Raw genomic sequence first — 56,754 nt, 5'->3', positions numbered from 1 at the left:
CACCTCGATGGCCAGGGATGCACGGCAGAACAATGATTTCTTCACCCACAAGCTCGGCCTGCGCCGGGTCAAGAAGACGGTCAATTTCGACGCGCCGGATGTCTACCATCTCTACTATGCCGACGAGGTCGGAACGCCGGGTTCGGTGATGACCTATTTTCCGTTTCCCAACATCGGCAAGGGCCGCCATGGCGTCGGCGAAGTCGGCACGACGGTCTACTCCGTGCCGGAAGGTACGCTCGCCTATTGGGAAAAACGCTTCACCGACGAAGGCGTAACCAATGTCGCCCGCGAGGAAAGTTTTGGCCAGAAACGGCTCAGATTTGACGGCCCGGACAGCGACGGCTTTGCCCTCGTCGAGGACAAGGCCGACACCAGAGCGCCCTGGGTGAAGGGCGGCATTGCCGCTGACGAGGCGATCCGCGGCTTTCATTCGGTTTCACTGAGGCTGAAGGATGGCGGCGCCACCGAGGAGCTTTTGAAGTTCATGGGCTACGAGGAGGTCGACAAGTCAGGCAATGTCAGGCGGCTCGCCGTCAAGAACGGCAACGGCGCCGATGTCGTCGACATCGAATCGCTGCCGACGGCCCCCTTCGCCGATCTCGGCGCCGGCTCCGTCCATCATGTCGCCTTCGCCGTCGAGAACCGCGCCAAGCAGCTCGAAGTGCGCAAAGCGCTGATGGATACAGGCTATGGCGTGACGCCGGTGATCGACCGCGACTATTTCTGGGCGATCTATTTCCGCACGCCCGGCGGCGTGCTGTTCGAAGTCGCCACCAACGAGCCGGGCTTCGACCGTGATGAGGACACCGCCCATCTCGGCGAGGCGCTGAAGCTGCCCACCCAGCATCAGCACCTGCGGCCCTATCTCGAACAGCATCTGCAGAAGCTGGAGGGCTGAGCGATGAGCAAGGACGCTTTCATCCACAAGATGCTGCCCGGTTCGCCGGGTGGTCCGCTGCTCTTCGTCTTCCATGGCACGGGCGGCGACGAGAGCCAGCTTGTCTCGCTGGGGCGCGATCTCGCGCCCCAGGCCACCATCATCTCGCCGCGCGGCGATGTTTCAGAACAAGGTGCCGCGCGTTTCTTCCGCCGCACCGGCGAAGGCGTCTACGACATGGACGACCTTGCGCGGGCGACGGGCAAGATGGTGGGCTTCGTCAAGGCCCATGTCGAGGCGACGACGCCATCGGCCGTGCTCGGCCTCGGCTATTCCAACGGCGCCAACATCCTGGCCTCGCTGGTGTTCGAAGCCCCTGATCTTTTCGAAGCCGCGGTGCTGATGCATCCGCTGATCCCGTTCGAGCCGGAGGTGAAAGGCAGCCTTGCCGGCCGTCACATCCTGGTGACCGCCGGCAGGCGCGATCCGATCTGCCCGCCGAACCTGACGGCGCGGCTCGAAGCCTATTTGCGTGCCGATGGCGCCGATGTCACAGTGGAGTGGCACGAAGGCGGGCACGAGGTGCGGCCAAACGAAATCGAGGCGGCGCGGCGGCTTTTTGCCGGTGCCCAAGGAGTGTAAAGACATGCCCGATCAGCTGCCAGAGATCGAACTTGAAGATCGCGGTTCCAAGGGTCGCTACGTCCTGCGCGGCGCCGGCGGCGCCGAAGCCGAAATGACCTTCACCAAGATCGGCGAGCACCAGCTCATCATCGATCACACCGAAGTGCCGGACGCCTTTCGCGGCCAGGGCGCCGGGCTTCGGCTCGTCACCCGCGCCGTCGAGGATGCGCGGGCGGCGGGCAAGAAGATCATCCCGCTCTGCCCGTTCGCCAACGCCCAGTTCCGCCGCCATCCGGAATGGGCCGACGTGCTGAAGCAATAGGTCGGACAGGCTTTGTCATTTGCGCGGGTAGCACATCTTGCCTAAGTGGGTATGATATATCGCTCCCGCGCCGATGAACGAACCGAATGACCCCCCTATGACCGAATCCGACCTCGTCCCCGTCTTCGACGGCCATAACGACACGCTGCTGAGGCTCTATCAGTCCAAGGACAGGGACGTCGAAAAGCTGTTCGTCGAAGGGAAATCGGGCGGCCATATCGACCTGCCGCGCGCCAAGGCCGGCGGATTCGCCGGTGGCATGTTCGCCATCTTCCCGCCGCCGGTCGAGAAAGCGCGGCGCAGCGCCGTGCCTTCGGCGCCGAGCGACAGCGAGCCGCTGCCGCCCGAGGTTCCGCGCGCCGATGCGCTCAACTCGACGATCGCGATGGCGTCCATCCTGTTCCGGCTGGAACGCGCCGGCGCATTGGCGATCTGCCGCAGTGCCGGCGATGTGCGCAATGCCATGGCGCAAGGTACGATTGCCGCGGTGTTCCACATCGAGGGCGTCGAGGCGATCGATCCCGAACTCACCATGCTCGATGTTCTGCATGCCGCGGGCCTGCGTTCGCTCGGCATCGTCTGGAGCAGGCCGAATGTGTTCGGCCACGGCGTGCCGTTCCGCTTTCCGTCTTCGCCCGACACCGGACCCGGCCTGACCGATGCCGGCAAGGCGCTGGTCAAGGCGTGCAACGAACTCAAGATCATGATCGACCTCTCGCATCTCAACGAGAAGGGCTTTCGCGATGTCGCTGAAATCAGCAATGCGCCGCTGGTCGCCACCCATTCCAACGTGCACGCGATCTGCGGCCATTCGCGCAATCTTACCGACTGGCAGCTCGGCGCGATCCGCGAGTCCGGTGGCATGGTCGGCCTCAACTTCGCCACCGGCTTCCTGCGCGAGGACGGCCGCATGAATGCCGACACCAGCCTCGACATCATGGTGCGCCATATCGATTCCCTGCTGCAGGCTCTGGGCGAGGACGGCGTCGGTCTCGGCTCGGATTTCGACGGCGCCATGATCCCGGCCGTCATCGGCGACGTCGCCGGTCTGCCTAAACTCGTCGATGCGCTGGCGGCGCGCGGTTTCGGCCGCGCGCTGATCGAAAAGATCGCCTACCGCAACTGGCTAAGCATGCTCGAGCGCACGATCGGCTGAGCCGGCGCTACTTGTCGTAGCCCATGCGCTTCAGCCAATCCTTGCCGACGCCACGGTCGCGAATGATCGGCAACGGGTTTTCCGAATCGAGCCTGGCGCAGATGCGGTAGACCTCCAGGGTCTCCGCACTCATCTCGTCGCGCTTGTAGAAGAACATGGCGGCGGCGTAGCGCGTTCGGCCCGACCATTTCTCACCGAGCGGCGTGTTGACCAGTTCCCACTGTTCGGCGGTTTCGCCTTCTTCCTCGGCCATGCTCAGAAATCCGCCGGCGGGTTGGCGGTGCGGCGGTCGAGCTTGATGAAGGGGCGCGCCACCACCTTGGCCCGTTTCATCAGCTTCTGGTACTGCAGCTCGCGCATGGCGTAGATCTCGACCCAGAGGTCTTCCACGACAGTATCACCATAGGGCCGCGCCAGCGAGGCGATGGCGATGTTGCGCTTCGCCATCGGCGACCACATGGCGGCGCTGACCAAGCCGACTTCCTGGCTCTTCTTGTAGTAGACGATGGCGTGTTCGGCCGGGATGTTGCCCTCGATCTCCAGCCCGACCAGGACATGGCGCAGTCTGCGTCTTGTCCTCGCTTCGAGGATGGCGCGGCGGCCGTTGAAATGGGCCTTTTCCAGATCGATCATGAAGCCGAGCCCGATCTCGTCGGGCATGCGCAGGCGGTCGGCGCGGATGGCGTGTTCGGCGGTGGTGAAATCGGCATTGGCGACAATCAGCCCTGCTTCGAGCCGCGCGCGGTTGAGCGCGGTATAGCCGATGGCCCTGATGCCGCGCAGTTCGCCTGCCGTCATCAGCCGGTCCCAGAGACTCAGCGCCTTGTCGGCCGGCACGAACAATTCGTAGCCGAGATCGCCGGTGAAGCCGGTGCGTGAAATGATGACCGTGCCGCCGTCGTGCGGGAACTCGGCGAGGTCGAATATTTTCAGCTTCTCGACACCGGTGAAGCCCGCATCGCGCAACACGGCGAAAGATGTGGGGCCTTGCAAGGCGAGCCCGGCGACGGCCTCGGTCTCCTCCTCGACGGTGACGTCGAGACCAAGGGCGCTGTCCAGCAGCCAGGGCAGATGCCGCTCCTGCGAACACAGCCGGAAGCGGGTTGGCGAAAGTCGGAACAGCGTGCCGTCGTCCAGGACAAAACCTTCATCGTCACACCACGCGGTGTAATGAACGCGGCCGGGCCTGAGTTTGGTGACATCGCGCAAGGTGACGCGGTCGAGGAAGGCTTCGGCATCCGGGCCTTCGATGCGGTATTTGGTCATCGGCGAGATGTCGAAGACTGCCGCCTGGCTGCGGATGGCGAAATATTCGAGCTCCTCGTCCCAGAGCGAATGCGGCGCGCGGTAGCCGGCCCAATTGTACCAGTCCTGGGTCTTGGCCAGCGCATCGAGGCGCGGCTGGAACGGCGTGGCGAGACGCAGCGTGCGGAAGTGGGTTTGCGCGAGGGTGCGGGCAGAAACAGCCGCATTGGCTGTCGTTGCAACGGGCTTCTTCCTGGTTGCCTGAGCCATAACCTACCCTTTCATCGCGATGATGCGCCGCGCGGCATTCAACCCGGGCGCACCGGAAACACCACCACCGGGATGCGAACCAGCACCGGCCAGGAACAAACCGTCGAGCGGCGTGTCATAGCCCGACCAGCCGGAGACAGGACGCGAGATCAGCATCTGATCTGCCTGCAGTTCACCATGATGCCAGTGACCACCGGGCATACGGTAGCGCTTCTCGATGTCGGCAGGCGTCAGAAGTTCGGCATGGCGCACCGTCTTGCCGATGCCAGGCGCGTAGGCTTCCAACCGAGCCAGGATTGCCTCGAGGAATTTCGGCTTGCCGGCGTTCCAACCCTCTTTCAACTGATAGGGCGCGTATTGCACCACGGCTGACAGCACGCAGGCGCCGTCCGGCGCCAGCGACGGGTCCGCAAGGCTGGGCAAGGTTATCTCCATCGCCGGCTCGGGCGAGAACTCGCCGTACTTCGACGGATTGAAGGCACGCTCGACATGGTCGGGGGAGGGGGCGATGACGAGCCGCCCCTTGTGGTCGGCGGCATCGGCGCCAGTGAATTGGGGTGGCCGGTCGAGCGCCAGATGGAGCTTGGCGGCATCACCCTTCATGCGGATATTTTTCACCTTGCGCATGAAGCCGGTATCGATCCCGCGTGGTCCGACAAGATCGAGGAAGGTGGTCGCCGGGTTGATGGCGGAGACGATCGTCCTGGCGCGAAGCTCCTCGCCATTGTCGAGGACGACGCCGACGGCGCGGTCTTTCTCGACAATGATCCTTGCGACGGGCACCGATGTGCGGATCGTGACGCCGGCCTTTTCGGCGGCAGTGCGGATGGCCACGACCACCGCGCCCACGCCACCCCGTGGCAGCAGTTGCGCTCCGGCCGCACCGCCGATCTCTCCGGCCAGACGATAATAGAGCCCGAGCAGCGAGGTCGGCGAGCGCGGGCCAAGATGACTGCCGAGGGTGGCATCGAAGGCGAGCAGCCCCTTCAGCCTGTCGTCGGCGAGCTGCTCGTCAAGCAGGTCGGCAACGTTCATCAGAAGCACGCGCAGGAAGTCGCGCATGTCTTCCTTGCCGAGTTTCTTCAACGCTAGCGCGGTCTGGCCGAGCGAAGCTGTCTCCAGCAGCGACATGCCACCGAGATCAGGCGGCCGGCGCGACAGGAACGGCTTCAATATGCCGGCATAGCGCAACAGCTGCGCGCGCAAATCCTTCCAGGCGGACTGTTCCGACGAACTGGCGCCGGTCAGCACCTCGCCATAGGCGCCATGCAGGACAAGTGGCGGTGCATCTTTCGACAATGCGACTGACGGGATGAAGTCGGCGCGGGCGATTTGCAGCCCGTGCTTTTCCAGCTCCAGCGTCTTCATCACATCGGGGTGCAGCCGGTTCAGCACATGCGCGATCGACGAGACGCGAAAACCGGGCGCGAATTCCTCGGTGCGCGCCGCGCCGCCGGGTTCGGCTGCGGCTTCCAGCACCAGCACCTTGCGGCCGGCCTTCGCCAGCGTGGCGGCAGCGACAAGCCCGTTGTGGCCGCCGCCGATAACGATGCCATCAAATAACGTCATGGGCCGGCCTCATATGCGAGGTGGATTTTGCGAGATCGCGCAGGATTTCGGCCGCAGCATTGCGGCCGGGCGCGCCCATGACGCCGCCACCGGGATGGGTCGAGGAGCCGCACATATAGAGCCCACCGAGCGGCGACCGATACTGCGCATAGCCCGGCACCGGGCGGTTGAACAGAAGCTGGTCGAAGGTGAGTTCGCCCTGAAAAATGTTGCCTTCGGTGAGACCGACCTCGGCCTCGATTTCGCGCGGCGTGCGCACTTCCATGTGGACGATGCGGTCGCGAAACCCCGGCGAGTATTCAGCGATCTGCGCGATCACGCTTTCAGCAAAACCGTCGCGGTCGGCATCGGTCCACTCGCGGCCGTTCACCTTGGGCGGCGCGTACTGCACGAAGCAGCTCATGAAGTGTTTTCCCGGCGGGGCCATGGTCGGGTCGAGCGTCGTCGGGATCACCATGTCGAGGAAGGGATCGGCGGACCAACGGCCGGCCTTCCAGTCGTCATAGGCGCGCTCCATGCGCTCAATCGAATCGGTGAAATGCATGTCGCCGCGATAGACTGGCGAGTCCTTCGGCAGCGCCGGGAATTCCGGCAGCGAATCGAGCGCGATGTTGACCTTGCCTGAGGAGCCGCGGATCTTGAAGTTCTTGACCCGGCGCAGGAAGATGTCGGGCAGTTCCTTCTCCTCGACCAGCTTCAGGAAGGTGCGCTTCACGTCGGCATTGGAGACGACCAGCTTGCCGTAAATCTCCTCGCCGCCGGCAAGAACGACGCCCTTGGCCCTGCCTCTGTTCACCAGCACATGGTCGACCTCGGCGCTGGTGCGGATCGTGCCGCCGGAGGCCTTGAAGGAGGCTGCCAGCGCCTTGGTGACGGCGCCCATGCCGCCGCGCGCATAGCCCCAGGCGCCGACCGATCCGTCGACCTCGCCCATATAGTGGTGCAGCAGCACGTAAGCGGTGCCGGGCGACATCGGTCCGAGTGCCGTGCCGATGATGCCGGATAGCGCGAAGTTCGCCTTGATGACGTCGGTCTCGAAATATTCGTCGAGGAATTCCGAGATAGACATCGTCCAGAAGCGCAGCGTCAGCGCCATTTCCTCGGCGGAGAGACCGGCGAATTTCTTGCCGAGATAAAGCAGTTCGCCGAGGTCGCGCGGCCGCAAACTGGTCGGGTCCGGCGCGGTGCGCATCAGCAACGGCTGGATGAAGCGGCACTGGCGCGTCACGTCGCGAGAGTAGCGGTCATAGGCCTCGGCATCCCTTTTGGAGAAGCGGGCGAATTCGCGCCGGTGCGTGTCGTGGTCGCGGTAATTGGCGAGGTAGTCGCCGTCGCGCGTGAACACCGCACCGCCCTCATAGGAAATGACCTGCAGGCCAAAGCGCGGCAGGTCGAGGTCGCGCATGATTTCGGGGCGGAACAGCGAGCAGACATAGGAGCAGTTGGAGTAGAGGAAGCCCGGCGTCAGCTCCCGGCTGGTGGCAGCACCGCCTACCCAGTCGTTCTTCTCGACCACAAGCACGTCGAGGCCGGCGCGCTGGAGGTAGCAGGCGTTGACCAGACCGTTATGTCCGCCGCCGATGATGATCGCATCCCAAGCTTTCATTGTGGCCCAGTCCTCCCTGTTTTGCGTCATTCTCAAGGGGAAGCGCTATGCGCTTCTCCCGGGGAAAACCGCTCACACTTTTCCTCGAATTAATTAGGCGACCCGCTCTTCATTTTTGCGTGATCTGTTCCCGAATGCGCGGAATTTGGCATGACATCAGCCATTCTGTCCAGCCATTCTGAATGAATGTTCAACAAATGATATTGCGTTTTCCCGCATCTGCGCTACGCTTCGCCGGCGTTCGAACCGAGCATTCCGTCGATTGGGGGACCGAGGGCTGATGATCGAAACGGCAGACGCCGAACCGGAATATGACGACACCGCCATCCGCTTCCTCGAGGCGCTGTGGGGCGATGGCTACCTGTCGCCAGGCGGGCCGGACGAGGTCGACCGGGTGGTGGAGGGGCTTTCGCTCAAGGGCAGGACGATCCTCGATATCGGCTGTGGCTGCGGTGGCATCACGTTGCATCTGGTCGAGCGTCACGGCGCGGCCCACGCCACCGGCTTCGATGTCGAACGGCCGGTGATCGCGGCGGCCAGACAGCGCGCCGCCGCGCGCGGCCTTGGCGAGCGCGCCGGCTTCGTTCAGGCGCCTCCGGGATTGCTGCCTTTCGCCGACAGCTCCTTCGATGTCGTCTTTTCCAAGGATGCGCTGTTGCATGTGCCCGACAAGGACGGGCTCTTCGCCGAGATTTTCCGCGTGCTCAAGCCGGGCGGGGTCTTTGCCGCCTCCAACTGGATGATCTCGCATGACGGCGAACCATCACCCGACATGAAGGCGTATGTCGCGGCCGAGGGGCTGTCCTTCGCCATGGCCTCGCCGGCGCGCTATGCCAAGGCGATGCGTGGCGCCGGTTTTGCCGATGTCACCGTCAGGGACCGCAATCCCTGGTACCGCGAGGTGGCGCGAGGGGAGCTCGAAAGGCTGAAGGGACCACTCTATCCGGCCGTTGCCGCAGTGGTGGGCGCGGCCTATGTCGACAAGAACATACGAACCTGGGAAGCCATGCAGAAGGTGCTTGACAGTGGAGAGCACCGTCCCACTCATCTTCGCGGGTCGAAGCCGGATGCAAAGCGATAGCCGGCGATGCTGGAGACCATCACACGCATGAAAACGGCAGACGCCAGGGACGCGCTCCTTGAACCGGCGCGGAAAGCCGAATCCGAGAAGCGCGGGCGCAAGGCCTCGAAGGAGGTCAGGCAGCTTCAGCTCATCGAGGCGACGATCGATTCGCTCGCCAAGCGCGGCTATTCGGAGACGACAATGGCCGACGTCGCCGATGGCGCCGGCTTGTCGCGCGGCATCGTCAATTTCCATTTCGAGAGCAAGGAAAAGCTGCTCGTCGCGACGCTGCAGTATATGTATGACGAGTATTCGGCGCATTGGCGCAATGCGCTGCAGAAAGCAGGCGACGATCCTGCCGACCAACTGCAGGCCCTGGTCGCTGCCGACTTCGACCGCTCGATCTGCAACAAGCGCAAGCTCGCCGCATGGTGCGCCTTTTGGGGCGAGGCCAAGTCACGGCCGACCTACCAGGCGCTGAGCAGCGCCCGCGACGTCGTCTATCAGGACATCTTCATCGAGCTCTGTGCGACGCTCAAGCAGAGCGGCGGCTACGCCTATGAGCCGCAGGTCATGGCATTGGCGCTTAGCGCCATGCTGGAAGGGCTTTGGCTGCGGCTGATGATGGGGACCGAGAACACGACCCGCGAGACCTCCTTGCAGGCGGCGAACGAATTCCTGTCGGCGGCTTTCCCGAAACACTACCCGCGGAACGCCGCCGCCCCGACCAAATCATCAGAAAAGACGAAATCATAAGAAAACCACAGAGGATGGAACAGCAATGAAGACACTGACAAGACGCCTGACACTGACGCTCGCACTGGCCGGAACCCTGGCGGCTTCCGCCGCCGCCTTGGCGATCGCCGCCGACAAGGATCTGATCGTGTTCGACTGGTCCGGCTACGAGGATCCGGGCTTCCACCCGAAATATGTCGAGAAGAACGGCGATTCGCCGACCTTCGCCTTCTTCGGCGATGAGGACGAGGCGTTCGAGAAGGTCCGTTCCGGCTTCAAGGCCGACCTTGGCCATCCCTGCTCGCAGAGCGTGGTGAAATGGCGCGAGGCTGGCCTGCTGCAGCCGCTCGACACGTCGAAGATCACAGGCTGGAAGGACCTCAATCCCGGTATCATGGCGATGAAGAATCTCGCCACCACCGATGACGGAAAAGCCTGGTTCATGCCCTGGGACTGGGGCAACACGCAGCTCACCTTCAATTCCTCCAAGATCGACGACAAGGACGTGCAGTCGCTGAAGGCGTTCGCCGATCCGAAGTTCAAGGGCCGGGTGTCGATCGGCGACAATGTCGACGACGCCTATGCGCTGGCGAGCCTCGCCATCGGCCTGAAGGACTGGACCAAGATGACGGACGACCAGTTCAAGCAGGCATCCGATTTCCTGCGCCAGGTGCACAAGAACGTGCGCTCCTACTGGACCGACACCACCGACATCGTGCAGTTGTTGAGCGGGGGCGAGGTCGACCTCGCCTGGGCCTGGAACGATGCGACCGTGCAGTCGGTCGCAGCCGGCATGCCGATCAAGTCGAAGAAGGACACGGCGGAGGGCATCTCGACCTGGGTCTGCGGCTATGTGCTGTTCAAGGATGCTCCCGGCAACATCGACAAGGCCTATGATTACCTCAACGCAGTCAACGATCCGGAGATCGCCAAGGTGCTGGTCAAGGATTGGGGCTACGGCCAGGCCAACGCCAAGGGCATGGCCGGCGTCGATCAGACCGTCCTGAAGGAAAAGGGTTATGACGACGTGCAGAAATTCGTCGACAAGACGCTGTTCCAGCAGCCGCTGCCGTCCGATCTCAAGCTCAAGATGATCGCCGAGTTCGAGAAGATCAAAGCGGGCTATTGAGGCCTGCTTTCGAGTGGCCGTTCCTGCCCGCTCGGATATGGAACTAGGGTGATCGCTCGGGTTGCCATCATCCATTCGAGCGCTGGCGCCGCCCTTCACCTGCCTGCCGGCATCCTCTCCCCGTATAGTGACGGGGAGAGGGGCGCTGTCGTCGCCGGTTTCGCCAATCGCCGACGTTGCAGGAAGAGTGCCGGCACTGCGGGCAGCCTTCTTCTCCCCGTCGCCATACGGGGAGAAGTGCCCGGCAGGGCGATGAGGGGCAGCGCTGACTTCAATGATTGCCGGTCCCGGCCGCAAGTTGGTCCGAAGTGGTTGCTCCATCGAATTCGCGGCCTCGCCAAAGCTTGGGAATTCTCCTAACCTCGCTCTCGGCATCTTTCGCGATGGGGGAGTTTTCGCACCATGAATTCCGCGCTTCGCCGTCTTGTTGTCGCCGCCGCCTGCATGGTTGGCGCCGGCGCGGTTTACGCGCTCGCCGAAGGCGGCGGTAACCTCGTCGTATTCGACTGGTCGGGCTATGAGGATCCGCTGCTGCATCCGGCGTACACGACCAAATACGGCGCCGAGCCGACCTTTGCTTTCTTCGGCGACGAGGACGAGGCCTTCGAGAAGATGCGGGCAGGCTTCAAGGCCGATGTCGCGCATCCCTGCTCGCAAAGCGTGGTGAAGTGGCGCGAGGCCGGCCTACTGCAGCCGCTCGACACGTCCCGGATCGCTGGCTGGAAGGATCTCAATCCAGGTATCATGGCGATGAAGGATCTCGCCGTCACCGCCGACGGCAAGGCTTGGTTCATGCCATTCGACTGGGGCAACACCTCGCTGCTCTACCGCACCGACAAGGTGACGGCCCAACAGGCACAGTCGCTCAAGATTTTCGCCGATCCGCGGTTCAAGGGCCGCGTCACCATCGGCGACAATGTCGATGACGCCTATGCGCTGGCGAGCCTAGTCATCGGTCTCAAGGACTGGACCAAGATGACCGACGACCAGTTCAAGCAGGCGTCCGCTTTCCTGCGTGACGTGCACAAGAACATCCGTTTCTACTGGATCGACGACACCGACCTCAACCAGGCCTTTATCGGCAACGAGGTCGACCTCGTCTGGGGCTGGAACGAGACCTTCGTGACGCTGAAGGGACAGGGGCTGCCGATCGCCATGAACCGCGAGACCAACGAAGGGATTTCGACCTGGGTGTGCGGCTACGTGCTGATGAAGGATGCGCCAGGCAAGCTCGACGAGGCCTATGATTTCCTCAGCGCCGTCAATGCGCCCGGCGTGTCGGACTATATGGTCAAGACCTTCGGCTACGGCCACGGCAATGGCGCCGGGATGGCTGCGATCGACCACAAGGTGCTGGCCGACCGCGGCTTCGACAATCTCGACAAGTTCCTCGACAAGACCTTGTTCCAGCAACCCGTCGCGCCGGAGCTGAAGCAGCGCATGGTCGCCGAGTTCGAGAAGATCAAGGCCGGCTATTGAGCGACAAGACAGAAAGGACCGGCGTCGTCATCGTCGGGGCTGGCTTCACCGGCCTCTCGGCCGCGATCGAATTGAAGCGCGCCGGCGTCGATTTCGTGCTGGTGGAAGCCCGCGATCGTGTCGGCGGCCGCGTCGAGGCCATGCGAAACGGACTTGGCGAGCGCATCGACAGCGGCGGCCAGTTCCTGTGCGAGGACATGCCGCAGCTGATGGAACTGGCGCGGGTCCGCGCCAAGACCTTCGTCGAGACCTACGTCGAGGGCGATTTCATCACCCATCCGGCGATGTCGGCCCCGAGAGCCGAGCGGACCTATCATGCCTCGATGGCGATCCGCGAACGCATGAACGGGATCGAGCCCGACGATCCCGCGATCGAAGGCCTGACCGTTGCCGACTGGCTCGAAGGCCAGAACGACACGGCTGACGCCAAGGCGGCCTTCCGGTCGATGATCGAGGGCCTGTGGTGCCTGGCGCTGGAGAAGGTGCCGCTCTGGTACCTGATCGACAATGACCGGCGCATCACCAATGAGGTGCCGGAGCTGCAATATTCCCTGCGCGAGACCATGCAGTCGGTAGCCGACGATCTGGCTGATGATCTCGGCGGCTGGGTGAGGCTGGGTGAACCGGCCACCCGCATCGAATATGGTGCGCCAGGGGTTCGTGTTGTCTCGAGCAACGGCGTGATCGAAGCACGCGCCGTTCTGGTGGCCGTGCCGCCGGCGACAGCCGCGAAGCTCGATTTTACGCCCCCCTTGCCAGCAGCCTTGGACAGGGCGCTCGGCGCCTGGGAAAGCGGCGCCGTGATCAAGATCCTGGTGCGCTATCCCAGGCCATTCTGGCGCGAGCGGGATTTGAGCGGGATGGTGATGTGGCGGGATCTGCCGGGGCTGTTTGCCTGCGACGCCAGCAAGGATCCCGATCATGCGGCGCTTGTCGTCTTCATTGGCGGGCCGCTGGCGCTGGGCTGGCACGAACTCGGCGAGGCGGATCTGCGGGCGCAGGTGACGACGAGGCTGGTGGAGGCGCTCGGTCCGGAGGCAGCGGACAGTCTCGATTTCAGCCGCCGCGACTGGACGCACGATGGCTGGAGCGGCGGTGCCTATAGCGACCTGATCATCGATGCGACGGCGAGAGATGCCGAGCGCACCATTCTTGCCGGTGCGCCGCCGCTGCATTTCGCTTCGTCGGAATTGTCGCCGTCATTCCCGGGCTATGTCGAAGGCGCGATCATGGCCGGGCGCATCGCGGCGCGCAGGATCATCGCCGATGTTCAGTCGGCCATCGCGACCAGGGCTTCGGGATCATAGGCGAGGCGGATCGGGGTGCCGACCGGAATATCGTCGGCGCCGAAATCGTTGGTCTCTGTCACCGACAGCGGCTTTTCCAGGCCCGGGATTTCGACGATCAGATGGGTGATCTCGCCGAAATAGTGGCGCTCGACCACCTTGCCGGCGACCTCGAATTTGGCTTTCGCATTGTCCCATAGCACGCGCAGCCGCTCCGGCCTGATGCCCAGCGTTGCGGCGCCGCCATTGCGCACGAAGGCCTTGGGCTTGTCGGTCTTGATGCGGCCGAAGCCGAGCGTGTCGACGACCAGCGATGCGCCGTTCTCCTCGACGATCTCGGCCTTGATGAAATTCATGCCGCCCAGGAAGTCGGCGACCTGGCGGTTGACCGGGCGCTGGTAGATTTCCTTTGGGGAGGCGACCTGCGCGATCTTGCCGCCGAACATCACGGCGATGCGGTCGGACATTGCGAGCGCTTCATACTGGTCGTGGGTGACCAGTACGAAAGTGATGCCGACCGCCTGCTGCAGGCGGCGCAACTCGACTTGCATCTGCTCGCGCAGCTTCTTGTCAAGCGCCGACAGCGGCTCGTCGAGCAGCAGAACTTTTGGCCGCATCACCAGGGCGCGGGCAAGCGCGACGCGCTGGCGCTGGCCGCCGGAAAGCTCGGTGGCAAGCCGCTTGCCGAGGCCGGTGAGCGAGACCTGCGCCAGTGCTTCCTCAACCCGGCGCTTCTCCTCGCCGCCCTGCAGCTTCAACCGCTTCAGCCCGTAGGCGACGTTCTGCTCGACATTGAGGTGCGGGAAGATCGCGTAGCTCTGGAACACCATGTTGGTCGGCCGGCGGTTGGCCGGGATGCCTTCCATGGGCTGGCCGCCGACCGCGATCGAACCGCTGGTCGGATTGTCGAAGCCGGCGATCATGCGCAAAAGCGTGGTTTTGCCGCAACCCGAGGGGCCAAGCAGCGAGAAGAACTCGCCCTCCCTGATGGTCAGGGAGGCGTCGTCCAGCGCCTTGAACGCTCCGTAACTGCGGGTGACGTTCCGGATCTCGATCATCGGTCTTTCGGATTGGATCCTGTCCCCGTGAGGGCGCTCGATCCGCGGCTGCTCAGGCATAGAGGCCTCCCTCGTTCTGGGTGCGTCTGGCCGCGCGGCGACGCAGGATTTCGGCGATCGTCATCAGCAGGAAGGAGGCGACCAAAAGCAGCGTGCCGAGCGCCAGCACGCCGGGCAGTTTCGATGCGAAGCGCAACTGGCCCCAGATGTAGATCGGCAGCGTCGCCTCGGTGCCGGTCAGGAAGAAGGCGATGATGAACTCGTCCAGCGAGATGGTGAAGCAGACCAGCAGGCTGGAAATGATCGCCGGCGCCACCATGGGCAACGTCACCCGCCGGAAAGTGCCGAAGGCGCTTTCGGCGAGATCGGCGGAGGCTTCCTCGAGGCTGCGGTCGAAACCCTCGAAGCCGGAGGTCAGCACCGTCATCGAATAGGGAATGCAGACCAGGACGTGGCCGAGCACTACGGTGAACAGCGAAAGGCTGAGGCCCAACTGCAGCATCACCAGCAGCATGGAGATGGCAACGATGACTTCCGGCAGCACAAGCGGCGCCATGATCAGCCCGTTGATGGCGCGGCGGCCGGGATAGCGGTAGCGGGTGATCGAGCGGGCGGCGAGGATGCCGAGTACGGTGGAGAGGATGGCCGCCGAGACGCCGACGATCAGGCTGTTCCAGGTGGCGTCGAGCAGCGCCGGCGTGCGCGGCAGGTCTTCGTACCATTGCAGGGTGAAGCCAGTCAGCGGGAATTTCGGCGTCGCCGCCGTGTTGATCGAGAAGATCGGCAGGAAGATGACCGGCAAATAGAGGAAGACGATGTAGAGGAACGCATAGGCCGACAGCCAGCCGCCCGGCAGGAAGCGCCGCGCCCTCATCGCGCCATCCTTTGCAAGGTGCGGATGATCAGCACCGTGGCGCCCGCCATCAGGGAGACGATCAGCATGGTGGTAACGGAAAGTGCGGCGCCGAGCGGCCAGTTGGCGGCCTTGCCGAACTGCGCCTGGATCGCGTTGGCGATCATGACGCCGTCCTTGCCGCCGACGAGCTTTGGCGTGACATAGTCGCCGACCGTCGGGATCATGACGATCAGCGCCGCGGAAATGATGCCTGGCGCCGACAGCGGCAAGGTCACGCGCAGGAACGAGCGCAGGGGGCCATCGCCAAGATCGGTAGCCGCTTCGACCAGCGTGCGGTCGACCTTCTCCAGCGAAACGAAGATCGGCAGAATGGCGAAGGCCGCCCAGGCATGGGTGAGGGTAATGATGACGGCGCTCGAATTGTAGAGCAGGGCTGTCGACGGTTCGTCGATGATGCCCAGGCCCATCAGGCCGGAATTCAAGACGCCGTTATAGCCCAGGATGACCTTCCACGACATCACGCGCAAGAGATAGCTGGTCCAGAACGGTATGGTGATGAGGAACAGCCACAGGCTCTTGTGACGGCCGCCATGGAAGGAAATGAAGTAGGCGATCGGGTAGGCGAGGACGACGGTGAACAGGCTGACCGTCAGCGAGATGTAGAGCGAGCGCCACAACAGATCGCGGTAGATCGGCTCGGTCAGCGCGACACGGTAGTTCTCCAATGTGAAGGTGCGGTCGATCGTCAGGTAGTGCTGCGTCCAGAAGGAGTGGGCGATGACCACCAGGATCGGCAGGACCAGCAGGATGAGTGCGTAGAGGAAGGTCGGGCTGATCAGGGCAAAGCCCTGTACGGGCTCCGATCGCAGAAGGGCATTTCGTCTGGCCCGCGACATGCGCAACGGGGGCGACCCTTCCGCAGCCACCGTCATTGCTGGGCACCGGGGGGCAGGGCTCCGGGTGCGATCTCGGTTGCTGGCCTGGACTGTCCCGCCATACGGCATCCCATTGGGCTGGCGCCGGCTATGTTCCCCTTGCCGGCTTTCTTTCATCATGCGCGCATCCGCGGATTGAAATCAAGCGCTAATTCTGCAATGTTGATTGAACGGACATTCAAAATCAGGCGAGCAGAGCGACGATTCGGCCATGGCGGACCGGATTGATGCCCGGGAAATTCGACGGATGATGTGGAGGCGATGATGGCGGCTGTGAGAGATCTGGAGGCACGCGAAACGGCAGGCCCTGGCAACGACGATGCGGCCGAACTGGCCAAGCGTCATCTCATCCAGCCCTGGCCTTATGCCGGTTCCGTCGGTTCGGAAGCGCGCGCGCTGATCGGCGAGGGCGATGGCATCTACATCACCGACAGCGCCGGCAAGCGGCTGATCGATGGGCCTGCCGGCATGTGGTGCGTCAATGTCGGCCATCGTCGAGAGGAACTCGCCAGGGTGATGTACGACCAGGCGATGGCGCTGTCCTACAACACGCCCTGGTACACGATGAACGCGCCATCGGCGGAGCTTGCCAAACGCATCGCCGGCCATGCCCCAGACGATCTCAGCCACGTCTTCTACACCACGGGCGGTTCGTCCGCGGTCGAGACGGCGCTGCGCTTCATGCAGTTCTACAACAATGTGCGTGGCCGGCCGGAAAAGAAGCTCATCCTGAGCCGAGGGGGCGCCTATCATGGCTCGACCTATCTGTCGGCCTCGCTCAATGGCCGTCCCCGCGATCGCGACTGGATGGATGGCGCGGACGAACTGGTGGTCAAGCTGTCCTCGCCCGATCCGTTCCGGCGCCCGCAAGGCATGAGCCTTGCCGCCTTCACCGATTTCCTCGTCCACCAGTTCCGCGACACGGTCGCGCGCGTCGGCGCCGACAGAATAGGCGCCTTCGTCGGCGAACCGGTGCAGGCCTCCGGCGGCGTCGTCGTGCCGCCCGACGGCTATCTCAAGCGCATCCGCGAGATCTGCCGTGACAACGACATCCTCTATGTCTCCGACGAGGTGGTGACGGGCTTCGGCCGGCTTGGCCATGTCTTTGCCTCGGGCGATGTGTTCGGCATCGATCCCGACATGATCATCTTCGCCAAGGGCGTCACCTCAGGCTATTTCCCGCTCGGCGGCGTCATCATTTCCGAACGGCTGCTGGAAAACCTGCGCCGGTCCAACCATCCCGACGCGCTGTTCGGCCATGGCCTGACCTACACCAGCCATCCCGTCGGCTGCGCGGTGGCCTTGAAGAATCTCGACCTGCTGGAGGAAAGCGTGCTTGCCCACACGCAGGCGGTCGCGCCCTATTTCCAGGCGCAATTAAAGACGCTGGAAGAGCTGCCGCTGGTCGGCGAGGTGCGCGGCGTGGGGTTGATGGGCTGCGTGGAATGCGTCGCCGACCGCGAAAGCAAGGATCCACTGCAACTCGACAAGGATGTCGGCAAGCGCATCGACGCCCACTGCCACGAACTTGGCCTGCTGGTGCGGCCACTGATCAACATGTGCGTGATGTCGCCGCCGCTGATCATCACGCGCGAGCAGATCGACGACATGGTGGCGATCCTGCGCGAAGGCATTTCACGCACGATGGATGATCTCAGGAAAGAGGGCGTGTGGCGGGGATGACAGCCGATCCCCCTCGCGGGGGATGCCGCCGGTACGTCTTGGCGATCAGTTCGAAATTATAGCAATTTTCCGCAAGCCATGGACGCCGCAACGCGGCAGATTGTCCCGGCAACGGCGGACAAGCCCTGAAGAGCGGTATCCGGATCACCAGGGAATCGTTCCGAGTTCTGCGTGCGTGAACGTCCCTGTCGGGCCGTCCGGGCCAAGCATCGCGACACGCACCGCCTCGCGGGCGCCCTGCTCGACGGTCTCGGTGCCGGCATAGCCGTTGAGGTTGGTTTTGGTGAAGCCCGGCGAGACGGCGTTGACCTTGATTCCGGTCGGCTCCAGCTCGATCGCCATGGCCAACGTCATGGCGTTGAGCGCCGTCTTGGACGCGGGGTAGACCGGGCCGAAGATCGAGCGGTAGGGGAAGGCCGGGTCCGCATTGCGTGTCAGCGAACCGACGCCGCTCGACACGTTGACGATGCGGGCTGCCCGCGCTTCGCGCAGCAGCGGCAGCATGGCCTGGGTGACGGCAAGCACGCCGAACACATTGGTCTCCCAGACCGCGCGCACTTCGTCGAGGGACACGTTGCTCGGGCGGGTCAGCTTGGCATAGTCCTCGATGGATTGGCCGGGCCGCTTGCTGGTGTTCGAGATGGCGGCGTTGTTGACGAGCACGTCGAGGCGGCCAAGCTCATTGCGGATACGCTCCGCCGCGGCGGCGATCGAAGCCTGATCCGTCACGTCGAGTTGGAATGCGCGCGCGTCCTGCCCGATATCACGGGCCGCCGCCTCGCCGCGCTCGAAATTGCGCGATCCGACCAGCACGGTGAAGCCGTGCGCCACGAGATCCCTGGCGATCTGAAGGCCTATTCCTTGATTGGCCCCGGTGACCAAGGCGACGGGTCTATCCAGCATGATGATCTCTCCTTCGACGGTTGTTCAGGATTTATGCAGCGGCGCGTTCGGCGGTCGGCCGGCGGCGCAGATCGGCTTGCAGGATCGCCGGCGGGTTGTAGTTGGCCTCGTTCAAGCCGACGTCAGTCCCCGGGCGGGACGATCCGGTCGATCCGGTCCAGAACCTCGTCGCCGAGGTGAACCTCGGCGCCGACGAGCAGGTCGTCGAGATGCTGCATCGTACGTGGCCCGAGAATGGCCGACGTCACGGCCGGATGAGCCATGACGAAAGCCATCGCCATGTGGGTGAGCGACAGCCCCGCCTCTTCAGCCAGCGGGATGAGTTGCTCGACCGCATCCAGACTGCGCTCATCGGACATCTGCGTCGGCATGTATTTCACCCGCAGGCTGTCGGGCAGCGGTTGCCCCTTGCGGTAGCGCCCGGTGAGCAGGCCTTTCGACAATGGGCTCCAGACCATCGCTCCCATTGCGTAGCGCTCGCAGACGGCGAGTACTTCGCGCTCGATGCCGCGATCGAGGATCGAGTAAGGCGGCTGCTCCACGCGGAAACGGGCGAGCCCGCGCCGCTCGGCGACCCACTGGGCCTCGACGATCTCGGAGGGCGGGAAAGTCGAGGATCCGATCGCGCGCACCTTGCCGGCGCGCATCAGATCGGTGAGTGCCGAGAGCGTTTCCTCGATGTCGGTGTCCGGTGCCGGGCGATGTATGAGGTAGAGATCGATGTGGTCGGTCTGCAGACGGCGCAACGACGCTTCCACCGCCTGAATAATCCAGCGGCGCGAATTGCCCTGGCTGTTCGCATCCTTGCCCATCTGCCCGTTCACTTTGGTGGACAGCACGACCTTGTCGCGCCGACCTTTCAGCGCCTTGCCGACGATCTCCTCCGACTCGCCGTTGCTGTACCTGTCGGCGGTGTCGACGAAGTTGATGCCAAAATCCAAAGCCTTGTGAATGATACGGATGCATTCGTCGTGATCGGGGTTTGCGATGCTGCCGAACATCATCGCGCCCAGGCAGTAAGGGCTGACCTTGATGCCGGTCCGTCCGAGCGGGCGATACTGCATGTTTCTCTCCTCGTGCTTGGCTGTGGCTAAAACCGCCTTGCTGTGCTATTCAGCCTAAACGGATCCATGTTCCACATTATACGGAACATTGTTCCGTTTGGCAAGCAGGTGCATTTTGGACGACAGAACGGACGATTCAGACGCTGGCGTGGGGCTGCGAGGCGGCGCGGATCGACGCGTGCGCGCCGACGCGCAACGCAATCTCGACACGCTGCTCCAGGCCGCCATGGCGGTGTTCGCGACCTCGGGCGTCGACGCCCCGGTGCGCGAAATCGCGGAAAAGGCGGGCGTCGGCATCGGTACTCTCTATCGGCACTTTCCGCAGCGCTCCGACCTGATCGCCGCCGTCTTTCGCCGGGAGATCGATGGCTGCGCGGACGCAGCATCCGTCCTGTCGGCCGGGCATGAGCCCTTCGACGCGCTGGCGGCCTGGATGCAGCGATACGCGGCCTTCATTGCCGCCAAGCGTGGCCTGGCCAAGGCCCTGCACTCAGGAGATCCGGCGTTCGACAGCCTGCCGGGCTACTTCGACCAGCGGCTGCGGCCTGCCTTGCGCACGCTTCTCGACGCGGCGATCGCCGCCAGCGAAATCCGTGGCGATGTCGATGCCGACGAGCTACTGGGCGCGGTGGCGAGCCTGTGTATGTCGGCCCACAATGCCGGGAGCGGCCGCGCGGAGCGCATGGTGGCTCTCCTCGTCGACGGGCTGCGCTACGGCGCGAAGTCGTCGTAGGAGTGATGTAGGAATCGTCCGGCCTATAGTGCGGTCGCGCGCACCTACGACCGCGACCGCAGCGCGTCGTTCAGATTCCACATGTCCTTTTCCTCCGGCGCGGTATCCAGGCCGAGCACCGGAATCTGCTTGCGCAGGTGGTCGTGGTGCGTGCGTACGCCATATTCGAGGTCGGAGAGGTAAAACCCCTCGAAGGCCTCGGACAGCATGGATTCGTTCGACCAGACCGAGAGCTGCACATCTTCCGACATGGTGTCGCGGTCGATACGGAAGGAGAGGTAGCGGGCGGCAGCCTGCTCGCGGCTTTCGTCGCGGTAGCGATAGATGGCGCCACGCAGCAGCGTCTCACCCGTCGACAGCGGAAACTCCTGATAGAACTGCACCGATTCCGGCATCACCGACAGAACGGCGTTGGGGAAGATGCCGTAATAGACCCAGGCCTTCCTGAGATGGTCCGGCAGATGCGTCGGCTCAGGCGCGATCTTGACGTAGTTCCTGACGCTCCAGCGGCGGCCGGCATGCGGGTTGTAGGTGGCGAAGGAGCGCGAGACGCCGTTGACGAAGGGCTCGTCGAAATAGGTGGCGCCGTAGAGATCCTGCAGGGCCGGATGCGCCATGGCGACGTGATAGCCTTCATTGTCGACGTCGCGCACCGACTTCCAGTTGACCGGTGTCTTCTGGGTCCAGATGCCCCAGGAGGGCACCATGTCGGCGGCCTTGTAGTGCGCGAATTCGGGTTCGATCGGCTTCAACAGCTCGGCGACCGAGGGCTGTGGCCCGCCATTGCGGAAGCGGATGAAGATGAAGCCCATCCAGACTTCGAGATCGAGCGGCATCAGGCCGAACTCGGTCTTGTCGAGGTCGGGGAAGGAGCGCGGCCGGGCGGCGCCGCGCAACGTACCGTCGAGATTGTAGACCCAGCCATGGAACGGGCAGACCAGCGCGTTCCTGCAATTGCCCTGGCTGTCGGCCACGACGCGGCTGCCGCGGTGGCGGCACATGTTGTTGAAGCCGCGCACGACGCCGTCCTTGCCGCGTACGATCAGAGCACGCTCGCCAATGACATCCATGGTGAGATAATCGCCGGCATTCGGTATATCGCAGACATGTCCGGCGATCTGCCAATGATTGCGGAAGACATGCTCCTTCTCCAGTTCGAGGAGGGCGGCGGAATGGTAACTCCAGCCCGGTAATCCCCGCCGGTCCCAATCGTTCGGGATTGCCACGTCACGGAGGTGCGGGTTCATGAAACGTCTCTTCTTTTTATTGGATATGCATTCAATATAGTCATATTTTGCATTGAAATGCAATGGCTTGTCGAAATACGCAGGTTCCCTATCGAAAATGCAGGCCCCGGCTCCAACGGTATCCCGCTCCGCCGCGGGCCCCGAAAACCCCGGAAAATCCGGGTGTTAGCCAGAGTTCCATAACCTCCGCCCCGTCGCCGGGTCACGCTGCAAATCGCGACCCTCGGACAAGGTATTGCGCTGGCAAGAAAGCCCCTGCGGCGCACGGAGGGCAACCCGCCACTCAGGTCAAAATAGCCAATGACCGATTTTGACCGTTTCTGCCCGCATCGATGTTTCAATCCGGTTACATTGCCGCGCTCTCGTCACCTTTGCGCCGTTACAGAGCGCGATTAAATTCGTTTTATCGCAAAAAGAAAATCAACGAAGGGGAAGATGATGCATGCGAAAGTCCAGATCACCAGCGGCAACCGCTTTCAGGCTCCAGAGCGCGCTGACCGCCGCCCGAAGCTGGCCCTTCGCCAGCGTGCCAGCGACCACCCGATGGCAATGTTCATGGCGCTGGCTGCTTGCGCCTTCGCCGGCATGGCGTTCACGCCGACGGTCGGTCCGGCCTTCGCTTCGTTGAATCCGCCTGCCAACGTCATCGAAGGTGCGCCGACCACAACCACGACCGCCCGCCTGCCGATGCCAGCGATCGATTTCGCCTGCAAGGGGCAGGCCTGGGGCGCCGAGAGCGTGGATTGCCTGCGCGCCATCGCCCAGCAGTCCGGAACGCACAAGGTCCGTGCGATCCGCATGATCGCCAACGCCGTGCCGGTGACCAGCACGCCGAACATCTTCTGATTTCCGACACCGGGTTTCTGCCTGGGGCATGATTGCGAAAACAGGTTCCCGTTTGGGGATCATGCCCTGACCTCCCCGAGCGCTTCCTCCAGCGCTCCCTCGGGCTCCCGCCGCGATGTCGGCCGGGGGCCTCTTTTTTATGCTTTCAACGCGGCCTGCTCGGCAATGGTCGAAAGCACGCTGCGCACATCCAGCGTGCTGAACGGTTTTTCGAGGATCTGTGGCCGCTGCTGCGCCGGTAAGGCTTCGATTTCCGCCTTCGCGCCGATGAGGTCGCCGGTGACCAGCACGAAGCGCCGCGCCAGGTCGGGCCGCTCGGCGAGCAGTTCGCGGTAGATCGAAATGCCTGATGTGCCGGGCATGCGCAGATCCGAAAAGACGATGTCCGGCGGCATGTGGCCGCTCAAGGTGGCGGCGCCCGATTCCCAGACCGGCGCGATCCGCGACTTGATGCCCATCAGTTCGAGAATGTCGGACAAGGAACCGGCGACGTCAGGCTCGTCATCGATGATCAGGGCATGGCGCAGGCCGCTCGATCGCGGCTGGCTTTCGCCAGCTGCGATCATGCCTGCCGAGATAGCGGGCAACTGGACGACGAAACGCGCGCCTCTCGGCTGCACTTCCTCGAACCAGACATTGCCATTGTGCCGCTCGATGATGGATTTCGAAATCGACAGGCCGATGCCGGTGCCGACACCGACCGGCTTGGTGGTGAAATAGGATTCGAAGATGCGGGAGCGGATGGCTTCGGGAATGCCGGGGCCGTTGTCCTCGACCGAGAAGCCGGGATTGCCCCGGTCGCCACGGAAGCTCCGCACCTTGATCAGCCGATCGCCGGCGACGCCAGCCAGGGCGTGCTGGCTGTTGATGAGGAAATTGGCCGCCACCTGCGTCACGTGGTCGGCGTCGGCCATGGCCAGCAGGGGACCGGGCGCGAAATCGGTATCGATGATGATGCCGCTCGAGCGCGCGCCATAGGCGGTCACTTCGAGAGCGGCGCGGATCACCTGGTTGAGATCGGTCTCGGCCTGCGCCGCCGGATGGAGGCGGACCATCGACAGGAAGCTCTTGACGATGCGCCCGCAGCGCTCGGCGGCGGCGCGCACCTTTTCGGCGCGCACCTTGGTCTGTGGATCGCTTGCGAATTCATGCAGCAGCGTCGACTGCGCGACCACCACGGCCAGCGGGTTGTTGAGTTCGTGCGAGACGCCCGCGAGCAGCGAGCCCATCGCCGCCATCTTCTCGTTCTGGTGCAGCTTCTCGCGCTGCCGGTTGATCTCCTCCTCGGCGCGCAGTCTCTCGCGCAGGTCGCGGATGGAGCCGAAGATCAGCCGGCGGTCGGCGACCCGCATCTCGGTCGCCGTCAGCTCGATCGGAAAGACCTCGCCGGCGGCATTCTGCGTCACCGTCTCGAGCCGCTGGCCGACCATCGGCGCGCCGCGGCCGGACATGTAGTCCGCGCCCGAGGCATAGCCCTTGCGGTAATATTCCGGAACGACGGTATCGAGCAGGTCCTTGCCGAGGATTTCGCTGCGCTGGAAGCCGAACATCTTTTCCGCGGCCGGATTGAATTCGATGATCGATCCGGCCTCGTCGATGACGATGATGGCGTCGAGCGAGGCCTGCAACATGGTGCGGCGGATCACCTCGCTGGCATGGGCGTCGGAAGGGGAGTGTTCGATGGCGTCGCCGATGGCGAGCGCGATGATGTGCAGCGTCGCCTCTTCCTCATCGGTCCATTCACGCTCCTCGACGCAATCATTGACGGCGAGCGTGCCCCAGAGATGGCCGTGCGCGAAGACCGACACCGACAGGAACGACTTGATGTTCTGCTTTTCGAAATCGGCCCTCAGGAACCCTTCGAGATCACGCGTATGCCCGGCGAATATCTTGCCTTGCCGCTCATCCTCGGCCAGCCGCTCCAGCAGCGGATCCGAATTGACGATCGACTGCATGATGACGGTCGGTGAGGCCAGTTCGCCGCCAAAATCGGGGTCGATCCAATAGGCGGCGACCGACTGAGCGAAACCCTGGCCGGGCAGTTCGCGCAAGCGGAACAGGATGCCGCGCTGGCATTCCATGGCGTGGCACAGCGTTTCCAATACGCCGTCCATTTCGCGCTGCCAGTCGCCTGCCTCGCGCAGCCGGCGCACGACACGCACGGCCGCCATCGCCGCGCCTTGCCTGAAACCCTGCATATCCGTGCTTGCCGTGTCGCCCGTCATTGTCAGCCGCTATTCCAGAGTCACGCCATCGATCGGCTGGCAACGGCCGTGGAGCGGAACCCCCGTGGGTCTGACGCTCAGTTGCCGTCGCCGGTCGGCAGCGAGAAGATATAGCCTTCGCCGCGTACCGTGCGCAGGAATTTCGGATTGGCCGGGTCCGTCTCGATCTTCTTGCGCAGACGCATGATGCGGATGTCGACGGCGCGCGATGATTCCGGATCCTCGGTGAAGCCGATCGCCTCGGAGATCGCAGCCCGGGTCAAGAGCCGGTTGGCGCGGGTCAGGAAAACCTCCAGCACGTCGAATTCGCTCTTGGCCATGTCGATCACAGTGCCGTTGGCGCCGGTGACCAGCCTGCCGTCGAGATCGGCCTGGAAGGGGCCGAAGGCGACGGAGCGGCGGTCGGTCCTGGCTTTCCTGTCCTGCGGCTCTGTCGGCTGCGGGACACGGCGCAGCACGCTGCGCACCCTGGCCAGCACCTCGCGCAGTTCATACGGCTTGACGATATAGTCGTCGGCGCCGAGTTCCAGCCCGACGATGCGGTCGAGCGCGGTGCCGGCGGCGGTCGCATAGATGATGCCGATCGGCATTTTCGAGCGCAGCCAGCGGCCGAGCGACAGGCCATCCTCGCCAGGCATAGCGATGTCGAGGATGGCCAGATGGAAGGGCTGCGTCTCGATCAGGCTGCGCGCGGCGGCCGCGGTTTCCGCGGTCGCCACATCATAGCCCGCGGCGCCGAGATATTCGGCGACCGCGTCCCTCAGGTCGGGCTCGTCCTCGACGATGACAATTCTTGCCCGCACGATGCTCTCGCTCCCACTTTCAGTGGAAAGTAGATTGGGTATAAACATGATGTCCAGCACTCATATCCGGTTGCCAGGGAACGGTTGGAAAACATGGCCGCACGAGCCGTCATCGCGCTTGTTTCCGTCGCCGAGGTCGTGGCGACCGAGCTTGCCGACCATCTTGAGCGGCGCGGCCATGACGTGCGTCAGGCGCGGCAGCCCTGGGAGGCGGAATCGCTGCTGGAGGGCAGAGGCATCGATGTCGTCGTCGTCGGGGATAGCCTCAGCCAGGCGGAAGGGCGGGATCTGCTCAGGCGTTATGGCGGCCAAGGCGGGGGCGGCGAACATGGACCGGATTTCATCCTGATATGCCGGCCGGCCGATCTCCTCGACAAGGTGCTGGCGCTGGAGCTCGGTGCCGCCGACGTCGTCGAAAGTCCGCTCAATGTCAGGGAACTCGCCGCGCGTGTCGGCGGCCTGCTTTCGCGGCGTGGCAGGGGCACCCAGGAACTGATCGTGCTGGAGAACGCGACCGTCGATCTGAGATCGGCGATCGTCATGCATCGCTCCGGTACGCAGGAGCAGCTCTCGCCCGGCCAGGTGGCGCTGCTCAGGCTGTTCCTGGCGAGCCCGCGCAAGGTGCTGACGCGTGACGACATTATCGCGGCGGCGCCGGCCGAGAATGCCGACGCCTTCGATCGCTCGATCGACTCGCGCATCGTGCGGCTGCGCCGCAAGCTCGATACCGAGACCATCACCACCATACGCGGCGCCGGCTACAGGTTCGATCCGCCGCGGCAGTTCGCCGACTGACGGCTGCCTTTTCCCGCTTGTTGCCCGGATCAGCATCGGCCCTTCCATTTCCGCGCCGATGCGCGCGAGGTTCAGCGCACCACCAGCAATGACGGACCCGAGGCCATGTCGCCGCCGGCGACGAACTCGCTTGCGTGAGCGCGTTCCTTGAGGAGCACGCTGGCGAGTGCGGCAAAGCCGAGCAGACCCTGCGCATAGAGCAGCGCGGAAAGCACGGAAGCTGCGAATTTCGTTTTCATCGTCGGAATTCCCCAAAAAATGCCGGTGTCGCGGGTCGCTTCAGGAAACTCCCGAAGTGCCCGCGCCGCCCACGGAGCCCCCCGTCGCGGCGCGGGCCTTCGGTCCTCTCGGCAGCAAGTTGCCGGAGGGGCCGCGCAAAACCAGCAGCCGAAGGCCAACCCGCCAGAGGGCCTTCAACCGGGCGATGCGCAGGCTGGAAACAATCCAGACCGTGGCGCAAAACAGAGCGACGTGCAGGGTCGAAATCTCGCTCGAACTCATCGCTGCCAGCTTCGCCGCCGGGCGGCCGGCAATGCTGCCGACGCCGCCGATGGCCGCCGCCGCGATGCTGATCCTGAAGAGCCAGGACCGCGTGTTCGTTTTCGTTCCCATGGTCGTTGCCGTCTGCTTTCGTTGCGTCAACTTTTGCCTCCCGTCCGTATCCGGATCATGCCGCCAAAAGCCGCGCTTTGTTGCAGTTTGGTTTCGAAATTCGCGTCCATCCTTTCATATAGCGGCAAGTCGAACTTTCGTTTCGGTATGAATACCTATGTACGTCATCCCTGACCACGTGTTTCGGATGGGACAGTTGCCGACGATACCGATTGCTCTGTTAACCGGGGAAACAAATTCGAAACACAAACGCGTATTTCGCGAAATATCACCGAAACATGCGGGAGGGATAAGCCACCCATCGAATTGGAGCCGGCCTGATCGGCAGAGAGAGGGAACGTCATGCACACCGCCATTTCCGCAAAGCTCATCAACATCACCGCCGCCGCGTTCATGGGCAGCGTGCTTCTGTTCGGCGCAAACGCCGCGCATGCCGCCAACACCGTCGTGGCACGCGTTTCGCTGTCGCAGCAGGTCATGGAAGTCTCGGTCGACGGCCGGCCGACCTTCGCCTGGAAGGTTTCCACCGGCGACAGGGCGCATGTGACGCCGACCGGCTCGTTCAAGCCGACGCGCATGCACGAGATGTGGTATTCGAAAAAGTACGACAACGCGCCGATGCCGCATTCGGTCTTTTTCAGCGGTGGCTACGCGGTTCATGCCACCTATGCCATCAAGCGCCTCGGCCAGCCGGCCTCGCATGGCTGCGTGCGGCTGCATCCGGACAATGCCGCCGATTTCTACCAGCTTGTCGAGACCTTCGGGCCGGCCAACACCAGCATCGTCATCGTCAAGTAGCAGGCAGGTTGCCGCGCTCGGCCATATGCCGGAGCTGCTGGAGCGACCGCCAAAAAAAGAGGCCGGAAAAATTCCGGCCTCTTTTTGTTTCTTGCGTCCTGTGCGTCAGCTCGGCAGCGCCGGCATCAGCTTCGGATCCGGCTTTTCCGCCAGATGCGGCAGGTCCTTGCTGGCGATGAAGGTGTAGAACATGGGCACGACGAACAGCGTGAACATGGTGCCGACCAGGATGCCGGTGAAGATGACGAGGCCCATCGAATAGCGGGCCGCGGCACCGGCACCGCTGGAAACGATCAGCGGCACCACGCCCAGCGCCATCGCGGCCGTCGTCATGAGGATCGGCCGCAGGCGCACCTTGGCCGAGGCGATGATGGCGTCACGCCGCCGCATGCCATGCAGTTCTCGCTGCTGGTTGGCGAATTCGACCAGCAGAATGCCGTGCTTGGTGATCAGGCCGATCAGCGTGATCAGTCCGACCTGGGTGTAGATATTGAGCGTGCCGAGGCCCAAATTGAGCGGCACGATCGCGCCGAAGATCGACAATGGCACCGCCATCATGATGATCAGCGGATCGCGGAAGCTTTCAAACTGCGCCGCCAGCACCAGATAGATGACAATGACGGCCGCGCCGAAAGCGATCAGGATCGTGTTGCCCTGTTCTTTCTCCTGCCGGGACTGGCCGGAATAGTCGATGAAGAAGGTGTCGGGCAGGCTCTCCTTCGCAATGTCCTCGAGGACTTTCAAACCGTCGCCGGTTGTGACACCGGGCAGCGGCAGCGCCGAGATCGTCGACGAATTCAACTGGTTGAACTGCTCGATGGCCGCCGGCGAGGCATTGTTCGAAATCGTGACCACGGCCGACAGCGGCACCATCTCGCCCGTCACGCTGCGTACGAAGTATTGGCCGAGCTTTTCGGGATTGTCGCGGAATTCCTGCGGCACCTGCGGAATGATGTCGTAGCTGTTGGAGTCGCGGTCGAACTGCGCCACTTCAGCGCCGCCGACCAGCAGCGTCAGCGTGCGGCCGATATCGGCGATCGGCAGGTTGAGGGCGGCGGCGCGGTCGCGGTCGATAGTCACCGTCACCTGCGGCGCATCATAGGCCATCGAATTCTGGACGACGATGAAGCGGCCCGAGGCCTGCGCCTTGTTCTTGATCTTCTCGGCTTCCTCGAACACCTGAGCGGAATCGCCGGTCGAGCGCACCACCATGGAGATCGGCAAGCCGCCGCCGGAGCCTGGTAGCGTCGGCGGCGCGAAGACAAAGGCCTGGACACCCGCCACCTTGGCGATACGAGCCGTAATGTCGGCCTGCAGTTCCTTCGAATTGCGCTTCCGCTCCGCCCAATCCTTGAAGGCAAAACCGACGAAGGCGCTGTTGGTCGTGCCGCCGAACGCGACGGCGGAGAACTGCGCCCGTGTTTCGGGGATATCCTTCACCAGGCCCAGGATCTGGTTGACGTAGGTCTCGGTGTAATCGGAGGTCGCATAGCGCGGCCCCGTCACCAGCGAGAGCAGGAAGCCCTGATCTTCTTCCGGCGCCAGTTCCGTCGAGGTCTTGGTGAACATGAAGCCGGTCACGCCGACAAGCGCCAGCACTATGAGCAGCGTCAGCGGGCGATAGTTCAAAGACCCCGTGACGGCGCGCTCATAGACGTGCTCGACACGCGAGAAGGTGCCGTCGACGATGCGCTGGAAGCGGCCGGCATTGCCGGGCTTCAGGAGGCGCGCCGACATCATCGGCGTAATGGTGATGGCAATGACGCCAGACAGCACCACGGATCCGGCAAGCGTCACCGCGAATTCGCGGAACAGGGCGCCGGTCAGGCCGCCGGTGAAGGCCAGCGGCGCGAACACGGCGGCCAGCGTCATGGTCATGGCGACGATGGCCGACGCGATCTCGCGCATGCCGCTGAAGGCCGCTTGCATGGGCGGCATGTGGTCTTCTTCCATGTGGCGGTGGATGTTTTCCACCACCACGATGGCGTCGTCGACGACAAGGCCGATCGCCAGCACCATGGCCAGCAGCGACAGAAGATTGATCGAATAGCCCACCGCGAACAAAAGGAAGCAGACGCCGATCAGCGACAGCGGGATGGTGATGATCGGCATCATCACCGAGCGGAACGAACCGAGGAACAGCAGGATGACGACGACGACGATGGCAACCGCCTCGCCGATGGTCTTGAACACCTCGTCGATCGAGGCGCTGATCTGACCGGTCGCGTCGTAGACGACCTCGATCGTCATGCCTTTGGGCAGCGTCTCCTGAATCTGCGGGACGAGCTTGGTGAGCGCGGCCGCGGTGGTCAGCGGATTGGCCGCCGGGGTTGGGAAGATGGCGAGGAAGGTGCCGGGCTTGCCGTTGAAGGAGACCCTTGTGTCGGTGTTGGCGGCGGCGAGTTCGACGCGAGCCACATCGCGCAGGCGCACTACGTTGCCGTCGGTCGAACGTAGCGGTAGAGCCGCGAACGCCTCGGGCGTCTGCAGCGTCGAGCGCACCGTGATAGAAGAGACGACATATTCGTTCTGGGTGTTGCCGGGCGCCGACAGGAAGTTGGAGTTGTTGATCGCCGTCAGCACCTCGGCAGCCGTCACGCCGCGGGCGGCGAGCCTGACCGGGTCGATCCAGACGCGCATCGAGTATTCCTGGGCGCCGAAGATCTGCACGTCGGCGACGCCTTCGACCGTCGACATGCGGGGCCTGATGACGCGCTCGATATATTCGGTCAGCTGCTCCTTGGTCATGTTCGGATTCTGCATCGAGATGTACATCATCGCGAACTGTTGACCGGTACCCTTGACGATCACCGGGTCCTTGGAGGCGTCCGGCAAGGTGCCGCGCACGCCCTGGACCTTGGACAGCACTTCGGTCAGCGCCACGTCGGGATTGGAGCCGAGCTTCATCTGCACCGTCACGGTGCTGGAGGACGGACGGCTGGACGAGGTGACGTAGTCGATGTTCTCGGTCGAGGCGACGGCGCGCGCGATCGGGGCGGAGATGAAGCCCTGGATCAGGTCGGCGCTGGCGCCCGGATAGGCCGTCGTGATGGTGATCGCCGTTTCGTCGACCTTTGGATACTGCCGGATCGACAGGTTGAAGATACCCTGGAACCCGAGCAGCAGGATCATGCAGGCAAGGACCGTCGAAAGGACGGGCCGGCGGATGAAGAGATCGGAAAAGCTCATTGCTGGTCGGCCTGCTTGTTCGCCGATTTGGTCGGATCGATCGTGTTGTCGACGTTGACGGACATGCCGTTGAAGAGCCGGTTCTGACCCGCGGTGACGACCTCGTCGCCGGCCTTCAGACCCTCGACGATCTCGACCATGCCCTGATTGCGGCGGCCGGGCTTGACGAAGACCTGTGACAGGACCAGCGCCGGCTTGTCGGCTTCCGCCGCCGGCTTGGCCGGATCGGCCGGCTTGGCGGCGTCGGAAGCGGCCTTGTCCGCTGGCTTGGCTGCGTCTGCGGGCTTGGCTTCAGCAGCCGGCTTCAGGGCTTCGGCTGCCGGTTTCATCGCGTCCGCCGGCTTGGCGTCCGCAGGCTTGGCATCCGCCGGCTTGTCGGTGGCCGCCGCGGCTGGCTTTTCCTCCGGCTTGGCTGGCTGTGCCGGGGCCGCCCCGGCGGGTTTGGCCGGCTGCACCACGAAGATGTAGTCGCCATAGAGGCTGGTGGTCAGCGCCGTCTGCGGCAGTGACAGCACGTCCTGCTCCTCGGGCAGCTCGACACGCACCTGCACGAACTGGCCAGGGGTCAATCTGCCTTCGGGATTGGCGACTTCCGCCCGGATGTTCACCAGCCGGCTGGACGGGTCGATCTTGGGGTCGATGCCACGGATTTTGCCGGCGAAAGGCATGTCGCCGCCGCCCTGGCCAAGCCGAACGGTCTGGCCGATCTGGAGCAACGGCAGCTGCTGTTCGGGAACCGAGAAGTCGACCCGCATCGTGTCCAGATCCTGCAAGGTTACCACGGACGTGCCGGTCGCTAGGTACTGGCCGAGATCGATCTTGGGGATGCCCACCGTGCCGCTGAACGGCGCCCTCAGCTGCTTCTGGTCAAGCACCGCCTGCAGCTTGTTCACCTGCGCGGCGGTGGCCGATGCCGTCGCCCGCGCTGTGTCGAGCGTAGCTTCCGCATTAACGCCGCGCTTCTGCAGTTCGACGGCGCGCGTCAGCGCCGTCTCGACGAGCGCCACTTGCGCCTTCGTCGCTTCGAGATCGGCCCGCTCGACGGCATCATCGAGCTGCAGCAGGACCGCGCCATCCGCAACCTTCTGGTTGGCATGGAAGAGGATCTCCTTGACGATGCCGGCGGTTTCGACGGTCAGGTCGACGCCACGCACCGCGCTGACAGTACCTATGGCCTCGACGCCCGGCGTCCAGTTCGACGGCTTGGCGATGGTCGTCGACACGGTCGCCGCCGGCGGCTTCATGGTGGCGAAATACTGCTTGATGCCGTTGTCGCGCAGGAAGTTGAAGCCGACGATGCCGCCGACCACGATGACGAGCACGGCAAGGACCACAATAATGAGAAAGATACGGAGTATGCGCTTGAACAAGGAAGTCCCCTCAGTCGAAATCCGGCGCGAAGCGCGGACATCGGGACACATATCGACCGCAGGTCCCGATTTCAAATAATGGCGGTCTTACTGTACCGTCTGGACGGTCTTGTCAATTGGGCCTAAGCTTGCTTAGGGAGGCGCCATGAGAGCCCAACGACCGAATTCGCGCGAGAAGATTCTCGCCGCGGCGGCTGATGTTGCCCGGGAATCCGGGCCTGGTAGCCTGTCGCTTGATGCCGTCGCCAGCCGCGCCGGCGTGTCGAAGGGCGGACTGCTCTACAATTTTCCCACCAAGGCCAAATTGATGCAGGGCCTTGTCGAAGGTTATCTACGCGATTTCGAGCAAGCGCTGGAATCGGCGAACAGCAACGACAACGACAAAAATCCCCTCGCCGTCTATATCAAGCTGTCAGCGGAGGATTGCGAGGAAAAGCAGCCGTCCGCATCCTGGATCTTTTCGGCGATCGCCGAGGATCCCGATTTTATGACGCCGATAAAGACATTCAAGCGGCAGCTTTTCGAGCGCCTGAAAGGCGAGACGCCGGACCTCAAATCGCTGCTGGTCTGCTATCTCGCCATCGAAGGACTGCGCAGCATGAACCTGTTCGATTCCGACGTGCTGTCGAAGGACGAACGCGAGCTTTTGGTATCCTCACTTCTCGATATCGCCAAATAGGCTGCCTGGCCGGCGAAGGACGCCGCCGCAGCCGTCGTTCAGTCGACGGCGCGTTCGATATCCCGGCGCAGGACGATCGCGGTTGTCAGGTCCTCGACGCCGCCGAGAGTGGCAACGAGGTCGCGCAGTGTGTTGAGGCGGTCGATCGACGGTACTTCGACCTCGACGATGAGATCGAGCTGGCCGCTGACTGATGATACCCGCCGGACCTCCGGATAGCGCGCCAGCTGGTCGAGAATGCCGATCGACGGCGTGCGGATGAGCGTTACCAGCAGAAAGGCGCGGATCAACCCTGGGTCCAGTTGGCCGATATCGGCCCGATACCCTCTGATAACGCCGCTCTTTTCCAGCGAGGCAACCCGTTCGCTCGTCGCGCTGCGCGACAGGCCGATGCGCCCCGCAAGCGTTTTCAGCGGGATGCGCGCCTCCTTCGACAGGATGCCGAGAATGTCCCTGTCCTTGGCGTCCAGTTCCTTCATTGCGCGCGCTCCATACGGTTCCGTCAATGTGCCGGTCAATGCGGTCATTGTGCCGGTATAACCGACGCTTTGCCGGATGCCCGATTTTCTGGCCCATGCCAAGCTTTGACAAATCAGATCCGGATTGCCTGATGACCAACGTCTCATACCCAGCGCCTCAAATCTCGCAGACCGAGGCCGTCGATATCGCAACGCGGCACTTCGGCATTGCCGGCAGCGTCACACCGCTCGACAGCGAACGCGACCGGAATTTCAAGCTGACCGCGCCAGACCAATCGCTCTGGATCCTGAAGATCGTCAACGCCAGCGAGCCGCTCGTCGAAAGTGAATTCCAGACCGCGTTGTTCGATCATCTGGAGCGCCATAGTCCGGACCTCGCCGTGCCGCGTCTCAGGAAGACGGGGCGGGGCGCTTCGCTCGCCCATACAAAAGTGCCGGGCGGCGAAGATCATGCCGTGCGCCTGGTGTCATGGCTTCCCGGACGGCCGCTGGCCGAGAGCACGCCCAGTCCGGCGCTGCTGGAAAGCCTGGGCGGCGCGCTTGGCCGGCTCGATCGTGCCCTGCAAGGCTTCATCCATCCCGGCGCATTGCGCTCTTTCGACTGGGACATTCGCCAGGCAGGTGCCGCGCGGCAACGCCTTCACCACATTGACGACGAACAGGACCGCGCCTTGCTAGAGCGGTTCCTCGATCATTTCGATGCCGAGGTGGCGCCCCGGCTGTCGGCATTGCGAACGCAAGTCATTCACAATGATGCCAATGACTGGAACGTGCTCGTCGATCTCGAAAGGCCCGAGCGTGTCGCCGGGCTGATCGATTTCGGCGATGCGCTGCACAGCGTGCTCATCGCCGAGGTTGCCGTCGCCTGCGCCTATGCCATCCTCGATGCAGAGGATCCGATCGGCGCCGCCGCCCGTCTCGCCGCCGGCTTCCATGCCGAGTATCCATTGCGTGAGGAAGAACTCGACCTGCTCTTCGATCTCATTGCGATGCGTCTCGTCACCTCGGTGACGCTGTCGGCGGCACGCAAGGACCGCACAGCCGACAATCCCTACCTGTCGATCTCGGAAGCACCGGCCTGGCGGCTGTTGCGTCGTCTGGGCAGGATGAACCGGCGCTTCGCGACGGCGATCCTGCGCCATGCCTGCGGCTTCGAAGTCGCCTCCGGAGCGCGCGCCGTGACAGGCTGGATCGCGGCCAACCGCACGCAACTTCTGCCGATCCTCGACCGTCACCCGGCGACGCTTGCCAAGGCGCTCGTGCCCTATGGCGATCCGCAAAATCCGATGACGGTGACGTCGGCGACACAGCAGCCCGACAAGGCGACCGAATGGTGGGATGCCTATTGTGCCGAACATGGCGTCGCGCTCGGCATCGGTCCCTGGGGCGAGGCTCGCACCGTCTATACCAGCGACATTTTCGAGTCGCGTTTCGTCGAAGGCGCGCGCCGCGCTAATCATCTCGGCCTCGATCTTTTCATGCCGGCGGGCACACGGCTCTACACGCCGCTCGCCGCGACCGTCAGGAGCGTCGAGATCGAGGAGGATCCGCTCGGCTATGGCTGTCTCGTGGCGCTGGAGCATGTGCCGCCGGGCTGCCCGCCTTTCGTCACGCTGTGGGGGCACATGGCGCATGAGGCTGGGCGGCGGCTGAAGGCGGGCGACCGGCTTGAAGCCGGCGCGCTTGTCGGCGAGATGGGTACGCCGGCGGAAAATGGCGGCTGGGCGCCGCATCTGCATTTCCAGATATCGACGAATACGAGCCTTGCCGCGCGCGACATCCTTGGGGTCGGCGAGGAGCGCTATCTCGACGTGTGGAAGGAATTGTTTCCCGATGCCGCGGACCTTGCCGGCATTCCGCCCGAAACCTTCCGCCAGAGCGGCCGGTCGCGTCCAGAGATCGTCGCCGCACGCAAGGCGTCACTGCTGCCCAATCTCTCCATCTCCTATTCCGAGCCGATCAAGTTCGTGCGCGGCGAAGGCGCCTGGCTGATCGACGATCGCGGCCGCGCCTATCTCGACTGCTTCAACAATGTCTGCCACCTTGGCCATGCGCATCCCGATGTGGTCGAGGCGATCGCGAGGCAGGCGGCCAAGCTCAACACCAACACCCGTTATCTGCACGATGCGATCGTCACCTATGCCGAGCGGCTGACGGCGACGCTGCCCGCCGGCCTGTCGGTGGCGTCCTTCGCCTGCTCGGGCAGCGAGGCCAACAGCCTGATGCTGCGCATGGCGCGGACCCATACCGGGCGCAGCGAGGCGATTGTGCTCGACTGGGCCTATCACGGCACGACGCAGGAACTGATCGACCTCAGCCCTTACAAATACAAGCGCAAAGGCGGCAAGGGGCGCCCGGCGCATGTGTTCGAAGCGGTCATTCCGGACAGTTACCATGCTCCGGCGGAGTGGCCTGAGGGCGAGCATGCAAAGCGGTTTGCCGAGAGCGTCACCGAGCAGATCGCCGATATGGCGAGACAAGGCCGCGCGCCCGGCCTGTTCCTGGCGGAATCGATCCCCAGCGTCGCCGGCCAGGTGTTCCTGCCCGAGGGATATCTCAGGGAAGTCTACGCGATGGTGCGTGCCGCCGGCGGCATCTGCGTCGCCGACGAGGTGCAGGTAGGCTTTGGCCGTGTCGGCAGCCATTGGTGGGCTTTCGAAACCCAGGGGGTGACGCCCGACATCGTCACCATGGGCAAGCCGATCGGCAACGGCCACCCGATGGCGGCCGTGGTGACGACCACGGAGATATCAGCCTCGTTCAACAACGGCATGGAGTATTTCAACACCTTCGGCGGCAATCCGGTGTCGTGCACGGCCGGGCTCGCGGTGCTCGACGTCATCGAGCGCGACGGGCTGAGGCGCAATGCGCTGGAGATCGGCGACTATCTCATGGCGCGCTTCAAGGCGCTGCAGGCCCGCTACGAGATCATCGGCGACGTGCGCGGCCAGGGGCTGTTCCTCGGTATCGAACTGGTCGAGGACCGCAAGAGCAAGAAACCTGCGACCGCCCTTGCCCGCCGCATCAACGACGGGGTTCGGGCACGCGGCGTACTGATCGGCACCGAAGGGCCGCATGACAATGTGCTGAAGATGCGCCCGCCGATGATCTTCAGCAGGGCTAATGCAGATCATCTGGTCGGCGTTCTCGATGAGACGTTGGCCGCGGTTCTGGCGGAACGGGCTTAGGACGACACCGCGCAAGGAGGCGCGCGGGCGGAATTCAGGATCAACGATTTCAGGAACGTCCGGCGCGTCACGTGCCGGCGGGAGGAGAGGCTTTGCCTCATCAAGGGAGGAAACCATGAAACATGCAATCGTCAGCGCGCTCTTGCTCGCATCGGCCACTTTGCCGGCCAAGGCGGACACATTCGACATCGTCAAGCAAAGGGGATCGATCATCTGCGGCGTCAGCCAGGGCGTCGCGGGCTTTTCGGCGCCCGACGACCAGGGCAAATGGAGCGGCTTCGATATCGATTTCTGCCGCGCGGTCTCGGCCGCCGTCTTCGGCGACCCCGACAAGGTGAGTTACGTGCCGCTGTCGACCAAGGAGCGCTTCACGGCGCTGCAGGCCGGCACCGTCGACGTCCTGTCGCGACAGTCGACCTGGTCCTTGTCGCGCGACACCGGCATGGGCATCCATTTCGTCGGCGCCGCCTATTATGACGGCCAGGGCTTCATGGTGCGCAAGGATCTCGGCGTGGACAGCGCGCTGAAGCTCTCAGGCGCCACGATCTGCGCCGAACAAGGCACGACGACCGAGCAGAACGTCGCCGACTACTTCACCGCGCACCAGATGAAATACGAGGCGGTCGTCATCGATTCCGCCGACAGCATCATCAAGGCGTTCGATAGCGGCCGCTGCGATGTCTACACCACGGACGCCTCGGCGCTCTATGCGCAGCGCCTGAAGCTGACCGATCCCGCCGCGTTCACGGTGCTGCCGGACATCATCTCGAAGGAGCCGCTCGGCCCAGCCGTGCGCAAGGGCGACGACAAGTGGTTCGACATCGTGCGCTGGACGCTGTTTACGCTGATCGAGGCGGAAGAGGACGGCATCACGCAGGCCAATGCGGAAGCCTCGCTGAAGTCGCAGAATCCGACGATCCGCCGGTTCCTCGGCGTCGAGGGCGACAATGGCAAACAGCTCGGGCTCGACCCCGCATTCGCCTACAATATCGTCGCCAAGGTCGGCAATTACGGCGAGATGTTCGAACGCAATCTCGGCCAGTCCAGCCAGCTGAAAATCGCGCGCGGCATCAATGCGCTGTGGAACGCCGGCGGCCTGATGTACGCGCCGCCGGCGCGCTGACACCTGCCGGCGAACCGGGTGCCCCAGGTCCGCGCCCGGCGATGCTCGCCGATGTGAAAGGGGGGTGATGCGCGACCTCGACGCATTGCCGCCTCCACCGCTCTTGGCCATGATGGTCGGATAAAAACGTTTTTATTCTTCTTGAAAACGTTTTTATCCGATGATACGGATGCCGACCTGAGGAATTGGTCGCCGTTGATGGCAGAGAACAGAGAACCCGAACGCCGAGAGTTTTCGCCAACGATCAAGACGTTGGCCGCCCACACCGGCTATTCGATCGCCACCATTTCCAAGGCGCTGCGGGGATCGCCGGTCGTCGCGCGGCCGACAAGGGATGCCATCGTCGCCGCCGCGCGGGAACTGGGCTATCAGGCGAATGCGCGGGGCATGGCGCTGAGGACAGGCAAGACCTATCGGGCCGCGGTGCTGATGCCGATAACGTCCGCCGTCGGCTATGAATGGGACGGTGTCGAATACACGCAGATCCTGAGCGGCATAAGCCAGGCGCTGGAAGACAGCGACTATCAGCTGTCCGTGCACGGCTTCCGGAGCTTTGGCGATGCCTTCGACATCGCCCGCCGCATCGTCGACCAGAGCGCGGCCGACGGCCTGATCTTTTCCGGCGTGCTGGCCGATGATCCCCGTATCGACATGCTGGTCGAAAGCGGCTTTCCATTCGTGTCACTTGGCCGTTGCCGCAAGCCCCTCGTCTACGCCCATGTCGATGTCGACAATGAATGGGCGGCGTTCACCGCCACGGCGCGGCTGATCGCGGGCGGACATGAGCGTATCGCCCTGATCAACGCGGATCGGCGTCTTTCCTATGCCCTGGACAGGATCGACGGATTTTCGCGGGCCTTTCACGAGGCGGGTCTTGCCGCGTCGATCGACCTCGTGGCCGACGGCGACCTGTCCACACGCTTCGGCCGCGACAGCGCGCTCAGGCTTCTTGGCCTGCCCAATCCGCCCACCGCCCTGGTCTGCATCAACGAATCCACCACGCTCGGCGTCCTGTCGGCGCTGGGCAGCCTTGAACGGCGCGTCGGGGTGGATGTCGACGTCATCGCCTATGACGACATCAACGTCAGCGCCTATTTCACTCCGCCGATCACGACGTTCTACCAGCCGATCGAGCTTCTCGGCCGCAAGCTCGGCGAGTTTCTGCTGCGGCGCATGGCGGGCGAGGACCCGGCGGAACTCGCCCTGGTGTCGAGACCCGAACTCATCGGCCGGCAGCCGGACAATCTAGGCGGGCGAAACCGCAGTTAACCATCAAAATGGGAGGAAGAGCATGAAGAAAATCCTGATCGGGCTTGCGCTTGCGCTGCTGACAGCCAGCGCTACCAGCGCCGCCGACCTGGGCGGCAAGGTTCTGAAGGTCGGTTCCGACACCACCTCGCCGCCGATGGAAAGCGTCGACACGGCGACCGGCCAGATCGTCGGCTTCGACGTCGACGTCCTGAAGGCGGTCTGCGGCAAGATCAACTGCAAGGCCGAATTCGTCACCACCGGCTGGGACGGCATCTTCGCCGCCCTCGACCAGGGCAGTTTCGACCTGGTCGCCTCCGGCGTCTCCATCACCGACGAACGCAAGAAGGCGATGGATTTCTCCGACCCTTACATCGTCAACAGCCAGGCCGTGCTCATGCGGGTGGAAGACGAGGGTCTATCCCTCGATGACTTCAAGGCGAAAGGCAAGAAGCTCTCGGCGCAGGCCAACACCACCGACGCGCAGGTCGCTGAAAGCATTGTCGGCAAGGACAATGTGGTCGCTTACGACAGTTTCGCGGCCTCGGTCATCGCGCTGAAGAACAAGGACGTCGACGGCGTTGTCATCAACGGCGCCAATGCCGCCGCCTATGAAAAGGAATTCGCCGGCGAGCTGGTCGTGCCGATCAGGAATCTCCAATCCGATCCTCTCGGGCTGGTCTTCCGCAAGGGCGACGAGAACATCGCCGCGTTCAATGAAGGGCTGAAGGCGATCAAGGCCGACGGCAGCCTCGACGCGCTGATCGCCAAATACTGGGGCGCAAAATAGCCGCTTGAAGGACTTCGGCTCCGGCGCCTGGCGCCGGAGCCATGGGAACGGGAGGACGGGACCGGATGCAGCTTCTCATGCGCCTGCGGCCCAGCAATCTGATCATCGTCGCGGCGTTGCCGTTCATCGTCTATCTCTTTGCTTCGTCGGTTAACTACCAGCGCTCGCTTCGCGCCATCCTCGGCGTGGAGAATGGCTCGTCAGCCTTCGTGCCGGGCTTCCTGGCGCTTGCCGTCGCGTTTATCGCCGGCCTTGCCGTGGTTGTGTTCTCGCGCGCCTCGTCCAGATCGCCGCGCCTCGCGGTCGTTGCCGCCGGGATCAGCCTTGCCACCGCCATGGTGCTCGCGACAACCGGCCTGGTCCATCCCTTCGCGGCATCGGTCGTGGCGAACGCGGTCGATCCGTTCACCTCCGACCTGGTGGTTCAGGGCGTCACGCCACGGCGATTGACGGATGCCGCCGACCTCATGGTGCGCGGTCAGGCCGCTATGCTGTTGCGCGCCTATCTAGGCGTGACGATCGTGGCGCTCGGTATGTTCTTCATCGGCGCCGGTCGTGAGACCGGCAACCCGATGCAGCGTTTTGCGCGCTTGGCGCTTGCGGCGGTGAACGGCGTGGGCTTGGTCTTTATCCTGCTTTTCGCGCATATCGCATTCGCCGCGGGTGTCGCCACGACGATCCGCGCCGCTATCGCGGCCTACATACTGGCGGCAATGATGGGGCTGCTCTGGGTCGGGCTCCTCAAGCTCAAATACAGCTGGCGGGCCGACCTGACCTGCATCGCGGCAACCATCCTCATGGTTTGCGCCGCAACGTGGTTCCTGCTTCAGCCGCGCGACAGCTACGTGCTCGTCGGCTCTCTCGCCGGGAAGGTCGCGGTCACGTCCGGCACGCCGTCCGGCATACTCGGTGCGGTCCGCTATGGGCAATTTCCGGGCGGCCCCGACAACAACGAGGTGCCGCTGCGCACCTTTCGGGGCGCGCGGGAGGCGATCGACGCGATCGGCAAGATCCCTGATGTCAGTGCTGCGCTCGTTCCAGCCGCGATGGCGCCGGACGGACTGCAGGTGCTGTGGCGAACGGAGGCGTTGAACGACCGCGACAAGGCGTTCGGCATCACGATCGCGGTGCTGGCGATCGTGCTCGGCCTGCTGACTTTCGGCGGCCATATCCACCGCAGGCACCCGCTGTCCATCGGGTCGGAATTCATCGTCGACACGATCCGCGGCATCCCGATGCTGGTCATCGTGCTCTATGTCGGCTTGCCGCTCGCCGGAGCGCTCAAGGACGCGACGCAGGGCGTGGTCGATCCGCCGAACCTGGTGCGGGGCATCGCCGCCATGGCGCTCGCCTATTCCGCCTATCTCGCCGAGATCTTCCGCTCCGGCATCAATGCAATCCCGGCGGGCCAGATCGAGGCAGCGCACAGTCTCGGCCTCAACGGCTGGCGTACCGCCCGGCTGGTCGTGCTGCCGCAGGCCTTCCGCATCATCATCCCGCCGCTAGGCAACGAGCTGATCGCCATCCTCAAGGACACGTCGCTCTTGTCGATCCTGTCGATCCGCGACATCACGCAGCGCATGCGGGAATTCCAATCGGCAAGTTTCCTGCCGTTCGCGCCCTACAACTCAGCCGCCATCTTCTACATTTTCCTGACGCTGGCCGCGGCAAGCCTCGTCAGCACCATCGAGAGAAAATATGACATCAAGCATCGATAACGCTCGCCGAGCCCTCGAAGCCCGCGCCTCCGGGCTGGTCTTTCCCCGGGGCTTCGTGTTCGGCGCCGCGACCGCGGCCTACCAGATCGAGGGCTCGCCTGATGCCGACGGCAAGGGCGAAAGCATCTGGGACCGGTTCTGCCGCATTCCGGGTGCGATCGTGGACGGCTCGAGCGGCGATGTCGCCTGCGACCACTATCATCGCTGGAAGGAGGATATCGCCGTGCTCAAGGCGCTCGGCCTTGGCGCCTACCGCTTTTCCTTCGCATGGACGCGGCTTCTTCCCGAAGGTCGTGGCGAGGTCAACGCCAAGGGCATCGCCTTCTATGACCGGCTGATCGATGATCTGCTCGAAGCCGGTATCGAGCCCTATGCAACGCTCTACCATTGGGACCTGCCGCAGGCGCTGCAGGATCGTGGCGGCTGGTACAACCGGGAAACAGCCGCCGCCTTCGCCGATTATGCCGGGCTTGCCGCCCGCAGCTTCGGCGACCGTGTCAGGAAATGGACGACGCTCAACGAACCGTGGACGTTCTGCTGGTCGGGACACGCGACCGGCGAGGACGCGCCAGGATTCCGGGACGGAGTGAAGGGCGGCGTGGCTGCCAGTCATCATGCCTTACTGGCGCATGGCCTGGCCGTTCCGGTCATCCGGGCCGAGGTGGCGGATGCTCAGGTCGGCATCGTCTTCGATCTCAACGTCGCGGAGGCCGCCAGCGACGAGCCGCGCGATGTCGCCGCGACACGGCGCTTCGACGGCGCCCAGAACCGCTGGTTTCTCGACGCCGTCTTCAAGGGTGCGTATCCGGAGGACATGCTGGCGCTTTACGGCGATCTGTTGCCGCCGATCCACGCACAAGACAACGAGATCATCGCCGCGCCACTCGACTATCTCGGCATCAATATCTATCGCCGCTCGGTGATCGCGGCGGGTGACGAACTGGCGCCGCTGAGCTACCGGCGGGTACAGCCGGAAGGCATTTATTCGGCGGTCGACTACGAGATCTGGCCGCGCTGCATGTACGACATCCTGCGCTACGTGAACGACCGCTATGCGCCGCCGGCGATCTACATTTCCGAGAATGGCGTCGCCACGACGCCGGAAACCGTCGGCAAGGACGGGCATGTCTGGGATGATCTGCGCGCCACCTATTATGTCGACCATCTCGAGCAGGTGGCCAAGGCGGCGGCCGAGGGCGTGCCGGTGCGCGGCTATTTCGCCTGGACGCTGACCGACAATTTCGAATGGGCCTATGGCTATACGACGCCCTTCGGCATCACCCATGTCGATTTCGCGACGCAGCAGCGCCACATCAAGTATTCCGGCGACGTCTACGCAATGATCGCCCGGCAGGAGACCGCGCCCGTCGCGAAGAGCGCCTGACTTGGCTAGAGAAGGGCAAGGCGACCGGACCGTGCTGATAACCGGCGCTGCGCGCGGGCTCGGCCGCGAACTCGCGCGGCAATACGCCCAACAAGGCTGGCAGGTGATCGCTTGCGGGCGCGCACATCCGGCCCAAGCTTTCGAGGGTCGCATCGAGTTCCACCCCCTCGACGTCGCCGATCCGGCTTCAATTCTGGATCTTGCCACGCGTCTTGGTGGCAGGCCGCTGGACGTGCTTGTCAACAACGCCGCCATCCGCAGCGGAAACCCTGGCCTGTACAGATTCGCCCCGGACGAATTCCTGAAGGTCATGCGGACCAACACGCTCGGTCCGCTGCTGCTGGCGAGGGCGCTGCGCCCGAACCTGGCCGCGGGGCGCATGGGGGTCATCGCCAATATCGGCAGCCGTGCCGGGTCGATGGCCGAGGGACTGATTGATGATTACGATGACGACTATGCCTACCGTTGCTCGAAGGCAGCGCTCAACATGGCAAGCGCTCAACTGGCGCAGGATTTACGCGTCGACGGGATAACGGTGTTGTCACTGCATCCGGGCTGGGTGAAGACTGACATGGGGGGCGATCAGGCGGTCTTGGCTGTCGAGGACAGCGCGCGGGGCCTGCGCATGGTGATCGACAGCGCCACGATTGAGAATAGCGGCTCCTTCCAGACCCTCGATGGCACGCATATCGGGTGGTAGCCAGATGGTGCTGCCTGTCTACGCCCGATGCCCTCGATATCTCAGTGGGACGTCGTCCGTTCGAGACCCGTCGCCGGCAGGGCTTTGCCCGTCGAGGGGTCGAACAAGCGAAGCGCGGCCTCGTCGAAGGTGAGGCTGCGCTTTTCGCCCTTGGCGACCTGGGCTCGCGGCGGGAGGCAAGCGGTCAGCCGCTGCGTGCCGATCCTGGCCGTCGTGACCAGTTCGGGGCCGGTCAGTTCGACGACCTCGATCTCCACCGGCAATGACAGGTCGGTGGCGGCTCCGGTCGCCACACGAAGCGCTTCCGGCCTGATGCCGACGACCATTTGTGCGCCTTCACGAGCCGCGTTCGCATAGCGTGCCGGCAAGGAGATCCGTACATCGGATTCGGCAATGGCCAGCTTGCCGCCGGTGACGGTGGCCTGCAGCATATTCATCGACGGCGCGCCGACGAAGCCGGCGACATAGAGTGTTGCCGGCTCGTTGTAGATCTCTTCCGGCGTGCCGAGCTGCTCGATCCTGCCGTCACGCATGACGGCGATGCGGCTGGCCAGCGTCATCGCCTCGATCTGGTCGTGGGTAACGTAGACGACGGTCGTCTGCAGCATCTGGTGCAGACGCTTCAATTCGGTGCGCATCTCCAGGCGCAGCTTGGCATCGAGATTGGACAACGGCTCGTCGAAGAGGAAGACCTGCGGCTTGCGCACCAGCGCCCGGCCGATGGCGACGCGCTGGCGCTGACCACCGGAAAGCTGGCTCGGCTTGCGGTCGAGCAACGCCTCGATCTGCAGCAGTCTCGCCGCTTCGTTCACGGCCCTGTCGCGCTCGTCAGCGGCGACGCCGCGCATCTCCAGCCCGAAGCCGATGTTGCGGCGCACGGTCAGGTTCGGATAGAGCGCGTAGGACTGGAAGACCATGGCGATATCGCGGTTCTTGGGGTGGACGCCGAGGATCGAGCGGCCGCCGATCAGCACATCGCCGCTGGTCGCTTCGGCAAGGCCGGCGATGATGTTGAGAAGCGTCGACTTTCCACAGCCGGACGATCCGAGCAGCACCAGGAATTCACCGCTCTGCAGCGCGATGTCGATGCCTTTCAGCGTTTCGACACTGCCGTAGCTTTTGCGGATGCCGCGGATTTCAAGCGCGCTCATGCATGGATTCCCTAGACTGCATCGGCCCGCCATAGTTGCGGGGCAAGGTGGAAATGGCGCGCGAGGCGACATAGGTCGCGGCGCGGAGGCACGCGGACAGCGGCTGTTCCTGCGCCAAAGCGGCCAGGAAGGCGGCATTGAAGACGTCGCCGGCGCCGATCGTGTCGACGACACGGACATCGGGCGCGGCGGCTTCGACAAGGGTGTTGTCCGGGCCGATTGCGATGGCGCCCCGCGGCCCACGCTTGACGACGAAGGTCGCGCCTTGCCTCATGCTGGATCGGATTTCCCGCGCCGCGTCCTCAGGACTCGGCAATCCCGCCAGGGTCACCGTCTCGACTTCGTTGAACAGCGCCAGCGCGCAGCGCGACAACCACGCCCTTGTCGCGGCGCAATTGACCTCGGTCCAGCCATCGATCGGCCAGCCTGTGTCGAGCGCCACGGATATGCCGTGGCTGTCGGCCCAGTCGAAAAATGCGTTGTAGTCGCGCGTGAGGTCCTCGGTCAGGAAGGAGCCGGAGAGCAGTGCGTAGCCGCCGGAGAGCGCGCTGCCGTCGAGAACGGACAAGACATCCCCGAGGCTGAAGCGGGGCAGGTGGCCGCGCGTGGTCAAGAAAGTCCGTTCGCCATCGGGATGGGTCATGCCGACCGACAAGGTCGTGCCTTCGGGACGGACCGGCCATTTCTCGGCACGGGCGCCGAACGCCTCGCGAAGCCAATGGCCGAACTGGTCGTCACCGACATTGGCGGCAATGGCGAAATCGACGCCCAGCGCTTGCCAGGCGAGCCCGGTGTTGCCGGCCTGGCCGCCGACGCGCAATTCGTCATGATCGACGACGGTCTCGGTTCCCGCCTTCGGCCATGGCGCGACCGGGCCGACAATCAGGTCGACATTGACGTTGCCGATCACCGCAAGCGGACGCATCACTCGCTCCTGGTGATCTTGGTGGTGCGCACGGGCGTGCCGGCATTGTCGACGCGGCTGTCGGCGAAGGCGATCATGAGGCGCTGCGCCACCGGCAGCATGGTGAAGACAGCGGCCATCCCTGAAGCGGGTCTGAACGAGAGCGTGACGGCACCGGCGACAGGCGCTTGCCCGGACGCGTCGAAAATGACCAGCGGCGCGCCGGCCTCGATCACTGAAAGGGCCATGGCGGTCACCAGCTCCGACGTGGGGTCGTTGCCGCGAAACAGTATGACGCCGATTTTGGGGCCGAGCATCTCCATCGGCCCGTGCCGCAACTGGCCGCCTTCGAGCGAAAAGCAGGGCAGCCGCGACAGTTCGGTCAGGCCAAGCGCCAGGGCTTCGGCCACGCCTTGCAGGCGGCGGCCGGAGGTGACGATCGTATCCACCTTGCCAAGTGCTGCGAGCGCGGGGGCGACGTCGCAATCCTGCGGAGCCTCGAGCATGGCAAGGGCAGGGGCCGGATCCTCACCCAGAGCAGCCAGGATGGCCAGATGCAGGGCCAGGGTCACGGTCAGGCTGCGTGTGGCGGCGAAAGCCAGCTCGGTGCCGCCGTCGCCGACCAGGCAAGGCGCGGTGCGGGCGAGAAATGAACCGCCTTCGAGCGTCAGGCCGAAAATGTCCGAGCTGCCGCCGGCCCGCGAAAACCATCTGACGACCTCGGCGCTTTCGCCGGATTGCGAGGTCACGATTACGGTGCGGCCCGTGAGCGGCAGTGGCTGGCCAAGCTGTTCGGACAGCGGCAGCGCCAGCGCATCGATGCCGAGCCCGCGATAGAGCGGCTCGACGGCACGCCCCACCGCATGCGAGCCGCCCATGCCAAGCAGGAGCAGACGACCGGTGCGCTTGATGGAAGCTGCGGCCTTCTTCGCCTCGGCCGTGTTCTGCCGGAACGAAGCGATCGCATCCGCGTGCTGGCGCGTCATTTCGCGGTCGATGGCGACCAATCCGGCCGGCCGTTCCTTATCTGCAGTCATCATCATCATCCTTTCACACCGCCGCTGGTCAGGCCCGAGATCAGCGCCCGCTGCATGACAAGGCCGATCAGCACCGGCGGCAAGGCCGCCAGCACGCCGGCGGTTGCGATCAGGCCGTAGTCGGAAACACGGCCGCCGGCCAAATCGGCGATGGCGACGGTCAAGGTCTTGGCGCGCTGGTCGGAGGTGAACAGCAGCGCGTAGAAGAATTCGTCCCACGCCAGCAGCACGGCGAACAGCGCCGATGTCGCCATGACCGGCGCCGCCAGCGGCAATGTGATGATGCGCAATGTCTGGAACAGGCCGGCGCCGTCGATCATCGCCGCCGCCTCGATCTCGCGCGGGATGGAATCGAAGCCGGACTTCATCAGCCACGTGGTGAACGGCGCCAATATGGTGAGATAAACCAGCGCCAGGCCGAAGACATTGTTGAGCAGGCCAAGATGCGACAGGCCCATATAGAGCGGCACGGCGAGCGCCACCGGCGGCAGCATGTAGGTGGCGATGACCATCGACAGCGACCAGCCGATCGCGGGCGTTCGCGATACCGCCCAGCCGGCGGGGATGGCTAAGGCGAGTGCCGCCAGCGTCGCCATGCCTGATATCTCCAGGCTGTTGCGCAGCGATGAGGTGAAGGCGGCGCCCGCGCTGTTTTCGGCCGTCGACAGCAATTGTCGGTAGCGGGAGAAGTCGGCTGCCTGCGGCCACCAGCGCAGCGGCTTGGCGGCAAGATCGGCGGCCGGCGAGATGCTCATGATGAACAGCCAGGCGATGGGCGCCAGGATGATCGCGGCGAGCAGCAGCGCGCAGGCATAAATGAAGACGGTGAAGGCGGGGCTCCTGCGTTCCATCAGGCGGCGCTCCCGGCGGTCTTTCGCACCAGTGCCGCATAGGCGACGGCGAGCAGCGTGACGAGCAAGGTGACGATCAGCGCCAGCGACGCGCCCGAGCCGGCGCGCTGGAAGGAGAAGGCTTCCTGGTAGACGAGGATCGAGAGCGTTCGCGTGGTGTTTGCAGGCCCGCCGCGGGTCATCACCCAGATGATGTCGAAAACCTTGAAGGCCTCGATGGTGCGCAGCACCAGCGCCACCATCAGCGGCCCGGCGAGATAGGGCAGGATGACGAAGCGAAAGCGGTTGAAAGGTCCCGCGCCATCGACGAGCGAGGCGGCGGTGATGTCGCGCGGCACGGCTTGGAGAGCGGCGAGCGCGATCAGCGCCACCAGCGGAAAATTCTTCCAGCAATCGGCGACGATCAGGGCCGCCAGCGCCGTTCCCGGCTCGCCGAGCCAGGAGCGGTAGGCGTCGATGAGATGCAGTTGCGTCAGCGCGGCATTGAGCGCGCCATATTCGGGATTGTAGATCAGCCGCCACAGCGTGGCGTTGACCACGGTCGGCAATGCCCAGGGCAGGATCATCAGGGCGCGCAGGATGGCCCGGCCGCGAAATTCCTGATTGAGCAGAAGGGCGGCGAGGACGCCGATCACCATTTCGGCGGCAACAGAGATGACCGCGAACAATGTCGTGGTCACCAGCGTACGCGAGAAATTCGAGCTCGACAGCATGTTGGAGTAATTGTCTAAGCCGACGAAATCGCCGCCCGTGCCGACCAGCTTGGCGTCGGTGAAGGAAAGGCCGACCGTGTCGACCAGCGGCCAGCCGATGACGGCGACCATGACCACGAGCAAAGGCAGCATCAAGAGCCATGCGCGGGTCGTCATCCAGGTGCTCGACATCGGAGCAGCCTCTCTTCTTTCATCTGTGATCCGGACATAGCACGGGCGGCACTCGCGCATGACCCCGGAAATCGGAGGCCGATTTCCGGAAAGGATCATGCGCAAGATAGAAAGTGCTACAGCGTCTTTTGCGCGTCATAAGGGACGCGACGCTGTAGTGTCGCCCGTATTGAACGACTAGCTTGTCTCAAAGGCCGCTGTTCTGCGCGGCGGTCTTCAGGGCATCTTCCGGCGAAGATGTGCCGAGCAGCGATTCCTGGATGGCCTGCTGCAGCGCGGTCGACAGCTCCTGGTATTTCGGCGTGGTCGGACGCGGATACATGGCTGCCAGACCGAGCTTGGCGGCGGCGATCAGCTCCTCCTGGCCCTTGGTGACGGCCGGGTCGTCATAGGACGAGGCCCAGATCGGCAAAGAGAGCTTGGCGTATTGGTTCTGCGTGGCTTGCGAGGTCATGAAGGTGATGTACTTCCAGGCCTCGTCCGGGTGCTTGGAGACCGCGGTGACGCCAAGGCCCATCGAGCCGTTGACGGCCGACACTTCGCTTGTGCCGGCAACGCCCGGCGCCGGCACGACGCCGACCTTGCCGGCCACCTTCGAGTCCTTCGGGTCGTTGGCCATGTTGTACATGTAGGTCCAGTTCAGCGCGAAGGCGGCGTCGCCGTTTTCGAAGACCTTGCGAACGTCCTCTTCCAGGAATTCCTTGGAATTGGGATTGGTGAGACCCGACTTGTAGCTGTCGACCATGTATTTCAGCGCCAGCAGGCCGCCGCCATTCTGGAAGTCAGGCTTGCCGTCCTTGAGGAAGTCGCCGCCATAGGCGCTGACCAGCGTGGTGTAGTCGCAGATCGCGGCCTCGGCCTGCGACCAGCTCCACGCGATCGGCGTCTTCAGCAGGCCCTTGTCCTGGATCATCTTGGCCTGTGCGCCGAGTTCTTCCCAGGTCTTCGGCGGGGTCTTGATGCCGGCCTTTTCCAGGATGTCCTTGTTGTAGAACAGGTATTTGGTGTCGAGGATCCAGGGCATGCCATAGAACTTGCCGTCATACTGGACGGTGGTCCAGGCGCCCGGCAGCACGCCCTTCTTCATGTCGTCCGTGATCTTCGAAGACACATCGCCCAGCACCTTGTTGGTGGCGTATTCGGCCGGCCAGATGACGTCGAACAGGACGACGTCATAACCGCCGCCCGACCCTTGAGCGAGCACGGTCTTGTCGTGCAGGCCCTCATAGGGGACGAATTCGAGATTGACCTTGACGTCCGGATTGGCCTTGGTGAAGGCATCCGTCATGGCGCGCACGTCGGCCTCGCTGTAGGCGGCCTGCGCCATGAACAGCGCGTTGAGCGTCGTTTCGGCGAATGCGTGGGGGACGAACAGTCCTCCGGCAAAGACGGCGCCGACCAGTGTCTTGGTGATTGTCTTAAGCATTTTCTTCTCCCATTCCGGCGTTGACGGGTCGGCGGTGCCTGCGTTTGGCATCGTCTTCCCGGATCCATGTCGCGCGACCTGATCATCACCGGCTGCCCGTGGCGACAGGCTGGGAGCCTGACCATCTTGTTTTGCGGCGCCCGGCTTACATTAAGTCAACTCGCTTGACTTAATTAGTCGATCAATATTCTAATGGAGTCAAGAGGGGAAAACGCCGATGGACGACATCAGCCCGATCCGCGCCAAAAGCGGCACCAACCAGGAGGGCACCAGCGCGCATAATCGCCGCGTCATGATCGAGGCGCTGCGTCTCAATGGCGCGCTGTCGCGGGCCGATCTGGCGCGGGCGACGCAGCTCACCAAGCAGGCGGTATCCAACATCGTCGAGGACCTGGAAAGCGATGGACTGGTCGTGGCGCTCGATGCGGTGCGCAAGGGCAGGGGCCAGCCGTCGACCCCCTACAGGCTGGTGCCCGAAGGCGCTTTCGCCATCGGCCTGCAGATCGACCGTCACCTGACGCGGGCGGTCGCGGTCGACCTGATGGGCAGCGTGCTGGCGCGCGCCGAGGCGAACCTGCCTTTCAACGAGCCGTCAAAGGGCGTCGAGGTCATCCTGGCCCTGATCGATGGCGTCCGGCGTGAGCTGGCCGGCATCTCCTCGCAGTCGGAGAAACGCCTGGTCGGTCTCGGCGTCGCCATGCCCGGCCCGTTCGGCCTGAAGAATTCGGATGACAAATGGATGATGCCGGCCTGGCAGAAGTTTCCGCTGCTGGACACGCTGGCCAAGGGCACGGGCCTGAATGTCGGCCTGCAGAACGACGCCGCGGCCTGCGCGACGGCGGAGCGCATCGTGGGTGCCGCGCATGGCGTCGACCACGCGGTGTGCCTCTATGTCGGCTATGGCATTGGCGCCGGACTGATCCTCAACGGCGAGCTGTACAGCGGCGGCCATGGCAATGCCGGCGAAATCGGCATGGCGTTGCTGTCGCCGGCCGGTCCGGGCTCGACACCGCTCGAACATCGCGCGTCGCTGGCCTCGCTTTACCAGCATCTCGGTCTCGATCCCGCCGACGAGGACCTCTACGGAAAGATCGGCGCGCTGGCCGCGTCGGGTGACGTGAAGATCATGCGCTGGATCGACGGGGCGGCGCACGACCTGCGCTGGAGCGTGCATCTGATCGAAACCATCTTCGACCCACAGACAGTGATCCTGACCAGCGGCGCGCCGGAAGCGCTGGCGCGCCGGCTTGTCGAGGCGATGCATCCGCTGCTGCCGTCGATCGCCGACCGGCCAAGCCGGACCTTGCCGCGGCTGCAGCTCGGCACCACCGACCCCTGGTCGATCGCGCTGGGCGCGGCGGCGGCGCCGATCAGCCGTGCCTTCGATCCGCTGTTCTCGGCGATCCTGAAGACACGCTCCGGGCCCGCTTGAAAGGGACCGTGCGTCGAAGGCAGAGCCTCGCCCCACGTCACACAGGGTTCATCGTCCGGACATAGCGTCTTTTCCAGTTCTTTGCTGCAATGCAATAGGAGTGGGACATGGTGGACATAGTTTCTAGTGAGGCGGGCATTCCGAGACCAGATCATCCGCTGGATAGTTCTGGCGGCGCGAAGTGGTTCCTGCCGGCCTTCGGGGTGCTGGTGCTGGTCGGCGTGGTCTATGTTGGCTACGCGCTGAGCCAGGACCTGGCGGTGGCCAAGACGGTGCCGTGGATCCTGCTCGGCATCGCCTTGCTGATCGCGCTCGGCTTCGAATTCGTCAACGGTTTCCATGACACCGCCAATGCGGTTGCGACCGTCATCTACACGCGCTCGCTGCCGGCGGAATTCGCCGTCATCTGGTCCGGCGCCTTCAATTTTCTCGGCGTTCTCACCTCCAGCGGCGCGGTTGCCTTCGGCATCCTGTCGCTGCTGCCGGTCGAGCTGATCCTGCAGGTCGGCTCCTCCTCCGGCTTCGCCATGGTGTTCGCATTGCTGGTGGCCGCGATCCTGTGGAACCTCGGCACCTGGTTCCTCGGCCTGCCGGCGTCCAGCTCGCACACGATGGTCGGCTCGATCATCGGCGTCGGCCTCGCCAACCAGTTCATGGCACCCGCCGGCAGCGCCACCAGCGGCGTCGACTGGTCGCAGGCGACCAATGTTGGCGTGACCTTGCTGGTGTCGCCGATCATCGGCTTCTTCGCCGCCGCCATCCTGCTCTATGCGATGAAGCTTCTCGTCCGCAATCCGGCGCTCTACGAGGCGCCGAAGGGCAATGCCCCGCCGCCCTGGTGGATCCGGGCGCTGCTGATCTTCACCTGCACCGGCGTCAGCTTCGCGCATGGCTCCAATGACGGCCAGAAGGGCATGGGCCTGATCATGCTGATCCTGATCGGCGTCGTGCCGACGGCCTATGCGCTGAACCGTACGCCCGACATCAATTATCTCGAAGCCTACAAGTCGGCTTCGGCTAGCGTGGAGACCGCGCTGGGCAAATATGTGAAGCCTGGTGTCACCGTCGCCGATGCGAAGGATGCCAAGGCAGCGGTGCAGGATGCCGTGCGCACCCGGACCTGGAGCGACAAGACGACGGTTGCGTTGCAGACCTACATCCACAGCACAACGGCCGAGCTGCAGCCTTACGCTTCGGTCGATAATGTGCCGACCGATCTGGTCAGCAACGCCCGCAACGACATCTATCTGATCGGCGAGGCGCTGAAATTGATCGACAAGAAGCAGTTGCTGCCGATGGAGGCCGCCGATCTCAAGGCGGTCACCGACTATCACAAGGCCGTCGACAACGCGACGAAGTTCATCCCGATCTGGGTGAAGGTCGCGGTCGCCTTGGCGCTCGGCCTGGGCACGATGGTCGGCTGGAAACGCATCGTCGTCACGGTCGGCGAGAAGATCGGCAAGAGCCACCTGACCTACGGCCAGGGCGCTGCCGCGGAACTCGTCGCCATGGTCACCATCGGCATGGCCGACCGTCTGGGTCTGCCGGTGTCGACGACCCATGTTCTGTCATCCGGCGTCGCCGGCACGATGGCGGCGAACGGCTCGGGCCTGCAGTGGTCGACGGTGCGCAATCTGCTGCTCGCCTGGGTGCTGACCCTGCCGTGCTCGATCGCGCTCGCCTTCGCGCTGTTCATCGTCTTCCGTCAGGTGTTCTGAGCGCCAGACCCTCAAAAGAACGGCGCCACCTGCGGCGCCGTTTCTCTTTGTCGGCCCATCCTGCGAAGACCACTGAGGAGTCAGAGCGTGCGCCTTCCCAAGCGAACGCGCCGCTTCGAACGGTTCAGCTTTCGATGGAATCGTTGGCCGGCTCCAGCCTCACTCCTGCCGCCGCGCAACTTCCGCCCGGCTACGGCGGCGCAGCTGGCGCAGCGACAACACATGCAGCAGGATTGAACTCGGCACCACGAAAGCAGGGGTTAGCACACCCGGATAATCGCCAGCGCCGATGCTCAGCACATCCGGAACGTCAACTGCCACGGGCCGGGCGAGGTGATTATGCCCATGGTGATCGCGACAGCGAAATCGGCAAGGCCAAGGACGTTCCAGAGAGTTGCCGCCCTCCCGCCTCCGGCTGTGCCGTTCGCCACCGCGATCGCCGCCGGCAACGCGAGCAGTCCTGTCAGCATGTCTCCGATGCCTGCTGGCACTGCGAACACGCCGGGCAGCGCACCATGCAGCCACGCCGCGAGAGCCCAACTGCCGAATACGCGGTAGAGCTGAACCGCGACGAGCCAGCTCGCTGGCATCGCATCGAGCACCTGCCCGATCCGCCCAGAGAACAGCAACAGCGGCGCGCCGATGACCACCGGCAGGAAGATGGCCGATGGCAACGCCGGCAAAGCCGTGGCGTCCTGGTGGAAGACGCCATTGATCGCGGCGCTCCAAGCGACGGCGAACCACAGCGTGTCCGCGATCATGATCGCCAACCAGGTCGCGCGACGTTGACCGGGCGTCAGGCTCGTATGTTCGAGGCCGAGCCACAATCCCAGAGCGACGAGCCCGTGAGCCGCGAGCTGGTGGAACGTGGTCGGAACGCCGCTGTCCGGGATCGCCGGCCAACGATAGATCAAGAGTAGCCACAGCGCCGTGAGCGGCACAAACCACAGCAGGCCGCGCCAGGCGTCACGCGATGGAACGACAGCAGGGGAAACGGCTTCGGCGGTCATCGGCGGTACTCCATTGAGCCCAGCGCATTCTGCTGGCGCCCAGATGTAAGCCCGCTCTCCGCGAGCGGCTATCCGCGATAATGTTGATGGCCTATGAAGCAGAGCTTCACAGTTTACGGGCTTCCAGCCGAGCGACCGCTATGCATTTTCCCGAGATTGCTCAGCTTGTGGCGGGTGCAAGTATCAAGTCGGATCTTCGCGATGCAGGTCGTGGATGGTGACGCCATCGGCATTGGTCGGCAGCATCAGCCATTTCTTGTGACGCAGCGTGCGCTCGGTGTCCTCGAGGCCCATCTCCCAATGCTCGCGCATCGAGGTGCCTGAAAACTCGTAGTCCTTGGCGTGACCCTCGTAGCCCTTGTGCTGGTAGATCAGGTGGACGATGTTGACGACGCCGGCGTTGGAATAGTCGGCGATCAGCTCCTTCTCGCCTTCCTTGAGCTGCTCCGGCGGCACGCGCTTCAGCGCATCGAGCAGCTTCATCTTCAGCGCATGGATGCGCTCGAAATTGTCGGTGTTCTGCCGCGTGCGGCTCGAATACATGATGTCCTTGTGGCGCGACAGCACGTCGGCCATGCCGCGCGGCAGCACGCCGCGAGCGCTGAACAGATCGACCTGGAACACCAGCGAGGAACGGTCCTCTTCCTGGTCGAGCAGATATTGCAGCGGCGTGTTGGAGACGATGCCGCCATCCCAGTAATATTCGCCCTCGATGCGGATCGAGGGGAAGGCCGGTGGCAGCGCGCCGCTGGCCATGATGTGCTCCGGCGCGATCCGCACCTTCTCGGTGTCGAAATAGACGAAGTTACCGGTCCTGACATTGACCGCGCCGACACTCAGCCGCTTCTTGCCGTCGTTCAGCACATCGAAATCGATCAGGCTCTCCAGCGTGTCCTTCAACTCGGCGGTGTCGTAGAAGCTGGTGGCGCCTTCTGCCCCCGACAGCTGGAACCAGGGATTGGGATTGCGCGGCTTGAAGAAACCGGGCTGGCCCATTGTCATCGTCATCAACGACGAGGTTTGGTTGCGGATGTCGCGGTAGATGTCGCCTTCGGGCGTGTAGGACCAGATCTTGCGGCCAGAAATCGTCTGCCAGAACTGTTCCAGCCGCTGCAACCGGCGGCTCGGTTCATTGCCGGCGATGATCGCGGCGTTGATGGCGCCGATCGAGACGCCGGATAGCCAGCTCGGTTCGCAGCCGGCATCGGCCAGCGCCTGATAGACCCCTGCCTGATAGGCGCCGAGCGCACCGCCGCCTTGGAAGACCAGCGCGATACGGTCATACTGCGCCGTGATTTCCTCGATGGTGGCGGCTGCTGCCTTGTTGCGGGTACGCTCAAGCACTGACTTTCTCCAGCTGGGTTGCGCTGGCAGCGGATCGGCTGTGGTCAGCGAGGTAATCATGTACGACTTCGCCCAGGCCGAGCGTGAGGTCCGCCTTGAAGTGAACCGCCGACACGATGTCGAGCACGGGCAGCTTCGCCACGTCGGCCATGACATGGGGCCGCAGATCGAGCGCGGCCGGCGCGGTCCAGGCTTCCTTCAGCGTGATGTCGGTGAGGTAGTAGCGGACCAGTTCGCAGATGCGCGGCGTGCCGTCGACATGCGGGATGATCTTGATCAGGAAATTGGGGGCGGCGAGCGAAGCGAGCACGGAATCGTGGTCGGCTTCCCGATGCTTGTAGCCCATCGTGCCGGTGGCGCACAGAACGCTGCCATAGTGCAGCGTGCCGACGATCACCTCGCCTTCATGGACGATCTTGGGGTTGGCGAGCTTTTTCGGAAACCCCCACAGCTCACGGCCCCCGGCGATCGGCGCGTCGTCGTCGAGATACATGGAATGGACATAGCCGCCGTGCTGGCCCTTATGGCGTACGGGAATGACCTGACCGGTCTCGGTGTAGTCGCCGAAGCCGGTCGAGTCCGGCATGCGGATGAATTCGTATTTGACCAGCGGCTCATCGATCTCCAATGGCGCCGGCACGACGGCCTCGAGCGCCTCGCGTGTCGTGCGGTAGGTGATGATGATGTATTCGCGGTCGAAGAAACGATAAGGGCCGGGCGGGAAGGAGGGATTGGTGAGCGGCATCGCATAGGCGCGCTTCACGACATCGGCGATTTCCATCTAGGTGCCCCCAACGTTCGAAAATGACCCCGCGCGAATGCGCTGGGAAATATGTTGCATGGCAGCATGACAATGCCGTGTCATCGCCAAGACGCCCTTTCACGAAGCCGGCAAAGGCGGTCGCGGGGCTGTAATCGAGCCGACACATGGCCGTGGCATTGTCTTGTTGCGCCGCACAAACTATCTGCCTCAACACCACTCCCTCCCACCTCTTGCGAGATCTCCCCATGGGTTCCCTGTCTTCGAAGAATGCGCTTGTCACCGGCTCGACCAGCGGCATCGGCCTCGCGATCGCCCGCGCCTTTGCCGCCGAGGGTGCCAACGTCACCATCAATGGCCTTGGCGACGCCGCTGCCATCGAGCAGGAGCGAGCCGGCATCGAGAAGGATTTCGGCGTCAGGTGCCGCTATTCCGACGCCAACATGA

At 63.9% G+C, this 56,754-nt stretch carries 50 protein-coding genes and 1 pseudogene (2 of these 51 cut by a window edge); 25 read left to right on the top strand and 26 right to left on the bottom strand.

Annotated features, from left to right (window positions below):
* The 4 genes from EN851_RS14695 to EN851_RS14680 form a co-directional block, all read left to right on the top strand.
* Window positions 1-901, top strand: the 3' portion of a protein-coding gene (locus tag EN851_RS14695) for a VOC family protein (RefSeq protein ID WP_135917189.1). 32 nt of this gene lie to the left of the window's left edge; only the last 901 of its 933 coding nucleotides appear in the window; its start codon lies off the left edge, out of view; the stop codon is at window positions 899-901.
* A 3-nt stretch (window positions 902-904) separates the two neighbouring features.
* The gene (locus tag EN851_RS14690; RefSeq protein WP_135929504.1) at window positions 905-1,522 is read left to right on the top strand and encodes an alpha/beta hydrolase; all 618 of its coding nucleotides are present in this window, start codon (window positions 905-907) and stop codon (window positions 1,520-1,522) included.
* A 4-nt stretch (window positions 1,523-1,526) separates the two neighbouring features.
* Complete coding sequence (locus tag EN851_RS14685) at window positions 1,527-1,826, top strand: GNAT family N-acetyltransferase (protein ID WP_015315410.1); 300 nt, start codon at window positions 1,527-1,529, stop codon at window positions 1,824-1,826.
* A gap of 97 nt (window positions 1,827-1,923) precedes the next feature.
* Window positions 1,924-2,982: a dipeptidase gene (locus EN851_RS14680; protein ID WP_135929503.1), complete on the top strand. Its 1,059-nt coding sequence runs from the start codon at window positions 1,924-1,926 to the stop codon at window positions 2,980-2,982.
* Between the two features lie 7 nt (window positions 2,983-2,989).
* Here EN851_RS14680 and EN851_RS14675 read toward each other — a convergent pair whose 3' ends face one another.
* Genes EN851_RS14675 through EN851_RS14660 form a run of 4 tightly spaced genes read right to left on the bottom strand, consistent with a single transcriptional unit; the run spans window position 2,990 to window position 7,672 of the window.
* The gene (locus EN851_RS14675; RefSeq protein ID WP_135929502.1) at window positions 2,990-3,235 is read right to left on the bottom strand and encodes a hypothetical protein; all 246 of its coding nucleotides are present in this window, start codon (window positions 3,233-3,235) and stop codon (window positions 2,990-2,992) included.
* 2 nt (window positions 3,236-3,237) lie between these two features.
* The gene (locus tag EN851_RS14670; RefSeq protein ID WP_135929501.1) at window positions 3,238-4,497 is read right to left on the bottom strand and encodes an aminomethyltransferase family protein; all 1,260 of its coding nucleotides are present in this window, start codon (window positions 4,495-4,497) and stop codon (window positions 3,238-3,240) included.
* 3 nt (window positions 4,498-4,500) lie between these two features.
* Complete coding sequence (locus tag EN851_RS14665; RefSeq protein WP_135929500.1) at window positions 4,501-6,066, bottom strand: NAD(P)/FAD-dependent oxidoreductase; 1,566 nt, start codon at window positions 6,064-6,066, stop codon at window positions 4,501-4,503.
* Window positions 6,053-7,672, bottom strand: coding sequence for an NAD(P)/FAD-dependent oxidoreductase (locus tag EN851_RS14660; protein WP_135929499.1), 1,620 nt, complete (start codon window positions 7,670-7,672; stop codon window positions 6,053-6,055). Before EN851_RS14660 ends, EN851_RS14665 begins: the two co-directional genes overlap by 14 nt.
* 280 nt (window positions 7,673-7,952) lie before the next feature.
* On the opposite strand from EN851_RS14660, the gene EN851_RS14655 reads away from it, so the two are divergent.
* The 5 genes from EN851_RS14655 to EN851_RS14630 all read left to right on the top strand — a co-directional run bounded on the left by EN851_RS14655 (window position 7,953) and on the right by EN851_RS14630 (window position 13,385).
* Window positions 7,953-8,753 carry a methyltransferase domain-containing protein gene (locus EN851_RS14655; RefSeq protein ID WP_135929498.1) on the top strand — a complete coding sequence of 267 codons (801 nt, stop codon included), beginning with the start codon at window positions 7,953-7,955 and terminating at the stop codon, window positions 8,751-8,753.
* A gap of 27 nt (window positions 8,754-8,780) precedes the next feature.
* Complete coding sequence (gene betI / locus EN851_RS14650) at window positions 8,781-9,491, top strand: transcriptional regulator BetI (RefSeq protein WP_245520745.1); 711 nt, start codon at window positions 8,781-8,783, stop codon at window positions 9,489-9,491.
* Window positions 9,492-9,516: 25 nt separating this feature from the next.
* The gene (locus tag EN851_RS14645; RefSeq protein WP_135929497.1) at window positions 9,517-10,599 is read left to right on the top strand and encodes an ABC transporter substrate-binding protein; all 1,083 of its coding nucleotides are present in this window, start codon (window positions 9,517-9,519) and stop codon (window positions 10,597-10,599) included.
* Between the two features lie 402 nt (window positions 10,600-11,001).
* Complete coding sequence (locus tag EN851_RS14635; protein WP_135929496.1) at window positions 11,002-12,078, top strand: extracellular solute-binding protein; 1,077 nt, start codon at window positions 11,002-11,004, stop codon at window positions 12,076-12,078.
* A complete protein-coding gene (locus EN851_RS14630) occupies window positions 12,075-13,385 on the top strand; it encodes a flavin monoamine oxidase family protein (protein WP_135929495.1) in 1,311 nt (436 codons plus the stop codon). Before EN851_RS14635 ends, EN851_RS14630 begins: the two co-directional genes overlap by 4 nt.
* Here EN851_RS14630 and EN851_RS14625 read toward each other — a convergent pair.
* The 3 genes from EN851_RS14625 to EN851_RS14615 are packed head-to-tail and all read right to left on the bottom strand — an operon-like array spanning window position 13,349 to window position 16,210.
* Window positions 13,349-14,422 (bottom strand): ABC transporter ATP-binding protein, encoded by a 1,074-nt coding sequence (locus EN851_RS14625; RefSeq protein WP_135929494.1) that lies wholly within the window; start codon window positions 14,420-14,422, stop codon window positions 13,349-13,351. The genes EN851_RS14630 and EN851_RS14625 overlap by 37 nt on opposite strands.
* Before the next feature lie 52 nt (window positions 14,423-14,474).
* Window positions 14,475-15,296 carry an ABC transporter permease gene (locus tag EN851_RS14620; protein ID WP_135929493.1) on the bottom strand — a complete coding sequence of 274 codons (822 nt, stop codon included), beginning with the start codon at window positions 15,294-15,296 and terminating at the stop codon, window positions 14,475-14,477.
* Window positions 15,293-16,210: an ABC transporter permease gene (locus tag EN851_RS14615; protein ID WP_135929492.1), complete on the bottom strand. Its 918-nt coding sequence runs from the start codon at window positions 16,208-16,210 to the stop codon at window positions 15,293-15,295. Before EN851_RS14615 ends, EN851_RS14620 begins: the two co-directional genes overlap by 4 nt.
* A gap of 267 nt (window positions 16,211-16,477) precedes the next feature.
* Between EN851_RS14615 and EN851_RS14610 the strand changes: the two genes are divergently transcribed.
* A complete protein-coding gene (locus EN851_RS14610; protein ID WP_135929491.1) occupies window positions 16,478-17,896 on the top strand; it encodes an aminotransferase in 1,419 nt (472 codons plus the stop codon).
* A gap of 144 nt (window positions 17,897-18,040) precedes the next feature.
* Here the strand turns inward: EN851_RS14610 and EN851_RS14605 are convergent, their stop codons facing one another.
* Both EN851_RS14605 and EN851_RS14600 read right to left on the bottom strand, forming a co-directional pair.
* Window positions 18,041-18,799 carry an SDR family oxidoreductase gene (locus EN851_RS14605; RefSeq protein ID WP_127872036.1) on the bottom strand — a complete coding sequence of 253 codons (759 nt, stop codon included), beginning with the start codon at window positions 18,797-18,799 and terminating at the stop codon, window positions 18,041-18,043.
* A 31-nt stretch (window positions 18,800-18,830) separates the two neighbouring features.
* A pseudogene (locus tag EN851_RS14600) lies at window positions 18,831-19,863 on the bottom strand (aldo/keto reductase).
* Between the two features lie 115 nt (window positions 19,864-19,978).
* On the opposite strand from EN851_RS14600, the gene EN851_RS14595 reads away from it, so the two are divergent.
* Complete coding sequence (locus tag EN851_RS14595) at window positions 19,979-20,596, top strand: TetR/AcrR family transcriptional regulator (protein ID WP_281040980.1); 618 nt, start codon at window positions 19,979-19,981, stop codon at window positions 20,594-20,596.
* A 44-nt stretch (window positions 20,597-20,640) separates the two neighbouring features.
* Here EN851_RS14595 and EN851_RS14590 read toward each other — a convergent pair whose 3' ends face one another.
* A complete protein-coding gene (locus EN851_RS14590; protein WP_135929490.1) occupies window positions 20,641-21,843 on the bottom strand; it encodes an aromatic ring-hydroxylating dioxygenase subunit alpha in 1,203 nt (400 codons plus the stop codon).
* Window positions 21,844-22,281: 438 nt separating this feature from the next.
* On the opposite strand from EN851_RS14590, the gene EN851_RS14585 reads away from it, so the two are divergent.
* Complete coding sequence (locus tag EN851_RS14585) at window positions 22,282-22,689, top strand: hypothetical protein (RefSeq protein ID WP_127872167.1); 408 nt, start codon at window positions 22,282-22,284, stop codon at window positions 22,687-22,689.
* A 137-nt stretch (window positions 22,690-22,826) separates the two neighbouring features.
* On the opposite strand, the gene EN851_RS14580 is transcribed toward EN851_RS14585, so the two are convergent.
* A complete protein-coding gene (locus EN851_RS14580; RefSeq protein ID WP_189521846.1) occupies window positions 22,827-24,914 on the bottom strand; it encodes a PAS domain S-box protein in 2,088 nt (695 codons plus the stop codon).
* Between the two features lie 77 nt (window positions 24,915-24,991).
* The gene (locus tag EN851_RS14575; RefSeq protein ID WP_189343576.1) at window positions 24,992-25,765 is read right to left on the bottom strand and encodes a response regulator transcription factor; all 774 of its coding nucleotides are present in this window, start codon (window positions 25,763-25,765) and stop codon (window positions 24,992-24,994) included.
* A gap of 45 nt (window positions 25,766-25,810) precedes the next feature.
* On the opposite strand from EN851_RS14575, the gene EN851_RS14570 reads away from it, so the two are divergent.
* Window positions 25,811-26,512 carry a response regulator transcription factor gene (locus EN851_RS14570; protein ID WP_127275746.1) on the top strand — a complete coding sequence of 234 codons (702 nt, stop codon included), beginning with the start codon at window positions 25,811-25,813 and terminating at the stop codon, window positions 26,510-26,512.
* A gap of 71 nt (window positions 26,513-26,583) precedes the next feature.
* Here the strand turns inward: EN851_RS14570 and EN851_RS14565 are convergent, their stop codons facing one another.
* Both EN851_RS14565 and EN851_RS14560 read right to left on the bottom strand, forming a co-directional pair.
* On the bottom strand, window positions 26,584-26,751 hold the full coding sequence (locus EN851_RS14565) for a hypothetical protein (RefSeq protein WP_127275745.1): 168 nt from the start codon (window positions 26,749-26,751) through the stop codon (window positions 26,584-26,586).
* Window positions 26,752-26,791: 40 nt separating this feature from the next.
* Window positions 26,792-27,124 (bottom strand): hypothetical protein, encoded by a 333-nt coding sequence (locus EN851_RS14560; RefSeq protein WP_127275744.1) that lies wholly within the window; start codon window positions 27,122-27,124, stop codon window positions 26,792-26,794.
* A gap of 342 nt (window positions 27,125-27,466) precedes the next feature.
* On the opposite strand from EN851_RS14560, the gene EN851_RS14555 reads away from it, so the two are divergent.
* Window positions 27,467-27,922 (top strand): L,D-transpeptidase, encoded by a 456-nt coding sequence (locus EN851_RS14555; RefSeq protein WP_127275743.1) that lies wholly within the window; start codon window positions 27,467-27,469, stop codon window positions 27,920-27,922.
* A gap of 105 nt (window positions 27,923-28,027) precedes the next feature.
* On the opposite strand, the gene EN851_RS14550 is transcribed toward EN851_RS14555, so the two are convergent.
* Together EN851_RS14550 and EN851_RS14545 are read right to left on the bottom strand one after the other, a co-directional pair.
* Window positions 28,028-31,111 (bottom strand): efflux RND transporter permease subunit, encoded by a 3,084-nt coding sequence (locus tag EN851_RS14550; protein WP_135863051.1) that lies wholly within the window; start codon window positions 31,109-31,111, stop codon window positions 28,028-28,030.
* Window positions 31,108-32,481, bottom strand: coding sequence for an efflux RND transporter periplasmic adaptor subunit (locus EN851_RS14545; RefSeq protein WP_127872032.1), 1,374 nt, complete (start codon window positions 32,479-32,481; stop codon window positions 31,108-31,110). Before EN851_RS14545 ends, EN851_RS14550 begins: the two co-directional genes overlap by 4 nt.
* A 145-nt stretch (window positions 32,482-32,626) precedes the next feature.
* Here EN851_RS14545 and EN851_RS14540 point away from each other — a divergent pair, with 145 nt between their 5' ends.
* Window positions 32,627-33,160: a TetR/AcrR family transcriptional regulator gene (locus EN851_RS14540; RefSeq protein WP_127278764.1), complete on the top strand. Its 534-nt coding sequence runs from the start codon at window positions 32,627-32,629 to the stop codon at window positions 33,158-33,160.
* Window positions 33,161-33,198: 38 nt separating this feature from the next.
* Here the strand turns inward: EN851_RS14540 and EN851_RS14535 are convergent, their stop codons facing one another.
* Complete coding sequence (locus tag EN851_RS14535; protein ID WP_127278763.1) at window positions 33,199-33,639, bottom strand: Lrp/AsnC family transcriptional regulator; 441 nt, start codon at window positions 33,637-33,639, stop codon at window positions 33,199-33,201.
* Window positions 33,640-33,770: 131 nt separating this feature from the next.
* On the opposite strand from EN851_RS14535, the gene EN851_RS14530 reads away from it, so the two are divergent.
* The 7 genes from EN851_RS14530 to EN851_RS14500 all read left to right on the top strand — a co-directional run bounded on the left by EN851_RS14530 (window position 33,771) and on the right by EN851_RS14500 (window position 43,790).
* Complete coding sequence (locus EN851_RS14530) at window positions 33,771-36,827, top strand: aminotransferase class III-fold pyridoxal phosphate-dependent enzyme (RefSeq protein WP_135929489.1); 3,057 nt, start codon at window positions 33,771-33,773, stop codon at window positions 36,825-36,827.
* Between the two features lie 115 nt (window positions 36,828-36,942).
* Window positions 36,943-37,950, top strand: a complete 1,008-nt coding sequence (locus EN851_RS14525; protein WP_135918132.1) for an amino acid ABC transporter substrate-binding protein — start codon at window positions 36,943-36,945, stop codon at window positions 37,948-37,950.
* Between the two features lie 198 nt (window positions 37,951-38,148).
* On the top strand, window positions 38,149-39,219 hold the full coding sequence (locus tag EN851_RS14520; protein ID WP_135918133.1) for a LacI family transcriptional regulator: 1,071 nt from the start codon (window positions 38,149-38,151) through the stop codon (window positions 39,217-39,219).
* 22 nt (window positions 39,220-39,241) lie between these two features.
* A complete protein-coding gene (locus tag EN851_RS14515; protein WP_135918134.1) occupies window positions 39,242-39,988 on the top strand; it encodes a transporter substrate-binding domain-containing protein in 747 nt (248 codons plus the stop codon).
* A gap of 65 nt (window positions 39,989-40,053) precedes the next feature.
* Window positions 40,054-41,706, top strand: coding sequence for an amino acid ABC transporter permease (locus tag EN851_RS14510; protein ID WP_135863044.1), 1,653 nt, complete (start codon window positions 40,054-40,056; stop codon window positions 41,704-41,706).
* A complete protein-coding gene (locus EN851_RS14505; RefSeq protein ID WP_127280295.1) occupies window positions 41,687-43,090 on the top strand; it encodes a GH1 family beta-glucosidase in 1,404 nt (467 codons plus the stop codon). The genes EN851_RS14510 and EN851_RS14505 overlap by 20 nt, the downstream gene beginning before the upstream one ends.
* Before the next feature lie 31 nt (window positions 43,091-43,121).
* A complete protein-coding gene (locus EN851_RS14500; protein WP_127872024.1) occupies window positions 43,122-43,790 on the top strand; it encodes an SDR family oxidoreductase in 669 nt (222 codons plus the stop codon).
* A gap of 41 nt (window positions 43,791-43,831) precedes the next feature.
* On the opposite strand, the gene ugpC is transcribed toward EN851_RS14500, so the two are convergent.
* The 6 genes from ugpC to EN851_RS14470 form a co-directional block, all read right to left on the bottom strand.
* Entirely contained in the window at window positions 43,832-44,941 is a 1,110-nt protein-coding gene (ugpC, locus tag EN851_RS14495) for a sn-glycerol-3-phosphate ABC transporter ATP-binding protein UgpC (protein WP_127278690.1), read from the bottom strand.
* Complete coding sequence (locus EN851_RS14490) at window positions 44,928-45,866, bottom strand: PfkB family carbohydrate kinase (RefSeq protein ID WP_127278691.1); 939 nt, start codon at window positions 45,864-45,866, stop codon at window positions 44,928-44,930. Before EN851_RS14490 ends, ugpC begins: the two co-directional genes overlap by 14 nt.
* Entirely contained in the window at window positions 45,866-46,888 is a 1,023-nt protein-coding gene (locus tag EN851_RS14485) for an SIS domain-containing protein (RefSeq protein WP_127278692.1), read from the bottom strand. Before EN851_RS14485 ends, EN851_RS14490 begins: the two co-directional genes overlap by 1 nt.
* On the bottom strand, window positions 46,888-47,733 hold the full coding sequence (locus EN851_RS14480) for a carbohydrate ABC transporter permease (RefSeq protein ID WP_127278693.1): 846 nt from the start codon (window positions 47,731-47,733) through the stop codon (window positions 46,888-46,890). The genes EN851_RS14485 and EN851_RS14480 overlap by 1 nt, the downstream gene beginning before the upstream one ends.
* Window positions 47,733-48,617 (bottom strand): sugar ABC transporter permease, encoded by an 885-nt coding sequence (locus EN851_RS14475; protein WP_127278694.1) that lies wholly within the window; start codon window positions 48,615-48,617, stop codon window positions 47,733-47,735. Before EN851_RS14475 ends, EN851_RS14480 begins: the two co-directional genes overlap by 1 nt.
* Window positions 48,618-48,804: 187 nt before the next feature.
* Window positions 48,805-50,043 (bottom strand): extracellular solute-binding protein, encoded by a 1,239-nt coding sequence (locus tag EN851_RS14470; protein ID WP_135863035.1) that lies wholly within the window; start codon window positions 50,041-50,043, stop codon window positions 48,805-48,807.
* 217 nt (window positions 50,044-50,260) lie between these two features.
* Here EN851_RS14470 and EN851_RS14465 point away from each other — a divergent pair, with 217 nt between their 5' ends.
* Complete coding sequence (locus EN851_RS14465) at window positions 50,261-51,475, top strand: ROK family transcriptional regulator (RefSeq protein ID WP_127278696.1); 1,215 nt, start codon at window positions 50,261-50,263, stop codon at window positions 51,473-51,475.
* A 107-nt stretch (window positions 51,476-51,582) separates the two neighbouring features.
* On the top strand, window positions 51,583-53,193 hold the full coding sequence (locus EN851_RS14460) for an inorganic phosphate transporter (protein WP_135920117.1): 1,611 nt from the start codon (window positions 51,583-51,585) through the stop codon (window positions 53,191-53,193).
* A 293-nt stretch (window positions 53,194-53,486) separates the two neighbouring features.
* Here EN851_RS14460 and EN851_RS14455 read toward each other — a convergent pair whose 3' ends face one another.
* The 3 genes from EN851_RS14455 to EN851_RS14445 form a co-directional block, all read right to left on the bottom strand.
* Complete coding sequence (locus EN851_RS14455) at window positions 53,487-54,203, bottom strand: MFS transporter (protein ID WP_245520743.1); 717 nt, start codon at window positions 54,201-54,203, stop codon at window positions 53,487-53,489.
* 183 nt (window positions 54,204-54,386) lie between these two features.
* Window positions 54,387-55,547 carry a patatin-like phospholipase family protein gene (locus EN851_RS14450; protein WP_127280248.1) on the bottom strand — a complete coding sequence of 387 codons (1,161 nt, stop codon included), beginning with the start codon at window positions 55,545-55,547 and terminating at the stop codon, window positions 54,387-54,389.
* Window positions 55,540-56,328: an acetoacetate decarboxylase gene (locus EN851_RS14445; RefSeq protein WP_127280247.1), complete on the bottom strand. Its 789-nt coding sequence runs from the start codon at window positions 56,326-56,328 to the stop codon at window positions 55,540-55,542. The genes EN851_RS14450 and EN851_RS14445 overlap by 8 nt, the downstream gene beginning before the upstream one ends.
* Before the next feature lie 227 nt (window positions 56,329-56,555).
* Here EN851_RS14445 and EN851_RS14440 point away from each other — a divergent pair, with 227 nt between their 5' ends.
* Window positions 56,556-56,754: the beginning of a 3-hydroxybutyrate dehydrogenase gene (locus tag EN851_RS14440; RefSeq protein WP_135929488.1), read on the top strand. It continues 590 nt past the right edge of the window; only the first 199 of its 789 coding nucleotides appear in the window; the start codon lies at window positions 56,556-56,558; its stop codon lies beyond the right edge, outside the window.

This window comes from Mesorhizobium sp. M8A.F.Ca.ET.208.01.1.1 (assembly GCF_004791315.1).
Lineage (GTDB): Bacteria > Pseudomonadota > Alphaproteobacteria > Rhizobiales > Rhizobiaceae > Mesorhizobium.
This window is presented reverse-complemented; position numbering and strand designations above follow the sequence as displayed.

What these genes read in the sequence shown, in the direction of transcription:
- EN851_RS14690 (WP_135929504.1), top strand. Translation starts at nt 905, where the DNA reads ATGAGCAAGGACGCTTTCATCCACAAGATGCTGCCCGGTTCGCCGGGT.
- EN851_RS14685 (WP_015315410.1), top strand. Translation starts at nt 1,527, where the DNA reads ATGCCCGATCAGCTGCCAGAGATCGAACTTGAAGATCGCGGTTCCAAG.
- EN851_RS14680 (WP_135929503.1), top strand. Translation starts at nt 1,924, where the DNA reads ATGACCGAATCCGACCTCGTCCCCGTCTTCGACGGCCATAACGACACG.
- EN851_RS14675 (WP_135929502.1), bottom strand. Translation starts at nt 3,235, where the DNA reads ATGGCCGAGGAAGAAGGCGAAACCGCCGAACAGTGGGAACTGGTCAAC.
- EN851_RS14670 (WP_135929501.1), bottom strand. Translation starts at nt 4,497, where the DNA reads ATGGCTCAGGCAACCAGGAAGAAGCCCGTTGCAACGACAGCCAATGCG.
- EN851_RS14665 (WP_135929500.1), bottom strand. Translation starts at nt 6,066, where the DNA reads ATGACGTTATTTGATGGCATCGTTATCGGCGGCGGCCACAACGGGCTT.
- EN851_RS14660 (WP_135929499.1), bottom strand. Translation starts at nt 7,672, where the DNA reads ATGAAAGCTTGGGATGCGATCATCATCGGCGGCGGACATAACGGTCTG.
- EN851_RS14655 (WP_135929498.1), top strand. Translation starts at nt 7,953, where the DNA reads ATGATCGAAACGGCAGACGCCGAACCGGAATATGACGACACCGCCATC.
- betI (WP_245520745.1), top strand. Translation starts at nt 8,781, where the DNA reads ATGAAAACGGCAGACGCCAGGGACGCGCTCCTTGAACCGGCGCGGAAA.
- EN851_RS14645 (WP_135929497.1), top strand. Translation starts at nt 9,517, where the DNA reads ATGAAGACACTGACAAGACGCCTGACACTGACGCTCGCACTGGCCGGA.
- EN851_RS14635 (WP_135929496.1), top strand. Translation starts at nt 11,002, where the DNA reads ATGAATTCCGCGCTTCGCCGTCTTGTTGTCGCCGCCGCCTGCATGGTT.
- EN851_RS14625 (WP_135929494.1), bottom strand. Translation starts at nt 14,422, where the DNA reads ATGATCGAGATCCGGAACGTCACCCGCAGTTACGGAGCGTTCAAGGCG.
- EN851_RS14620 (WP_135929493.1), bottom strand. Translation starts at nt 15,296, where the DNA reads ATGAGGGCGCGGCGCTTCCTGCCGGGCGGCTGGCTGTCGGCCTATGCG.
- EN851_RS14615 (WP_135929492.1), bottom strand. Translation starts at nt 16,210, where the DNA reads ATGACGGTGGCTGCGGAAGGGTCGCCCCCGTTGCGCATGTCGCGGGCC.
- EN851_RS14610 (WP_135929491.1), top strand. Translation starts at nt 16,478, where the DNA reads ATGGCGGCTGTGAGAGATCTGGAGGCACGCGAAACGGCAGGCCCTGGC.
- EN851_RS14605 (WP_127872036.1), bottom strand. Translation starts at nt 18,799, where the DNA reads ATGCTGGATAGACCCGTCGCCTTGGTCACCGGGGCCAATCAAGGAATA.
- EN851_RS14590 (WP_135929490.1), bottom strand. Translation starts at nt 21,843, where the DNA reads ATGAACCCGCACCTCCGTGACGTGGCAATCCCGAACGATTGGGACCGG.
- EN851_RS14585 (WP_127872167.1), top strand. Translation starts at nt 22,282, where the DNA reads ATGCATGCGAAAGTCCAGATCACCAGCGGCAACCGCTTTCAGGCTCCA.
- EN851_RS14580 (WP_189521846.1), bottom strand. Translation starts at nt 24,914, where the DNA reads ATGACGGGCGACACGGCAAGCACGGATATGCAGGGTTTCAGGCAAGGC.
- EN851_RS14575 (WP_189343576.1), bottom strand. Translation starts at nt 25,765, where the DNA reads ATGTTTATACCCAATCTACTTTCCACTGAAAGTGGGAGCGAGAGCATC.
- EN851_RS14570 (WP_127275746.1), top strand. Translation starts at nt 25,811, where the DNA reads ATGGCCGCACGAGCCGTCATCGCGCTTGTTTCCGTCGCCGAGGTCGTG.
- EN851_RS14565 (WP_127275745.1), bottom strand. Translation starts at nt 26,751, where the DNA reads ATGAAAACGAAATTCGCAGCTTCCGTGCTTTCCGCGCTGCTCTATGCG.
- EN851_RS14560 (WP_127275744.1), bottom strand. Translation starts at nt 27,124, where the DNA reads ATGGGAACGAAAACGAACACGCGGTCCTGGCTCTTCAGGATCAGCATC.
- EN851_RS14555 (WP_127275743.1), top strand. Translation starts at nt 27,467, where the DNA reads ATGCACACCGCCATTTCCGCAAAGCTCATCAACATCACCGCCGCCGCG.
- EN851_RS14550 (WP_135863051.1), bottom strand. Translation starts at nt 31,111, where the DNA reads ATGAGCTTTTCCGATCTCTTCATCCGCCGGCCCGTCCTTTCGACGGTC.
- EN851_RS14540 (WP_127278764.1), top strand. Translation starts at nt 32,627, where the DNA reads ATGAGAGCCCAACGACCGAATTCGCGCGAGAAGATTCTCGCCGCGGCG.
- EN851_RS14535 (WP_127278763.1), bottom strand. Translation starts at nt 33,639, where the DNA reads ATGAAGGAACTGGACGCCAAGGACAGGGACATTCTCGGCATCCTGTCG.
- EN851_RS14530 (WP_135929489.1), top strand. Translation starts at nt 33,771, where the DNA reads ATGACCAACGTCTCATACCCAGCGCCTCAAATCTCGCAGACCGAGGCC.
- EN851_RS14525 (WP_135918132.1), top strand. Translation starts at nt 36,943, where the DNA reads ATGAAACATGCAATCGTCAGCGCGCTCTTGCTCGCATCGGCCACTTTG.
- EN851_RS14520 (WP_135918133.1), top strand. Translation starts at nt 38,149, where the DNA reads ATGGCAGAGAACAGAGAACCCGAACGCCGAGAGTTTTCGCCAACGATC.
- EN851_RS14515 (WP_135918134.1), top strand. Translation starts at nt 39,242, where the DNA reads ATGAAGAAAATCCTGATCGGGCTTGCGCTTGCGCTGCTGACAGCCAGC.
- EN851_RS14510 (WP_135863044.1), top strand. Translation starts at nt 40,054, where the DNA reads ATGCAGCTTCTCATGCGCCTGCGGCCCAGCAATCTGATCATCGTCGCG.
- EN851_RS14505 (WP_127280295.1), top strand. Translation starts at nt 41,687, where the DNA reads ATGACATCAAGCATCGATAACGCTCGCCGAGCCCTCGAAGCCCGCGCC.
- ugpC (WP_127278690.1), bottom strand. Translation starts at nt 44,941, where the DNA reads ATGAGCGCGCTTGAAATCCGCGGCATCCGCAAAAGCTACGGCAGTGTC.
- EN851_RS14490 (WP_127278691.1), bottom strand. Translation starts at nt 45,866, where the DNA reads ATGCGTCCGCTTGCGGTGATCGGCAACGTCAATGTCGACCTGATTGTC.
- EN851_RS14485 (WP_127278692.1), bottom strand. Translation starts at nt 46,888, where the DNA reads ATGATGATGACTGCAGATAAGGAACGGCCGGCCGGATTGGTCGCCATC.
- EN851_RS14480 (WP_127278693.1), bottom strand. Translation starts at nt 47,733, where the DNA reads ATGGAACGCAGGAGCCCCGCCTTCACCGTCTTCATTTATGCCTGCGCG.
- EN851_RS14475 (WP_127278694.1), bottom strand. Translation starts at nt 48,617, where the DNA reads ATGTCGAGCACCTGGATGACGACCCGCGCATGGCTCTTGATGCTGCCT.
- EN851_RS14470 (WP_135863035.1), bottom strand. Translation starts at nt 50,043, where the DNA reads ATGCTTAAGACAATCACCAAGACACTGGTCGGCGCCGTCTTTGCCGGA.
- EN851_RS14465 (WP_127278696.1), top strand. Translation starts at nt 50,261, where the DNA reads ATGGACGACATCAGCCCGATCCGCGCCAAAAGCGGCACCAACCAGGAG.
- EN851_RS14460 (WP_135920117.1), top strand. Translation starts at nt 51,583, where the DNA reads ATGGTGGACATAGTTTCTAGTGAGGCGGGCATTCCGAGACCAGATCAT.
- EN851_RS14455 (WP_245520743.1), bottom strand. Translation starts at nt 54,203, where the DNA reads ATGACCGCCGAAGCCGTTTCCCCTGCTGTCGTTCCATCGCGTGACGCC.
- EN851_RS14445 (WP_127280247.1), bottom strand. Translation starts at nt 56,328, where the DNA reads ATGGAAATCGCCGATGTCGTGAAGCGCGCCTATGCGATGCCGCTCACC.